A 55,987-nucleotide genomic window follows, 5' to 3' on the forward strand; every position below is an offset into this window, starting at 1 on the left:
GATGGCGCGTTCGGCGTCGGCTTCGGTGCCATGGGCAAGCGTCGCATAGCCGCGCCCGGTGGCAGGGTCGATCAACTCGGCCGCGCCCGCGCCCGGCAAGGGGGCGACCCAGCCGCCGTCGATGTAGAATTCGCCAAGTCTGTCGTGCGCGCTCATGCTTTCACCGCCTGTTCCGAAATCAGCCCATGCTCACAGAACAGCGCCGGGAAGAAAGCCGAGGCGCAGGTATGGACGCTGCGCAGCCCCTCTTCGGCGCTGTAGGGATTCGTCATCGTGATCATGTCAAGCCACACGCCCTCGACCGCGACGCGCAGCATCCGTGCGACGAGAACCGGGTCGAACGGGCTGCCCTGCTCGACGCAGAGGCGCGCGCAGATGCCCTCCATGACCTCGATGTATTCCTGGTCGTTCGAACCGCAGCTTTGTTGGTAGATCGGGCGCGACTGCGCCTCGCCCCAGAAGGTGCACCAGGCGTAAAGCCGCGCCTGCGTGCAGATCTGCGGGTTGAAATCGGCCCGCAGAAGCGCGTCAAGCTGCAGCGCCGCCTCGGGCGGAGCCGCCTCGAGCGCGCCGACCCAGTTCTGGCGGTATTCCTCGGCCAGGAAGGCCAGCGTCGCGGCGAGAAGCTTTTCCTTGGTGGCGAAGTGGAAACTGACCAGACCGTGGGAAAGCCCGGCCTTCTTCGCCACCTCGGTCTGCGTGGTCCGGGCGTATCCGTTCTGCGACAGGACCTCGATCGTCGCCTCGATCAACTGGGTGCGCCGTTCTTCGCGGCTTCCCTTTCGGCGGCGTTTTGATTCGGATCCGTCAGGCATGGTGGCGTCGCTCGTCCTCGCTTCTGACCCTGTAGAGTCGGTAGGTAACGTAGCGGCATCTTTCAAGGCCGCCACGCCGCCAGCGCAGTTTTCCCGCACGCTTCCTTCATAAACTTGCAAGATTTTGATTGACTGTCCAGTCAATATTGGAGCACCCTGACCCCACACCGGCCCTTGCACCTGCCAGGCATGCGCGACGCCAACGTCGCGCGCAGGGACCATCAAACAGACAGGTACTCCGATGAAACCCCGTTCGCTCAAGCGTTCCAACGCCCATTTCAAGAAAGCCCTCAAGCGCCTGCCCCTCGGGGTGGCCTCGTCGTTCCGATACTGGGGCGACGACCGCACGGTCTATGTGGACCACGGCAAGGGCGCGCGCGTCTGGGACATCGACGGCAATGAATACGTGGATTACCGCCTGGGCTATGGCCCGGCGATCCTGGGCTACGCCGACGACCGCGTCGACGCGGCGGCCCGCAAGGGTATGGAGGTCGGCGGCGTCTTCGCGTTGTCGACCGAGAAGGAGCTCGAAGTGGCCGAGCGCATCGCCGGCATGGTGCCCAGCGTGGACCTCGTGCGGTTCTCGAATTCGGGGACCGAGGCGGTGATGGCCGCTCTCCGGCTGGCCCGCGCGCACACCGGGCGCGAATCCTACGTGCTGATCGAAGGCAGCTATCACGGCCTCTTCGACGCCGCGATGTGGATGGTCGACGTCGAGGACTGGGAGCCCGAGCGCGGCCGCGAGCCGCGCAAGGTCAGCTATTCCAAGGGGATCCCGCAGTCGCTGCGCCAGCTGGCCCACCTTGCGCCGATGAACGACCCCGAAATGCTGGAAAGCATCTTCCGCCTGCACGGCAACGAGATCGCCGCCCTTCTCATCGAACCGATCCAGGGCAACTGCTGCGCCATCTCGGCCAACAAGGAATACGTCCAGAAGGCGCGCGAGCTGTGCGACCTGTACGGCGCGCTTCTGATCATCGACGAGGTCAAGACCGGCTTCCGCGTGGCGCGCGGCGGCGTCCAGGAACTGATGGGCGTTCGGGCCGACATCTCGACCTTCGCGAAGGCCATGGCGAACGGCTATCCGATTTCGGCCATCGGCGGACGCGAGGACGTGATGCGCACCTTCCGCTTCGGCGGCGCGGCGCATGGCGGCACCTACACCGCCCACTCCGTGTCGATCGCGGCGGCGGCCGAGACGCTGCGCATCCTCGACGAGACCGACGCGCTGGAAAACATCGCGGCCTATGGCACCGAACTGATGGACGGGATCAGCAAGATCCTGGACGCACGCGGCATCGTGCACAGCTTCACCGGCCATCCGTCGATGTTCGGCCTGTTCTTTGCCGAGACGCCGCCCGACAACTACCGCGACTGGAAGAACTCGGACTACACCTTCTACGACACCATGGCAGAGCACCTGCACGACGCCGGCATCATCGTCGAGCCCGACAGCCGCGAGCCCTGGTTCATGTGCGAAGCCCACGATGCCGCCTGCCTCAAGGATACCCTGCGGGCGGTGGAATGGTCGGTCGAGATGACGATGGAAGAGCTTGCCGTAGCCTGAGGCGCCGCAGATGGCAATCGATGCAATCATCGTCGGCGCGGGCCACAACGGGCTTGTCGCGGCCTGCTATCTGGCCCGCGCCGGCATGAAGGTCGTCGTGGTCGAAAAGAACGACTGGGTCGGCGGCGCGGCGGTCAGCCGCGAGCTTCATCCCGGCTTTCTCTACTCGAACTGCTCCTACGTCTGCTCGCTGTTCCGCCCCGAGATCATGCGCGATCTGGAACTGCCGCGCTTCGGCTTGCAGGTTCTGCCCTACGAGGGCGGCGCGGTCCTGAAGGAGGATGGCGGCTACCTGGGGATGTTCCGCGACCACGACGCCAACCGGCGCGAGTTCGCCCGCCACAGCCTGCATGACGCGGAAGCCTACGATCGCTATTCGCGCGACATCATCCGCCATTGCCGGTTCATCCGGCCGCTGCTGATGCGCACGCCGCCCGACCCGGTTCGGATGCGCCCGCGCGATCTGGGAGAGCTTGCCTTCCTCGCGCGCCGGGTGCTCGAGCTGTCCGAAGCGCAGATCGCCGACATGATCCGCTTCTGGACGATGAGCATCGCGGATTATCTTGACGACTACTTCGAAAGCCCGGTGATAAAGGCCTACCTTGCCGTCTCGGCGATCATCGGCACGGCGCTTGGGCCGATGTCGCCGGGTTCGGCCTACGTGCTGCTTCACCACTACATGGGCGACGTCGACGGCAACGTCGGCGCCTGGGGCTTTGCCCGTGGCGGCATGGGGGCGATCACGAAGGCGCTTCAGGCCTCGCTCGAGGCGTCGGGCGGCACGGTGCGCGCGGGCAAGGGCGTGGCGCGCATCCTGGTCGAGGGCGGGCGCGCCGTCGGGGTCGAACTGGACGACGGCGAAGTCATCCGGGGCAAGCGCGTCGTCTCGGGGATGGACGTCAAGCGCACCTTCCTGCACCACGTCGACGAGGCGAAGCTGCCCGAGGACTTCGTCCGTTCGGTCCGACGGTTCAAGACGCGCGGCTCAAGCGGCAAGCTGAACATCGCGCTTGATTCCGCGCCGGTCTTCCCCGCCCTGCCCGAGGGCGCGCCGATGCTGCGCGGAGACCTGCACTTCACGGATTCGGTCGCCAAGATGGAGCGCGCCTATGACGACTGGAAATCCGGCCACTTCAGCCGCGACCCCTTCCAGGACGTGATGATTCCGACGATGATCGACCCCACGATGGTCCCGCCGGGCAAACACTTCATGTCCTGTTTCGTGCAGTACGCGCCTCCCAGAATCGAAGGACGCGACTGGACCGATGCCGACCGCGACGCCTTCGGGCGGACCTGTGTCGACCAGATCGAGCGCTTTTCGCCCGGCTTCTCGGACCGGATCCTGCACATGGAGGTGCGCACCCCGCGCGAACTCGAGGCCGAGGTGGGCCTGACCGAGGGCAACATCTTCCAGGGCGAACTGACCTTCGACCAGTTGCTCTTCAATCGCCCCGTGCCCGGCTATGCGCAGTACCGCAGTCCGGTGAAGGACCTCTGGATGTGCGGGTCCTCGACTCATCCGGGCGGCGGAGTGATGGGCGCGCCGGGTCGCAACGCTGCCGCCGAGATCCTGCGCGACGCGCGCCTGGGGGCCAAGGACATGAGGAATGCCTATGCCGTCCTCTGAGCGCGATATCGTCGTCATCGGCGGGGGCACCAACGGCCTGGCCTGCGCGGCTCGTCTGGCGAAGTCGGGGCGGCGGGTGACGCTGCTCGAGGCGGCCGAGACCTGCGGAGGCGGCGCGTCGACGGTGGAATTCGCGCCCGGCTACCGGGTCAGCGGGCTGGCGCATGTGCTCAACATGCTCGACCGGCGGGTAGCCGGTGAACTGCAACTGTCGCGGCATGGCCTAACCCTGGCCGAGGCCGACATGGCCACGACCGCGCTTGGCCAGCAGCCGCTCACGATCCGCCGTGGCCGGGCCGAAGGGCTGGACGCGACCGACGCGCTTGCCTGGGACGAGCTTTATCGCAGGCTTGACCGCTTCGCCGGCCTGCTGGCGCCTTTCCGCGAGATGACGCCGCCGCGCCTGTCGCGGAAGGCGGGCAACGATTTCAAGGGCCTGGCGCGCATGGGGCTGGATCTGCGCCGGATGGGCCGGGCCGAGACGCGCGAATTGCTGCGCGTCTTCCTGATCAACGTGGCCGACCTTCTCGAGGACGACCTGTCGGACGACCGGCTCAAGGGACTTGTCGCCTTCGACGCGACACTGGGGTCGTGGCTGGGACCGCGATCGCCCAATTCGCTGCTGCCGCTTCTGAACCGCATGGCGGGCGAGGCCGGCGGTCAGCGCGGGGCGCTGGCGCTGCCGAAGGGCGGCATGGGCGCCCTGGCCGAAGCAATGGTCGCCGCCGCCACCGGGGCCGGGGTCACGATCCGCACCGGCGCGCGCGTCGCCGCGATCCGCGTGGCCGATGACCGGGCGGCGGGCCTGACGCTTGACACGGGGGAAGAGATCGCGGCGGGCCTTGTCGTCTCGGCGATCTCGCCGCAGGCGACGCTGCGCCAGCTTGCCGGACCCGCCCATCTGGACACAGGCACGCTGCGGCAGGTCCGGGGCATCAAGTCGCGCGGCGCGGCGGCCAAGCTTCACCTCGCGCTGGCCGGCGCCCCCGATTTCGGCGGGGCCGACCTGCGCCACCGGCTTGTGATCGCGCCCTCGGTCGACGCGGTGGAACGCGCCTTCAACCCCGTGAAATACGGCGAGGTGCCCGAACGGCCGGTGATGGAAATCGTGATCCCGTCGGCGCATGACGCGGGTTTCGCGCCCGACGGCCACCATGTCCTGTCGGCCATCGTCCAGTACGCCCCGCACGCGCCCGCCGACCGCGAGGCCGCGCGCGCCGCGATGCTCGAGAACACGCTTGCGGTGCTCGAGGATCACGCGCCCGGCCTTCGCGGCCTGATCCGCCACGCCGAGATCCTGATGCCCTGGGACATCGAACAGCGCTACGGCCTGGCCGGCGGCAACTGGCACAGCGCCGAGCTTACCGTCGAACAGATGCTGTTCCTGCGCCCCTTCCACGGGGCGGCGCAGTACGAAAGCCCCCTTCCCGGCCTCTGGCTTGCTGGCGCGGGCAGCCACCCCGGTGGCGGGATTTCCGGGGCATCGGGCTGGAACGCCGCCGGCCGCATCCTGGGGGGCCGCGCATGACCGACCCGCGCCTGCATTACCTCGAACCGCTGCGCCGTTCGCCCTTCCATCCGCGAACCGCCGCCGCCAACCGGCTGTCGGACTGGGGTCCCTGGGCGGGCTATGTCTCGGCGCTGAGCTTTGGCGACACCGAGATGGAATACACCGCCATCCGCAACGCCGCTTCGGTCTATGACCTGTGCCCGATGGTGAAGTACCGCATCACCGGGAAGGACGCCGCCGCCTACCTTGACCGCCTGACGGTGCGCAGCGCCTCGAAGCTGTCGGTCGACGCGGTGCATTACACCGTCTGGTGCGACGACGCGGGCAAGGTGCTGGACGACGGCACGCTGTTCCGTTTCGGCGCCGAGGACTTCCTGCTTTGCTGCCAGGAACGGCACCTGCCCTGGCTGCTCGACGCCACCGACGGCTTCGACGTCACCGTGACCGAGATCACCGACGAGATCGCCGCACTGTCGCTTCAGGGCCCCTGCACGGCCTCGGTGCTTCAGGCGGCAGGCTTCGACGTAAGCGGCCTGAAGCCGTTCCGCATCGCGCGCTTCGACTTCGCTGGGACGGAATTGCGCGTCTCGCGCACGGGCTTCACGGGCGACCTCGGCTATGAACTCTGGATCGACCCCGCGCAGGCGCTGGCACTGTGGGATCACCTGATGTCCGCCGGCGCGCCCTGGGGCATCCGGCCGATCGGCTCGACCGCGCTGAACATGGCCCGGATCGAGGCGGGCTTCATCATCACCAACATGGATTTCGTCCCCGCCGAGCAGGCCCTGCGCGAGGATCGCGTGCGGTCGCCCTTCGAGCTGGGGCTCGACTGGCTGATCGACTGGGACAAGGGCCACTTCAACGGCCGCCGCGCGCTTCTGGCCGAACGCCGGGCGGGGTCGAAATGGGCGCTGGTCGGGCTTGACATCGACGGCAACATCGACGCCGACGGATCGCTCATCTATCACAACAAGACGCGCGAGGTGGGCTACATCAGCGCCGCCGTCTGGTCACCCACGACCAAGCGCAACATCGCACTGGCGCAGGTGCTGCGACCCTACCACGGCCCCAAGCGCGACAACCTCTGGGTCGAGGTCTATGCCCGGCGCGAACTGCAGTATGTGAAGCTCATGCTGAAGGCCGAAGTCGTCGACCGGCCCTTCTTCGCCCCGCCGCGCCGCCGCGCGACCCCACCCGGAGTGTTCTGATGACCGCGATGAACAGCCCCCTTCTCGACCATTGCCCGTCCACACTGCCGGCGCAGGCCTATTTCGACCCCGCCTGGTTCGAGGCCGAGCGCGCGCGGATCTGGGCACGCGAATGGGTGCCGGCGGGCCGCATCGACAGCTTTCCCGACCGCACCATCCGCCGCGTCGAGATCGCGGGCGCAAGCGTCATCGTCCTGCGCGACGGGGCCGAATTGCGCGCCTATCACAACGTCTGCCGCCACCGCGGGGCCGAGCTGTGCGCGGCCGAAACCGAGCCCTTGCGGGGCAAGCTTGTCACCTGCCCCTACCACGCCTGGGCCTATGCCACCGACGGGCGCCTCGTGTCGACCGCGTTCGGCACGCCGACTGCCGATTTCCGCAAGGAAGACAACGGCCTCTTGCCCGTGGCGCTGCGGCTTTGGAATGGCTTCGTCTTCCTTTGCCTGGCAGAAACCCCGCCGGCCTTCGCCCCCGACATCGGCATCGCCGACGCCGCGTTGAGCCTTGCCGCGCTCGACAACTGGCCGATGGACCGGCTTGTCGTCGGGCACCGGCTTGAGACGACGATCGCCTGCAACTGGAAGATCTTCTGGGAAAACTACAACGAGTGCCTGCATTGTCCGGGCATCCATTCCCAACTGTCGGCGCGCGTGCCGGTCTATGCCAAGGGCATCATGTCGCCCGCGGAAAGCGCCGAGACGGCCGCGGCCCCGGGCCCGGTCTATGCCGACGGGGCCGAAACCTGGACCGTGAGCGGCCGCCCCTGCGGCCCGGTGTTCGACGGCCTGACCGCGGCCGAACGCGCCGAGGGGCACCGCTTCGTCACGACCTATCCCGGCAGCTTCGTCGTGGCGCATGTCGACTATGTGCGCGCGATGACCCTGACCCCGATCTCGCCCGAGGAAACGCGGCTCAAGGCCGAATGGCTGTTCCTGCCCGAAACGCTGGCGCGGCCCGATTTCGACCTGTCGGACGTCGTCGACTTCGCCTCGACCGTCATCGCCGAGGATGCCGCCGCCTGCGAGATGAACCAGCGCGGCCTACGGTCGCCGGCCTATGTCTCGGGGCGTCTCATGCCGCAGGAATTCGACATCGCGCGTTTCCATCGCTGGGTGCTTGAACGTGTGGGCAACGACGTTCCGAACCTGAAGGCGGAGAGCTGAGATGAACAAGACAGTCAAGCGCCAGAAACCCGAAACCTGGGACCGCCGCGGCCTGCCGGCCTGGACCTATCATTCGCAGGCGCTGTTCGATCTCGAGCGCACGGACCTGTTTCTGAACCACTGGCAGATCGCGGGGCACGTCAGCGACATCCCCGGACCGGGCGACTGGCTGAGTTTCGACTTCCTGGACGAACGCGCGCTTGTGATCCGCGACCGCGACGGCGTGGTGCGCGCCTTCCACAACCTGTGCCGCCACCGCGGCGCGCGACTTGTCGACGGTCCCGCGGGACGCTGCCGGTCGGCGCTGGTTTGCCCGTTCCATGGCTGGGTCTACAACACCGACGGCACGCTGCGCGGCCCGTCGCGCCCCGAGACCTTCGGCGACCTGGACCGCGCCGACTTCGGGCTGAAGCCGGTCGAGATGGAGATCCTGCACGGCTTCATCTTCGTGCGCTTCAATCCCGGGCCACAGCCGTCGGTCAAGACGCTGCTCGCGCCCTTCGCGGCCGATTTCACGGCCTATGGCGCGGCGGATTTCCTTCCGGCCCGCGACACCGCGTGGACGGCGACGCTGCCGGTGAACTGGAAGTCGGTCCGCGACGTCGACAACGAGGGCTATCACGTCGCCATGGCCCACCCCGCGCTGCAGGACCTTTACGGCCGCACCTATCGTGACCTAGCCTACACGAACGGCATCTCGGCCTCCTACGCCGAATTCGGCGACCATCCCGGGCGGCTCTGGTCGGTGCGCCACTACCTCAAGATCGCGCCTGTGCAGGAGCATCTGCCGCAGCGGCTGCGGCGCAGCTGGACCTACTTCGGCCTTTTCCCGAACGCGGTCATCGCCTTCACCCCGGAAAGCGCCCAATACTACCAGGAGGTGCCGCGCGCCCTGGGCGAGACCGAGCTGCGCGGGCGCATCTACCGACGCCCGAACGAAACGCGCGCGACGCGGCTTGCGCGCTATCTCGCCTACCGGATCGACCGCGAGACCGGGCTCGAGGATCAGCAGCTGTCGATCTGGTCGAACGAATCGATGCGCTCGTCGGCCTTCGACGAGTTCCACCTGTCCGATCTGGAATACGGCGTGCGCAATCACCACGACCAGATCCGCCGGATCCTGCCCGTCACACGACTTCGTGACACCCCCTCCGAAGGGGAAGTCGCGGCAAGGAACAACGATCTGCTTCGCGCCGAAGACATCTCGGTCTAGCATCATCGCGAACAAGACCAGAAAGGGAAGAAAACCCATGACCAGACTTACCCGCCGCTCGTCCATCGCCCTGCTGGGCGGGACGCTCGCCGCCCCTTTCGTGCGCCCGTCCTGGGCGCAGGCCGGACAGGTCAACGTCTACAACTGGTCGGACTACATCGGCGAGACGACGCTTGAGGATTTCGAAGCCGAAACCGGCATCCGCGTCGTCTATGACACCTACGCCTCGTCCGAGGAGATGGAGGCCAAGATGCTGGCCGGGGCCACCGGCTATGACGTGACGCTTGCGGCCGGCGTCTCGATGCCGATGTTCGTGAAGGCGGGCGTTTTCCAGGAACTCGACCACGCGGCCTTGCCGGGGCTCGAGAACATGAACCCCACGCTGATGAAGATTCTCGAAGGCTGGGACCCGGGGCTGAAGCACGTCGTGCCCTACATGTGGGGCTCGGTCGGGTTCACGTTCAACGTCGACATGGTGCGCGAACGCCTGCCCGATGCCGACCTCGAGGACCTTGCGACGATCTTCTCGCCCGAAAACGCGGCCAAGCTGGCCGATTGCGGGATCTCGATCCTCGACAGCCCGACCGACATCATGAAGATGGTGCTGCCCTATCTGGGTCTTGATGGCGACAGCAAGAGCCCCGAGGACTTCGAAAAGGTGGTGGCCGCCTTCGAACCGATCCGGCCCCATATCCGCACCTTCGACAACACGAACTACCTTAATGCGATTCCGAACGGCGAGCTTTGCGTAGCCAACACCTGGTCGGGCGACTACGGGGTCGCGGCGGCGCGCGCAGCCGAGGCCGGGATCGAGCTGAACCTGCAATACGTCGTGCCCAAGACCGGCGCGCCGCTTTGGTTCGACGTCTGGGCAGTTCCCACCGACGCCCCGCACACCGAGGCCGCCTACGAATTCCTGCGTTACATGCTGCGCCCCGAAGTGGTGGCGGCCGCGACGAACTACACGCTTTACGCCAACGCCAACGACGCGGCCCGAGAGTTCGTCGACGACTACATCCTCGAGGATCCGGCGGTCTATCCCGACGACGAGACGATCTCGCGGCTGTTCGTGACGACGCCCGACGACGAGGACATGAACCGCATGGTCACCCGCGCCTGGCAGCGGGTGAAGTCGGGCTGAGACGGGGGACGGCCTGGCAGGTCCCGGCGAAATGGACGCGATGACAAGCACAGCACCCGGGCAGGCGGCCACGGCCGCCCCTGCCCGGACATCTCCACCCTTCGTGACCGTCGAACAGGTGACAAAGCGCTTCGGCGATTTCACCGCCGTGGACGATGTGTCCTTCGAAATCCAGAAGGGCGAGATCTTTTCGCTTCTCGGGGGATCGGGCTGCGGCAAGACCACGCTTCTGCGGGTGCTCGCGGGCTTCGAGGAACCCACGAAGGGCCGCGTGCTGATCGACGGGCAGGACATGGCCGGCGTGCCGGCCTATGACCGTCCGGTGAACATGATGTTCCAGTCCTACGCGCTTTTCCCGCACATGACGGTCGAGAAGAACGTGGGCTACGGGCTCAAGCACGAAAGCATGACCGCCGCCCAGCGCCGCGACCGCGTGCGCGAGATGCTCGACCTCGTGCAGCTGACCGAGTTCGCGCATCGCAAGCCGCACCAGATCTCGGGCGGGCAGCGCCAGCGGGTGGCGCTGGCCCGGGCGCTGGCCCGGGCGCCGAAGCTTCTGCTTCTGGACGAACCGCTGGCCGCGCTGGACAAGAAGCTGCGCGAACACACCCAGTTCGAGCTGATGGCGATTCAGGAACGCACTGGCGTGACCTTCGTCGTCGTCACCCACGACCAGGAAGAGGCGATGACGCTGTCCTCGCGCCTTGCGGTGATGGACAAGGGGCGGATCATGCAGATCGGCAGCTCGACCGATGTCTACGAGTTTCCGAAGAACCGCTTCGTCGCGGGCTTCATCGGCTCGATCAACCAGTTCGACGCCCGCATCGTTTCGATCGGCGGCGACGTCGCGCGGGTGCTGGTGCCCGACCTGGGCGGCGAGGTCGACGCGGCCGCCATCCCCGGCCTTGTGCCCGGCCAGGAGGTCAACTTGGCGGTCCGCCCCGAGAAGATCGCGATCTCGCGCAGGCGGCCCGACACCGACGACTCTGCGCAGGGACGGGTCGAAAGCCTGGCCTATTTCGGCAAGGACTCGCTTTACCGCGTGCGGCTGCACAGCGGTGCGATCGTTCTGGTCAACAGCGTGAACGATCGCCGCGCCGGCGAACACGCCCGCGTGGCCGACTGGGAGGACGAGGTCTGGCTGTCGTTCGAACCCGCCTCGGCCATCCTTCTGACGGAATGACGGGATGGACGAGGCCCGCCGCACCTCTCGCCTGCTGAGCTGGTTCAACCAAAGGGGATGGGCAAAGGTCACGGTGGCCACGCCCTATGTCTGGCTTCTCCTGTTCTTCCTCGTCCCCTTCGTCATCGTCGTGGCGATGAGCGTGGCGACACGCACCCCCACCGCTCCGCCCTTCGGCTATGGTGGCGAGAACCCGGTCATCAACTGGGAAAACTATCAGCGCCTGTTCACCGACACGCTCTATATCCGCGCCTATTTCAGCTCGATCGTGAACGCCGGCATCGCCACGGTCTTCTGCCTGCTGATCGGCTATCCGATGGCGCTGGGCCTCACACGGGTCGGCAAGCGCTGGCGCAACGTGCTTCTGATGCTGGTCATCCTGCCGTTCTGGACGTCGTTCCTGCTGCGCGTCTATGCTTGGATGGGGCTGATGGGCTCCAATTCCTGGTTCAACCGCCTGTTGACCTCGTGGTGGAACGCGCTGGTTCCCGAAAGCATGGAACTGCGCGCGATCCAGATGATGAACACCGACTTCGCGGTCGTGCTGGTGATGGTCTATTCCTACCTGCCGTTCATGATCCTTCCCCTCTTCGCCAACCTCGAAAAGCTCGACCCCGCGCTGGACGAGGCGGCGATGGACCTTGGCTCGCGCCCGTTTCAGGTGTTCTGGGACGTGACGCTGCCGCAAAGCTGGCCGGGGATCGTGGCCGGCGGTCTTCTGGTCTTCATCCCGGCAAGCGGCGAGCTGATCATTCCGACGCTGGTCGGCAATGCCGGCCAGCCGATGATCGGGCGGGTGATCTCGGACGAATTCTCGGCCGCGCGCGACTGGCCGATGGCCTCGGCCGTGGCGGTGGCGCTTCTGATGCTGCTCGTCGTGCCGATCATGGTCTATACCTACCTCGAAGGCCGCGCGAGCCGCGAGGCCGAGGCCCGCGAACGGGGCAGGCCATGAGGCGCCGCCCGCTGTTTCTTTACGCGATGCTCTGCTTCGGCTTCGCCTTCTTCTATGTCCCGATCCTGTCGATGATCGTCTATTCCTTCAACGACTCGCGGCTGGCGACGGTCTGGGGCGGGTTCTCGACCCGGTGGTATTTCGAGCTGTTCAAGAACGACCAAGTGATGCGCGCGGCCCTTCTGTCGCTGAAGATCGCTGTAATCAGCGCGACCTTCGCGACGATCCTGGGCACCATGGCGGGGATCGCGCTTGCGCGGTTCCGCCGCTTCCGCGGGCGCACCATGTTCTCCGGCATGATCACCGCGCCGCTCGTGATGCCCGAGGTGATCACCGGTATCGCCATGTTGATGATGTTCATCCTGATGGCCGATTGGATCGGCTGGCCGGCGCAGCGCGGCTTCACCACGGTGACGCTGGCGCATATCACCTTCTCGCTGGTCTTCGTCGCCACGATCGTTCATTCGCGCCTGCTTCAGGCCGACGTCTCGGTCGAAGAGGCCGCGGTCGACCTGGGATCGCGGCCCTGGCAGGTGATGTGGGACATCACGCTGCCGATCATCTCGCCCGCGATCCTTGCGGGCTGGCTTCTGGCGTTCACCATCTCTCTCGACGACGTGGTGATCACCAGCTTCACCACCGGCCCCGGCAACACCACCCTGCCGATCCTGATCTGGTCGAAGGTCAAGCTTGGCGTGACGCCCGACATCAACGCGCTGGCGACGATCACGGTGACCGTGGTCGGCATCGGCGTGCTGATCGCGGGGATCGTGATGAACCGGGCCGAAGCGCGGCGCGAGCGCGAGGCCCAGCTTGCCTATCAGGACAACAGCTGATGCGTGACTGGAGTGCCGTCGACCTTCGCCAGCTCCGGCTTCTGCGCGCCCCGGTCGGCACGCCCGGCGCGGCGCGCGCGCGCTATGGCGCGGCGATGCATTTCTACCAACGGGGCGCGATGAGCGCGCGTGCGCTTGAGGTCTATCGCATCTGCGCGACGCGCGACCTTGACGATCCGGCCGCGCTGCTCAGGACACGCGGCATCGCGGACCGCCTGCCGCCCGCGCCGAAGTTCCGCCCCGACCTTGCCGTGGAGGACCTGATCGACGAGGCCGATCTTTACCTCTCGGGCCTTGGCGGCCCTGGCATCTCCGAAGCGCGGGCCCTGCTGGCGCGCGGGCGCGGCCTTCCCGTGGCGACCGGACGAAGCCGAAACCGGGTCGTGGCGGCACATCTGCCCGCGGCCCTCGATGCGCTGGCGGCGACGCATCCGACACTGGCGCTGGCGATCCGCCTTGCCGCGCCGCACCTGCCCTGGAACACCTACGACTACGACGACCCCGCGATCGGCCCGCACTTCCCCAAGGCCCACGCCTTCTGCTCGATCCTGGGCGAAGATGGCGCGGCGATCCGGGTCGAGGGGATGGACTTCGGCCTGTTCCTTGTCGCGCCGCATGTGCTTTACCGCGACCACGCCCACGCCGCGCCCGAGCTTTACGCCCCGTTGACCGGCCCGCATGGCTGGCGCTTCGCCCCGGACGCGCCGCTGGTCCTCAGGCCCGCGCACCGCCCGGTCTGGAACGTCCCGCACGCGGCACACCTGATCAAGGTGGGCCCTGTGCCCTTCCTCTGCCTCTTCGCCTGGACCGCCGATATCGCGTCCCCGGCCTATGTCCTGCCCGCATCCGACTGGGACAGGCTGGACACCCTGCGACTGGAGACGCCCGGATGACGGCCGACCTGATCCTTCTCAACGCCGACATCCGCACCATGGACCCCACGCTGCCGGGCGCCACCGCGCTTGCGGTCCGGAACGGGCGTGTTCTTGCGCTGGGGGGCACCGATGCGATCGCCGCCCTCGCCGGTCCGGGCACCCGGACGATCGACGCCGGCGGGCGGCTGGTCCTGCCGGGGTTTCAGGATGCCCATGTCCATCTGCTCGACGGCGGAACCGACATGGTCTCGGGCGCCGCGCTGTGGGAGGTCGAGACGGTCGAGGCGCTGCTCGACGCGATGGCCGCCCACGCCGCGCGCTGGAGCGGACCTCTGGTTCTGGGCAGCGGCTGGCAGGCCGGCATCTTCGGAGAGCACAACCTGACCGCCGCCCTTCTCGACCGCGCGGTGCCCGATCGGCCCTGCCTGATCTACGATTCCTCCTATCACTCGGCCTGCGCCAACAGCGCCGCGCTGCGCATGGCCGGGATCGACGAGGCGACGGCGGACCCCGAGACGGGGCACATCGTCCGGGACCGCGCGGGCCGCGCGACGGGCATGCTTCACGAGGCGGCGACAAGCCTGGTGCGCGACCGCCTGCCCGCAACCGAGGACACGACACGGATCGCCGGGCTGCGGGCCGGACAGGCGCACGCCAACCGCCACGGGATCACCGGCATCGTCGACCCGCTGGTCGACCACCATCACGCCCGGGCCTATGCCGCCCTGGCCGCCGAGGACGCGCTGACGCTGCGTGTTTCGGGCGCCGGGATCGTCCGGCCCGAGGACAGTGTCGAGACGGCACTGGAGCGGCTTCTTGGCTGGCGCGCGGCGCATTCCGGGCCGCTTTTTCACGTGAACGCGGCCAAGTTCTTCCTCGACGGCGTGCTCGAGAACCGGACCGCCGCGCTGATCGCCCCCTACGCCGACGCGGCGGGCGGCAACGCGCCCTTGATGTTCGCCCCCGATCAGATCGCGGCGCTGTTCACCGCGATCGACGCAGCGCGGTTCCAGATCCATGTCCATGTGATCGGCGACCTTGCGGCGCGGGCGGCCCTCGACGGGCTCGAGGCAGCGCGGGCGGCAAACACGCCCTGGCCCGCGCTCGCCCAGCTTGCCCATCTTCAGCTGGTGGATCCGGCCGATTTCGTCCGCATCGCGCGGCTTGGCGCGATGGCGAACATCCAGCCGCTCTGGGCGCGCCACGACACGGTCGTTCCCGACGAGTGGATCGACATGATCGGCCCCGACCGCCTGCCCTTCGCCTATGCCTTCCGCCGGATGATCGACGCGGGCGCGCCCTTCTGCCTGTCGTCGGACTTCCCGGTGTCCACGCTCAACCCGTTCGAGATCATCGAGACCGCCGTCACCCGCCAGCCGCGCCGGCGCGACGGCAACCGCCCGCCCTTCCTTCCGGCCGAACGCCTGAGCGTGGCCGAGGCGGTGGCGGGCTACACCTGCCACGCGGCCCGGGCCTGCTGGCGCGGCGATACCACCGGCCGGCTTCTGCCCGGGCTTTCGGCCGACCTTGTGCTGCTGGACCGCGACATCTTCCGCTGTCCCGCGCACGAGATCGGCGATACCGAGGTGTTGCTGACGCTTTTCCGGGGACGGGCGGTCTGGCGACACGACAGCTTCGACGGAGGGGACACCGAATGACCGATGCGGAACTTTATTCAGGATCGCTGATCCACCTGCTGGAGAAGATCTGGGGCGAAGGTTTCCTGTCGCCCGGCGGGCCCGACGAGGTCGCACGGCTGGTGGGCCAGCACGACTTTACCGGTCGCACCGTGCTTGACATCGGCTGCGGTGCGGGCGGGATCGACATCGCCCTGGCGCGCGCCCATGGCGCGGGCTACGTCACCGGGATCGACGTCGAGGACGGCGTGATCGCGCGGGCGCGCGAACTTGTTCGGGCCGCCGGGCTTGACGACCGGATCGGCCTTGTGAAGGTCGCCCCCGGCCCCCTGCCCTTCCCGCCCGGCACCTTCGAGATCGTCTTCTCGAAGGACTCGATCGTCCATATCCCCGACAAGCATGCCATGGCGGCCGAGGTCTTTCGCGTGCTGAAACCCGGCGGCTGGTTCGTGGCCTCGGACTGGCTGATCGGACATGATGGCGCGCCGTCGCCGCAGATGGCCGACTACATCACGTCCGAGGGCCTCGACTTCGGCATGGCAAGCCCGGCGCGGTATCGCGGCGCGCTCGAGGCCGCGGGCTTCACCGACATCCGCATCGAAAGCCGCAACGCCTGGTACCGCGAAGAGGCAAGGCGCGAGCTCGAGCGCATGAGGGGCCCCTGGCGCAAGGGCGCCGAGGCCGAGCTTGGCGCCGACTTCGTCGCCCACAACATCGAGATCTGGGAACGGATGGTGCCCGTCCTTGAAAGCGGCGAGCACTGCCCGACGCATCTGCACGCCCGCAAGCCCGCCTGACGTCATCGCGGCGTCACGGCATGGCGGCAGGATCGCGCGGGGAACACGGCGAACACGGGGAACGACACGATGAGCACCGCCTTCTTCACCACGCCGGGACGGTTCTTCCGGGGCAACCTGCACACGCATTCGACGCGCTCGGACGGCGTGCTGCCGCCGGACGAAGTCTGCCGCCGCTATCGCGCGGAAGGCTATGACTTCCTTGCACTCACCGACCATTTCGTGGGCCTCTACGGCTTCCCGATCACTGACACGACCGGCCTCCGCGACACGGGCTTCACCACGATCCTGGGCGCCGAAGTGCATTCGGGCGCGATGGCGAACGGCGAGATCTGGCATCTGGTGGCCGTGGGCCTGCCGCCCGACTTCACGCCCGGCGACGTGCCGCATTTCGGGCCTGTCGAAGGGCAGGAAAGCGCGGCCGACCTGGCCCGGCGCTGCGTCGAGGCCGGGGCCTATGTCGCCATCGCGCATCCGCAGTGGTCGGGCCTGACGATGGAGGACGCGCGCCTGATCGAGGCCGCCCACGCAGTCGAGGTCTACAACCACGGTTGCGCGATCGGCTGCGACCGGCCGGACGGCTTCCACACGCTGGACCTTCTCTTGACCGAGGGGCGGCGGCTGAACCTGATCGCCACCGACGACGCGCATTTCTCGGAGCCCGATCACTTCGGCGGCTGGGTCATGGTGAAGTCCAGCGCGAACGAACCTCAGGCGCTTCTCGACGCGCTGAAGGCCGGTCACTTCTATTCAAGCCAGGGCCCCGAGATCCGCGACATCCGCGTGCACGCGACCCACATCGAGGTCGACTGCTCGCCCGCCGCGGCGATCATCGTGCAGGGCCAGGGCTCGGCCGCGCGCGCGCTGCACGGGGCGTCGATGACCACGGGGCGGATGGAGCTTTCGCGCTTCGCCGCCTCGCCCTGGCTGAGGGTGACGGTGGTGGACCGGGCGGGTCGGCGGGCGTGGTCGAACCCTGTGTGGGTCAACTAGCCGGGCGACGGCGCCCACACCGGGGAAGCCCGCCCCACCCGAGGCGGCGAACCTTCAATTCCCCAGTAGCGCGGCGCCGTCCGGGCCGTCGATCACGTGTTTCCACCGGCCGTCCCGTTGATTGCGGGCCAACTCGACAGTCATGCCGCGGGCCGTGTGCCTGCTTGCCGTCGTCGGCATCCACGCGTTCTGCACAAGCGCCGGATCCGCCGTTTCGAACACGACCCGGCCCTTGAACCCAATCGCGGCCCCGGAAGCGACGGACCCCTCCTGCAAGACCAAGCGGATCCGGTCGGTGCCTCTTGCCGTGCCCTTGTGGGTCGGGAAGAGGGCATCGTCTTCGTCAAGTTCCAGCAACCCGTCGATGCCTCCCCCCGAAAGCCTTTCCGAAACGAGTCCGGTCAGGTTCTTCGCGCTGTCGGCCGCCGCATCCTTTCCCCCTGTTGGTTCCGAAACGCCATAATGGAAGCGCCCGGCGGCCCAGACTTCAGGCGGCTCCCCCTTAAGGCCGGCGGCGCGGAAAGACCCGTTTGGTCCGCCTTGCGACCCACCCCCTACGCCGTCTCGGACGACTGCGCCCAAAGGTCGATATTGCCGGCCTCGGAATGGGCGTCGATCTCGGCCAGTTCCTCGGCCGTGAAGTCGAGGTTCCCGATCGCCCCGACGCAGTCGGTGATCTGCGACGGCTTCGAGGCGCCGATGAGCGCGGTGGTGATGCCACCGTCGCGCAGGACCCAGGCGATCGCCATTTGCGCAAGCGTCTGGCCGCGCCGTTCGGCCACCGCGTTCAGCGCGCGCAGGTTGGCAAGCGCCCGGTCCGACAGCATCCCAGGGTCAAGCGACTTGCCCTGCGTGGCCCGGCTGCCTTCGGGGATGCCGCCCAGGTACTTTCCCGTCAGCATCCCCTGGGCAAGCGGCGTGAAGGCGATCGAGCCCACGCCAAGCTCGGCCAGCGTTTCCTTCAGCCCGTCGCGTTCGACCCAACGGTTGAGCATGTTGTAGGCCGGCTGATGGATCAGGCAGGGCGTGCCGAGATCCTTCAGGATCGCCACCGCCTCGCGCGTGCGGGCCGAGTTGTAGGACGAGATGCCCGCGTAAAGCGCACGCCCCGACCGCACGATGTGGTCAAGCGCGCCCATCGTCTCTTCCAGCGGGGTGTCGGGGTCGAAGCGGTGCGAATAGAAGATGTCGACGTAGTCGAGGCCCATACGCTTCAGCGACTGGTCGCAGGAGGCGATCAGGTACTTCCGGCTGCCCCATTCGCCATAGGGGCCGTCCCACATCAGGTATCCCGCCTTCGACGAAATGATCAGCTCGTCGCGATAGCCCCGGAAATCGGTGCGCAGGATCTCGCCGAAGGCCTCTTCGGCGCTGCCCGGGGGCGGGCCATAGTTGTTGGCCAGATCGAAATGCGTGATCCCGGCATCGAAGGCCGTGCGGCACAGCGCGCGCTTGGTGTCATGCGGCGTGTCGCCCCCGAAGTTGTGCCAAAGCCCAAGCGAGATCGCCGGCAGTTGAACCCCGGACCGCCCGCAACGGCGATAGATCATGCGGGAATAGCGGTCCTCGGCGGGAATGTAGGTCATGACGCACTCCTTCTGGCGGATCGGCAGAACATCATGACCGCTGGCGATCCGCAATGCCCCGCGGGCATACCCCACCGGGACTGCCAACCGCGGGCGGCCGTCAGTTCGCCGAGACGGGCTTCGAGCGCATCCGGGCCACGGTTTCGCGCTCGGCGCGCTTGCAGCGCTGGGGCGGCAGGCCCCGGTCGAGAAGCTCCATGTCCTCGAGCACCATGTCGCCCATGCGCCTGAACGCAAGGTCGAGCGCACCCGCCCGATGGGCCGACCGCAGGAACCCCCGCAGCCCGCGCACCCGGTGATCCCGCGGCATGGGCTCCTCGGGGAAGACATCGCTGGCCGCGCGAAGGTGGCCTGCCGCGACGGCGTCGATCAACGCGTCGAAATCGACCACATCGGCGCGGCTCAGAAGGATGAAGGCCGCGCCCGGCCGCATCGACGCGAACGCCGGCGCGCCCAGGAAGCGCTGGTTCTCGCTTGTCACGGCCGCCACGACGAAGACCACGTCGCTCTGGCGCAGCACCGTGTCGAGGTCCGCCGGTTCGGCCCCGGCCTCGGCGATGACCGAAGCGGGAAGCCAAGGGTCGAAGACCCGCAGCCGCGGCCGGAACCCCTGCAAGAGCCGATGCAGCGCGCGGCCAAGTTCGCCATAGCCGATCATGCCGACCTCGGCCCCGCTCAGAAGCCGTGCCGCGCGGTTGCCCTCAAGTCCCCAGACCTCGCGCCCCTCGCGGAAGGCAAGGTCGGCTTCGGTGACCTCGCGCAGGAGGTCCAGCGCAAGGGCCAGCCCGATCTCGGCCACCGGCAGGGCAAAGACCTGCGCGGTGGTGACGACATGGATGCCGCGTTCGAACAGCCGGGGATAGGGCATGTTGTCGAGAAGGTTCCCCTCGACGTTGAAGACGCAGCGCAGCGCCGTCATCCGCGCCAGCGCGTCCTCGGTGACCGGCGGCTGGCCCAGAAGATAGCGCGCCCGCGCCAATGCCGCGTCGGGCACGTCGGCAAGGGTCGCCGCCTCGTGCACCTCGTAGCGGCGGTGAAGCTTGGCCAGCGCCTCGGGCGAGAAGATCAGCTCGAGCGTCCGCGGCGCGGGCAGGCTGAGGACAAGGGGGCGGTCATCCGTCATCAATCAAGGAAGCCGGCGCGGAACGGCGCGTGCCGGACCGTGCCGCCTTCGCCAGTGATCTCGACTGTGCCGCCCATCAGCGCCACGTCGGCCACCGGCTCTTCCGAGGGCCAGGCGACGGCGCCGATCACATGGCGCACCTCGACCACGGCGTCGCGGTCAAGCTCGACCGCGGCCGGTCCGGTCAGGTCGCGCTCGGGAACAAGGCCCAGCATGTTGAAGGCGCCGCCTTCCTCGACACCGAGGCAGCCCAAGTGCCGCCCCGACCAGGGCGCATAGTCGCGCCCGCCGTTCGAATGCCACAGCATCGTCATCGGCACCCGGTCGGGATGGCGCAGCGAAAGGTAGAGGTCCCCCTTGCCCAGCCGCGTGACGGCGGTCCAGCCCAGAGGATTGCCCCGCGCCTCGATGCCGACGACGAAATCCTCGTGCCGCGGGTTCCAGGGATAGCGCGTCAGGTCCGTGGTGCCCGTGAGGCTGGGAAAGCGTGCGGGGTCCGCGCTTGTCGCGGGATAGACCAGCGCGGACCGGCCCATGGCCGGATCGCTTTCCTGCGGGTTGGGCGGGGTCTGCCAGATCGCCTTCCGCGAGGTGCGGATCAGCGCCCCGTCGGGGACCGAGACGTTCGCGTGATTGGCAAACGGCACCCGCCCTTCGCCGCCGATGAAGACATGGCGCTGGTAGACGAAGGGGTGGCCGGGCTCGACCGACAGTTCCTTGACCAGCGTCGCGCCGTGCACGGTGCGCGCAAGCACCGCCTGAAGCCGCCCGTCGCCTTCGCCGATGACGTGCCAGGGCGTGTTCGCGGGCCAGCCGTGCAGGGGTGATCCCGCTTCGCTTCCGCCGAAGGGCGCGCAGAAGAAGTCGCCGCCCAGCGTGGCCATCAAGGGTGCCGCGTCGGGCGGCATCACCTCGTCTGTGCCGACCCAGGGCGCGCGGTGAAGGGGCGCCACCGCGCGCCCGTGATCTTCGACCGTGAAGCCGTCAAGCAGACCCGTCCGGGCATCGAAACCGACTGCAATTCCCTGCGCCGCGATCCCCGTCATGGCCGGACGCGCCCGCGAAGGGTTGCGGTTGCGCGCCGATCGACCAAGGCCCTGCCGCCTGTTCCAGCCATGTCACCCCCCTGTTCAAGGCGCGTCTGTGGCGCCGGATTGCGCGCCATCATGCCAAGGAAGTTGGCGCCGATGAAGATGCCTTCGGCAGGCCCGGGAACACGATTGCGCGCCAGCGCGCTTCGGCGCAGCGCCTGGTGGCGGATCGCGGCCGCGGTCGGGTCAACTCGAGGCCGGCGCAAGCGCTGTGGCCAGCACCTCGGCCAGGACCGACACGGCGAGCGTGCCCGCGTCGCGGGCCGAAGGGATCAGACCCACGGGGCCCCGAAGCCGTGCCCGCGCGGTGGCGGGAACCCCCATCGCCTCGAGGCTCAGAAGCCGTGCCTCGGCCGCGCGGCGGCTGCCCTGTGCGCCGACGTAGAAGGCGGGCGTGTCGAGCGCGCCCTGAAGGATCGGCGGCTCCCAGTCGTGGTCGTGGAAGAACAGGACGATGGCCGTACGGTCGTCGACGGCAAGGTCCCCCGGGAAGGCCTGCGTCACAAGATGGCGTGTCGCGCCGCCCGCTGCGGCGGCCTCGGCCAGCGTCTCGGCGTCGGGCGACAGCAGCAGGTTGGGATAGCCCGCCGACTGGACCAGCGCGGCGAAGGTCGCGGCCTCGGGGCCCTTGCCGAACACGAGGAAGCGGATGTCGGGCAGGAAGCCGATGCGCAGGGTCCGGCCATCCTGCCCGGTCCAGGGGGCGTCGCCGGAAAGGCGCATCGCGCCTGTCGCCACGTCGATCTCGAGCATGCGGGGCCGGCGCGCTGCAAGGTCGTCGGCAAGCCCCTGCAGGACCTCGCGGTCGGGTGCGGGCAGCAGAAGGATGTCAAGCCCGCCGCCGCAGGGCAGCTCGATATCGGCGAAGGGCGAGCCCCGGCCATAGCGCAGGCTCACCGGCCGGCCGCCGTCCCGCGCGCGCATGGCGTGAAGGGCGATGTCGGCCTCGACGCAGCCCGACGACAGCGTACCCGCACGCTCGGTTTCGCTGAAGATCGTCATCATCGCCCCGACCGGGCGGTAGGACGGGCCGTCGACCCCCGCGATCACCGCAAGGACGGCATCGCGCCCGGACGACAGAAGGGCGTCAATCGGATCGCGGGCGGGATTGCCAGTGGGGTTGATCAGGGTCATGGGCGCGCTCTGCATTCAAGCATGGGCGCGGACGGGACGTCCGGCAAGGGGCTTGCAGGAAACCTGTGCCCGGCGCCTTCAGATCCCCGCGTCCTGCCCGTGCACATGATAGCCGATTTCGCGCACCGGCGCCGCGCCGCGGCTGTCCTTGCCGGTGGGCAGCCAGGCGCAGACGTTGGCATCCTTCGCCCAGACCGTGCGGCACTGCCCGGGGATGAAGAATTCGACGAAGACGAAATCCTCGGTCGCGTCGGGGTTGGTGAAGAACCAGTGAAGCTCGTTTTCATAGTTGTACAGCAGGTCGCCCGCCGCCAGGGGGGCCTCGACCCCGTTCAGGACAGCCGTCCCCCGCCCCGAGATCACGAACTGGAAGTGTTCAGCCCCTTCGTGGTGATGCTCGGGCGCGGCGGCGCCGGGGGGATAGGTGATGATCTCGGCCTTGATCGCCCCGGTGCCGATCAGCCCTTCGGTCGCCACGTAGATGCGCTGTCGGCTGTCATGTTCGGATTGCAGGACCGGTTCGCGCGTCCAGTCGATCACCAAGACGCCTGGCTCGGCCGCGCCAAGCCCGGGGTCGAAGCGGTCGGCACGAGGCACGATGGTCCAGAGCAGGTCAAGCGCATGGTCGGCCGCGATCGTCACCTCGGTGCCCGGGCGTGCGAAGACCACCGAGGCGCGGTCGATCGCCTGTCCGTTCACGCGTCCCGACCCGCCAAGTACCTGGAACCACACAACCGCGTCGCGCGCGACGGGTTCCATGACCGCCTCGCCCGCCGGAAGGGTCACGCGCCGGACCTCGCAATGATCGCTTCGGGTCAGCGCCCGGTCGGCCAGCGTGATCATCGAGGGGCCTGTGTCGGCGGGTCGTGGAAGATCGGTCGATCTGACAAGAACGGGCATTGCTCGGGTCTCCTTCTGTCCCCTGGCGGCCTTACGCGAACTGGGCCGTCGCGGCGCGGGCCTTGAACTCGTCGAAGATGCGCGTGCCGGACTGCGCCAGGGCCGCCTGAAGCGCCGGGATATCGGCGCGCAGCATCCGGCCGCCCTGCTTGTGGACGACGCCGCCCACCATCACCGTGTCGATGTTGCCGGGATGGGCATATCCCACCACGGCATGGACCGGATCGAAGGCGCCCGACAGGTTCAGATCCCCCCCGCGGACAAGGATGAGGTCCGCCGCCTTCCTGGGTTCGAGCGTGCCAATCCGGTTCTCGAGCCGCGCCAGCCGTGCGCCCTCGGCCGTCGCCCAGCCCAGCGCGTCGCGCACGGTGATCGGAATCGGGTGCGGGCGCTCGCCCGTCCGGGCCTTCACCGCCATCGAGGTGAAGTGGCGTTCGGTCTGAAGCGTGAAGCGCGTGCAGGCCAGCATGTCGGGGGCGAAGGCGCTTTCGATGTCGGTCCCGATCGAGAAGGCCACGCCCCGCTCCAGAAGCCGGCGGCTGAGCGGATCGCCATAGCAGATCTGAAGTTCGATCTCGGCCGTCACGGTGAAGCTAGCGCCCGCGTCGACGAGGACGCCAAGATCGCGGTCGGTCAGTTCGTTGCCGTGGACGATGTTCACCCGGCGGTCGATCAGCCCTGCGGCCGCGGCCTTCGCATACCCCTCGGGCGCGGGCATCGACGCGCCCGAATGATGGATCGACACGACAAGGTCGTGGTCCTTCGCCAGCCGGAAATCCTGCAACACCACATCCTCGACCGACATCTGCGGGCCAAGGATCGCCATGCCCATGGTCACCAGCGCGTCGTCCGACGAAAGCCGGCCGGTGCGCAGGCGCGCGACTTCCGCGGCCGACATCGGGATCTCGGAGAAGTGCTTCTGGCCGGGCTTCGGATCGGGCTTGGCCGAGCCGTGAAGGAACACCGCGCGGATGCCGGCGTCCTGAAGGCCGTCGATGGCGGCGTCGGAATGGTCGGGGGTGGGGTTGTTGTGGTGCCAGTCGACCATCGTCGTGACACCGTTGTTGAGCTGATTCAGCGCCCCAACAAGGTTCGCGATGCGGATGTCCTCGGGCGTGAAGAAATTGGCCAGCCCCGCATGCATCGCGCGAAAGTAGTTGGTACCGGTCCAGTCGGTCGCAAGCCCGCGCAGACCGGTCTGCCAAGTATGGATATGGGCGTTCACAAGGCCCGGCATCACGATCATGCCGGATGCGTCGATGACCCTGTCCTCGTCGCGGGCCGGCAGGTCGGGCCCGATCGCGGCGATGCGGCCATCCTCGATCAGGATGTCCTGATCCCTTTCGGGCGCCGCCCCGGGAACAAGCGTCAGGACCAGACCCTTCCTGACCAGCGTCCTTGGCATCGTCTCCTCCCCTGATCACGTGCGAAACGCGCCGAGCAATCGATTGCACGCCCACGGCCACTTGTCGAGAGCATTGGCGGAACGCGCGGTCCGGCCCGACGCGCCCGTTGACCGCCGTCAATTCGCTTCGCACCGCATCGTGGCCGGATCGACGCGACGGCGTTCCTGGGTCGGCGCGTCGGGAACCACGGGGACGAGGGACCAGGATGAAAATCTCCTTTCACGGTGCGGCGGGGGGCGTGACCGGATCCTGCCACCTGATCTCGGTCGCGGGGCGCAACATCCTTGTCGACTGCGGCATGTTCCAGGGCGGGCACGAGCTGCATCAGGACAACCGGGCCCCCTTCGGCTTCGATCCGGACTCGGTCGACGTGCTTCTGCTGACCCACGCCCATCTCGATCACTGCGGGCGCATCCCGCTGCTTCTCAAGCGCGGCTTCTCGGGCGAGATCATCTGTACGCCGGCCACGCGGGATCTTGCGCGGCTCATCCTCCTCGATTCGGCGCATCTGCACGAGGAAGAGGCCCGCCGCCGCCGCCATCATGGGGCGACCGGACAGGAAAGCGAGCCGCTTTACGACACCGTCGATGTCCTGGACAGCCTCGACCGCTTCGGCCGGCTGGCCGAGTACGGCGTGCCGATCGACCTGGGACGAGGCGCGGTCGCCACCTTCTTCGAGGCCGGGCACATCCTTGGCTCGGCCAGCGTCCTGCTTGATCTGACCGAACGAGGCAGGCGCCGGCGCGTTCTGCTTTCCGGCGACATCGGCCCGCGCGAACGGCCGCTTCTGAACCCGGCCATGCCGCCGTCGGACGTGGACGTCGTGGTGATGGAAAGCACCTATGGCGACCGCGACCACCGGCCGCTTGACGCGACGATCGCGGAATTCGAAGCCGCGATCCGCCAGGCCGACGATCGCGGCGGCAACGTGATAATCCCGACCTTCGCGCTGGAACGTGCGCAGGAGCTGCTTTTCTGCCTGCGCGAGGGGATGCTGGGCGGGCGGATCCGCGCACTGATGTCGGTCTATCTCGATTCGCCCATGGCGATCTCGGCGACGCAGCTGTTCCGGCGGCACCCCGACGCGATGAAGCCCGCCATCGCGGCCATGATCCGCCGGGGCGACGACCCGTTCCGCCTGCCCGAATTGCACTTTACCCGCGACGCGTCCGAGTCGATGGCGTTGAACCGCGTCCGTTCAGGCGCGATCATCATGGCGGGGTCGGGCATGTGCACCGGAGGGCGCGTTCGTCACCACCTGCGCCACAACCTTGCCCATGCCGACTGCAGCGTGATCTTCGTGGGTTTCGCCGCCAAGGGCACGCTGGCGCGGATCATCATCGACGGCGCCAGGACCGTCCGGCTGTTCGGCGACGGGATTCCGGTCCGGGCGGGCATCCACACGATCAACGGGTTTTCGGCCCACGCCGGGCGAACGGACCTGCTGGACTGGCATGCGCGCACCGGCGCCCCGGAACGCACGTTCCTCGTGCATGGCGAAGACGCAGCGCGGGCCTCGCTTGCCGGCGCACTGGGAAAGGACAGGGTCACCCTGCCCGCGCTGCACGCCAGCTTCGACCTTTAGCGCCCCGCCCTAGCGCAGCCAGAGGCGCGCGTAGGGCGGCAGCGGGATAGCCCCCGTGCCGTCGCCCACGGGGGCGTCCGACAGAAGGTCGTGCAGGCCGGTCGCGCCGTTCTGCACCGCCCAGCTTGCCGGCACCGCGTGCCAGAAGTCGGTGAAGTTGAACAGACAGACAACGCTGCCGGTCGGCGCCCGGCGCGCGACGGCGAAGAGCGCCGTGTTCCCGGTCTGCAGGATCTCGGTCGGGTGGCGGGCGTGGAAGGCGGGCGTCGCGGCGCGTCGGGCGAAGATGCGGCGCAACCCGGCAAGCACCCGCCCTTCAATGCTGCCGGGCGCCGCCGCGGCCGCCTGCGCGCGGTCCCAGTCCATGACCGGGCGGTGCAGCCATCGGCTGTCGTGGGCGTGGCGCGGCTCGTCGTGGTAGCCATAGTCGTTCAGCAGCCCGACCTCGTCGCCCATGTAGATCAGCGGGATGCCGCAGTAGCTGGCGATCAGGGCATGGCCCATCAGGATGCGATCGATGGCGCGGTCGACGGCCGTCGCATCGCCCGCGGCCACCGCCTTTTCGAGACCGGCAAGCGAAGCGCAGGTGCCGCTGATCCGCTTGTCGCCGGTCTCGGGGTTGAACTGGAAGGGTTCGCCCGCCGCGAAGGACCCCGGAAAGGCGCCTTCGTAGAACTCGGACAGGAAGGCCCGGTGCATCCGCCCGTCAAGGCCCACGGCGGCGGCGTCCTCGTCCGTCACGGCCCAGCCGATGTCGTCGTGGCAACGAAGGTAGGTGGCGTAGGTCGCGTTGGTGAGCGTGGGCGGGAAATGCGTGGCCATGACATGAGTCATGAGCTGCGTGTCGCGCGCCGCCAGCGCCGACCAGAACTGCACCATGAGCGAGTTGTGATAGGCCAGGTTGCCTTCCTTCCCGTCATGCTCGCCCCGGCCCAGATAGGGCAGCATCTCTTCGGGGCTGACGATCGCCTCTTCGAGGTGGATGACCGCGGGCGCCACGATCCGGCAGGCCGCACGCAGCGCCTGCAGCAGCATGTGGCATTCAGGTTCGGACTGGCAGCGCGTGCCCATCCGCTTCCAGATGAAGGCCACGGCATCCAGCCGCAGGATCTCGACCCCGCGATTGGCCAGGAACAGCATCACTTCGACCATCTCGAGAAAGATCTGCGGATTGGCCCAGTTCAGGTCCCACTGGTGTTCGTTGAAGGTCGTCCAGACCCAGCGGCCGATGTCGGGATACCAGGTGAAGTTGCCCGGCGCGTTGTCGGGAAAGACCTCGACCAGGGTCTTCTCGTAGGCCTTGGGCAGGCGGTCGTCCTCGAACATCAGGTAGTAGTCCCGATATCTCGGATCCCCCGCGCGGGCCTTCTTCGCCCAGGCGTGTTCCTTGGCGGTGTGGTTGATGACGAGGTCGACGCAGACGCTGATGCCGCGCGCCCGGCAAGCGGCGGTTGCGGCCTCGAAATCGGCCATGTCGCCGTAGGCCGGGTTGATGCGGCGATAGTCCATCACCGAATAGCCACCATCGCTGTCGCCCGGGCGCGGCTTCAGGCAGGGCATGAAGTGGACGTAGGTGATACCGAGATCGGCCAGATAGTCGAGCTTGCCGGGCACCCCCTTCAGGTCGCCGGCGAAGCGATCGATGTAGAAGGCATAGCCCGTCATGTCGGGGCGCTGAAACCAGTCGGGCTCGAGGTCGCGCCGCAGATCGAGGCGCTTGAGGTCCGCCGGCCGTTCGGCCCAGGCCTTGCGCAGGCTGCGCTCAAGCGCCTTGCGGAACCGCGCATAATCGGGATGGGTGCCGTAGATCCGCGAGAGCATGTCCCACAGATCGTCGCGGCTGCGGGCATAGCGCAGCGCGAAGATGTCGTCGTCCGAGATCGAGAATGCCGCCATGTCCCTGCGCCGCCCGAAACCGCCTTCGCCACCGATAACGGCGAATCCCGGCCTTGACGATACGGTTTGGCGGCGCTCGCGGACCTAGCGCTGAAAGACGTAGGTGCCCGGCGCCTCGCGCAGGGGGGGATAGCGATCATCGGCCGTCCCCATCCCCGGGGGCGGGCCCTCGCCGGTCGATCGATCCGCCAGCCAGTCGGCGAAGGCCGGCCACCACGACCCTTCCCGCCGCTCGGCCGCCGCCGCCCAGGCCTCGGGGGCGCGGTAGGACTCGCCGTCACGGGTCGTGTGCAGGCGGAATTCCCACCCCTTGCGCCCGGGGTCGCTGACGATGCCCGCGTTATGCCCGCCGGTGGTCAGGACGAAGGTGATCGGGGTGTCGGCAAACAGGTGCAGCTTGTAGACCGACCGCCAGGGCGCGACGTGATCGCCGGTGGTCGAGACGCAGAAGATCGGCACGTCGATGTCGCTCAGCGCCACCGGCGCGACGCCCACGCAGTACAGCCCCTGCGCCAGTTCGTTGCGCAGGAAGATATGGCGCAGGTAGTCGCTGTGCATCCGATAGGGCATGCGCGTGGCATCGGCGTTCCAGGCCATGAGGTCGAACATCGCCGGTCGTTCGCCCATCAGGTAGTCGTGCACGTAGCGTGACCAGATCAGGTCGGCCGAGCGCAGAAGCTGGAACGCGCCGGCCATCTGCTTGGTGTCGAGATAGCCCTGGTCCCACATCATGTCCTCGAGAAAGGCGACCTGGCTTTCGCTGATGAAAAGCTGAAGCTCGCCCGGTTCCTCGAAATCGGTCTGGGTCGCCAGAAGGGTCAGCGTCGCCAGCCGGCGGTCGCCGTCGCGCGCCTGCTGCGCGGCCTTCGCCGCCATCAGCGTTCCGCCCAGGCAATAGCCCACGCCATGCACCTTCGCGTCCGGCATGATGGCCGCGACCGCGTCGAAAGCGGCGTCGACGGCGGCGAAGTAGTCCTCCATCCCGAGGTCGCGATCGTCGGCCGTGGGATTGCGCCACGAGACCATAAAGACGGTGAACCCCTGCCCCACCAGATAGCGCACCAGCGAATTCTGGGGGCTGAGGTCGAGGATGTAGTACTTCATGATCCAGGCCGGCACGATCAGCACCGGTTCGGTCTTCACCGCGTCGGTCTGCGGGGCGTACTGGATCAGTTCAAGAAGGTGGTTGCGGAAGACGACCTTGCCGGGCGTAAGGGCCACGTCGCGTCCGGGCAGGTAATCCTCGCTTCCCACCGGCACCTTGCCAGAGACCGCCCTTTCCCAGTCCTCGAACAGATTGTGCATCCCGCGCACAAGGTTCGCACCGCCCTCGCGCAGGGTCGTGGCCGCGACCTCGGGGTTGGTCGCCACGAAGTTCGAGGGCGAAACGAGGTCAAGCATCTGGCGGTTGAGAAACGACACGACCTTCGCCGCGTGATCGTCAAGACCGTCGATGTCGTGGGCGGCGTTGAACCACCATTGCTGGGTCAGAAGGAAGTTCTGATAGATCAGGTTGTAGGGCCAGCGCTGCCAGGCCGGGTGATCGAAGCGGTGATCGTGCGGAAGGGGCGCGATGCAGGGCGGGGTGTCGGGATCGCGGGCGGCCTGTCCGGCGTAGATCGCCAGCCGCATCGACTTGCGCAGGGCCTTTTCGGCCAGTTGCAACTGCTTGCCCGGCGACCCCACAAGGTGCGCGCCCCAGGCAAAGACGGTCGATGCCAGCCCATAGGGCGACACGCCCAGCGTGAAGCGCGCCAGGTGCGCGTTCATCGCCCGGTCAAGGCTTCTGGTGCTGTAGCGATCGACCATGTCGGGAACGATCGCCCCGTTGTCGGGTCTCGCGTCCGGTGTGGCGGCAACCGCGCGCTCCGGCTGCGCCTCGGTCCTGACCTTCGCGGCCGCTTTCCGGCCTGTCGTGCGGGGCATCCTGCGGCGTCCTTCCTGCGGCACCTGCGCCGCGTCGTGCAGCAGACTAAGACAGCAGGTCGAAGTCGCCATTGACCCTGGTCAAGGCGACATCTCGGCACTTGACGACAGGCCGCCGTCCGGCGCTACTGATCGGGCGCGACGGATCACTTACATGGCACCAATGCACCACAAGGCCCTCTCACTGGCGGCGCTTGCGCTTCTGATGGCGGTTCCCGCCTTGGCCGACGGCCTGCCCCGGCCGCTGACCGACTCCGATTTCATGGCCACCGACCCCGCCGAGGTCGAGCTTGGCCAGCTTCTGTTCTATGACGCGATCCTGTCGGGCAACCGCAACATCGCCTGCGCGACCTGCCACCATCCCCGCTTCGCCACCGGCGATGGCCTGTCGCTGGGCCTGGGCGAAGGCGGTGTCGGGTTGGGGCCCGCGCGCAAGGCCGACCCGGCGAACCTTCCCGAACAGCGCATCCCCCGCAACTCGCCCGCCCTGTTCAACCTCGGGGCGCACGAGGTCACGGTGATGTTCCACGACGGCCGGATCGAGACCGATCCCGCGCGCCCCTCGGGTCTGCGCACCCCGCTCGAGGACGAGATGGTGGCGGGCTTCGCCAACCTGCTGTCGGCCCAGACCATGTTCCCGGTGCTGTCGCCCGACGAGATGGCCGGCCACTACCAGGAGAACGACGTCTCCAAGGCCGTCCGCCAGGGCCGGATCACCGGCGACGGCGGCGCCTGGGACATCATCTCGGACCGGGTGGCGGCCATTCCTGAATACCGGCAGCGCTTCGAAGCCGTCTATCCCGAGATCGCGGCAGGCCGCGACATCGGCTTCACCGACATCTCGAACGCGATCGCCGCCTTCATCGCCTTCGAGTGGCGTTCGGACCAAAGCCCCTTCGACGCCTACCTGCGGGGGGAAGCCGATCTTGCGCCGGACGCGGCCCTGGGTCTCGAGCTGTTTTACGGCGAGGCGGGCTGCGCGTCCTGCCATTCCGGGCCGCTGCTGACCGACCACGGCTTTCACGCCATGGGCACGCCGCAGCTTGGCCCAGGCAAGGCCGAACGCTTTGAAAAGCATCAAAAGGACATCGGGCGGATGCGCGTCACCGGCCGGACCGAGGACGCCTATGCCTTCCGCACGCCGTCGCTGCGCAACGTCGCACGGACCGGGCCCTGGGGGCACGCGGGCGCGCATTCGGACCTTGCAGCCTTCCTGCGCCACCACGCCGATCCGGTGACGGGTCTTGCCGCCTATGCGCCGCAGGCGACGCTGCCGGACCTGCCGGGCACCAAGCCCGACTGGACGATCCGCGACGCCGCCGCGACATGGGACGAGATCGCCGCGGCGGTCGAGACGCAGCCCCTTGCCCTTGGCGAGGGTGACGTCGAGGCGCTGATCGCCTTCCTCGGCAGCCTGACCGACCAGGCCGCGATCGACGGGCGGCTTGGCGTGCCCGAGACGGTGCCAAGCGGACTGCCGGTCGAGCGATAGCGCGGGGGGTCTAGCCGGGGATCAGCCCCTCGGGCGTCAGCGTGAGATGACTGTTCACCGGCACGGAGGTCCATTCCGACCACTCGCCACCGGGCCACAGGATGCGCGCTTCGGCCGCGGTGGCGGCGCCAAGCCCGAAGTGCACCGGCCCGGCCTGTCCGCCCGCGTGGCCGCCGCCCACCGTCACCTCGCGGGTCTGCACGCCTTGCGCGGTCCGCACCTCGATCCAGGCGCCGACAGCGCGGCTGTTGGGCCCGCTCATCCGCGGCTCGACCGCCAGCCAGGTGCCCGTGCCTTCGGTCACGTTCTGCCACAGCTCCATCGGGGCGCGCCGGTTCAGCACCACAAGGTCAAGCCGCCCGTCGCCGTCGAAATCGGCAAGCGCCGCCCCGCGCGACCGTTCGCCGGTGGCGATGCCGGCTTCGGCGGCGGCTTCCTTGAATGTCCCGTCCGCCTGCCCCATCAGCAGATTGTTCGGGTCGTGGATCGCGTTCGACGGCATCTGGTCGACGTTGCCCTTGGCGATGAAAAGATCGAGCCGCCCGTCGTTGTCGACATCGGCGAATTCCGCGTGCCAGCCGGTCGACGGGCGCCCGTCGTCGCCCACGAAGGGCCTGTGCGCGGTCGCGCCCACCTCGAACGGCGCGTTGCGCATGGTCCCGCCGTCGTTGAATTGCAGCAGCTGGTCGCCCATCGACGTGAGCATCACCTCGGGCAGGCCGTCCCCGTTCAGGTCGCCGCTGGCGATGCCCATCCCCCACAGCGATACCTTCTGCCAGCCGTCGGACTCGGTCCGCGGGCCAAGGGGATCAAGCCGCCACATCTCTTCGAAGCCGCCACGCACGTAGTAGTGGCGGTCGTTCGAAATGCGCAGTTCCGGCGCGCCCGCCCGCGTCCAGTCGGAAATCAGCATCGATAGCGCGCAGAAGCCGGGGGACAGTTCCACGGGAGCGCCGAAGCGGCGGCCTTCGGGGCGGTGCAGTTCGTTGACGTCGCAGGCCTCGAACGGGCCGTCGGGATCCTTCAGATCGACGTAATTGCCGATGGCAAGCGTCGGCCAGTCGTTCGCGCCTTCCCAGGTCGCGGTGAAGGCGGTCGACCAGCGGTCGCCCGCGTCGAAGCCCCAGTCGGCGGTCACGTCGGCAAAGCCGCAGGCGCCGTCGCCCTTCAGGATCAGGTTGGGTCCGACGCGCAGCACGACAAGGTCGATCGGCCCGTCGCCGTCGATGTCGATCGGATAGGCGCCCGTCACGCCGGTCAACGGTTCGATCGCCCCTTCGCGGAAGCTCAGGGGCGCGCCAGGTCCAGCGGTGTCGTTCACGAAAAGCCGCGCCGGGTTCTCGCCGCCGGCGGCGAAGATGTCGGGGCGCGCGTCGCCGTCGCAGTCGAAGACCGCGACCCCGCCGCCCACGAAATGCAGCCAGCCGCCGCCATAGACATGGCCGCCCGGCAAGCCCTCCGAGCGGTCGACGAAGGCGGGCCCGGCGACCGCCGGAGACGCGGCGAGCAGGACAAGAGGAAAAAGCTTCATTGCGCTGCGACCTCGCGTTGCTGCGACAGGCTGGCTTCCGTCACCGACGACAACGCAAGCGCCGCCGCGCCATGCGCCCAGAGAAGGTCGCCCCAGGCATGCACTTCGATCGGCGGTACGGCGCGCCCGGCCTGAAGCACAAGGCTTTCCATCTCGGCCAGGGTATCGGCGGCATAAAGGTAATCGAAGCGCATCCGTTCCCCCGAAAGGATGATCAGCGCAGGGTCGAACAGGTTGACCACGTTCGCAAGCCCCACCGCCAGGTAGCGCCCCGCGCGCCGGAAGATCGACCGCGCCGCGCCATTGCCGGCCTTGGCGTGGTCGTAAAGGCTTTCAAGCAGGACGTGGTTCGGCCTGACGTCCTTGTGCATCCAGTTCAGAGCCACCGCCGCCTCGCGCACCAGCGCGTAGTCGGCGACATAGGCCTCGAGGCAGCCGCGCTGGCCGCAGCGGCACAGCGCCCCGTCAAGCTGGACCTTGATGTGACCCAGCTCCAGCCCCAAACCGTGCGAGCCGCGAAAAAGCCGGTGGTTCAGCACAAGGCCCATGCCCAGGCCATGTTCGATGGTGACGACGGCGAAATCCGCCATGTCCCGGCCCGCTCCGAACCACAGTTCGGCCAGCGCGACGAGGTTGGCGTCGTTGTCGATCGTCACCTCGAGGCCAAGCCGGTCTTGGGCGGCGGCGGCCAGCTTGACGCCCCGCTCCTCGAGGATGGGCGACCAGTGCACGAGGCCGTGGAAATTGTCGACGAAGCCGGGCACGCCGATGCCGAGGGCTGAAAGATCGCTGCGCGCCATTCCGGCGCGGTGACACACGCGCGTGAGAAGCCCGTCGGCGGCATCGAGCAGCGTTTCGGCATCGCCCGGCCCCGGCACGTTCGGAATGGTTTCCGAGGCCACGAGGTTGCCGGCGAAATCGACGATGACGGCCGTGTGTTCGCGATCCGACAGCTTCATGCCGGCGACATGATGGGCGCCCGGGCAGACGCCCAGTGCCACGGGCGGGCGCCCGCGCGTGGCGTCGGCGGCCTCGACCGGCACCGAGATCTCTTCCAGATAGCCGGCCCGGATCAGTTCGGACGTCACCGCGGTGACGGTGGCGGGACTGACCCCCAATTCCTTCGCCACCTGCACCCGCGGCATGAATCCGGCCGCGCGGACCCGTTCGAAGACCTGCTGGCGCAGGGGGCGCATCGCCTCGGACAAGGGCGCGATTCGGGGGCCGCAGCCGCGCGGAACGGCAGCCGAATCGCCCGGGCCCTCCCGCCGACGCATATAATTCACCTCCCAAACAAAAGACGCCGAATGTTATTCTTCTGACGCCGCCATCCACGCAGACCATGGCCAATGACCGATGGCAAAGGATGCAGTTCGAGTATTGCGGCGCATTATTATTTTGACAACCGAATTTATTGAGGCATGCTGCGCTCACTCCGGCGATTCCGCCGGGAGGCCCCGTCGAGGGCCGGTTTCAGGGAGGAACTACCAATGAAGAGGAGAACGCTTCTCGCTACGGCGATGGCGGCAACCTGCCTCACCGCCCCTGCCTTCGCGCAGGACATCAACGTGTGCGTGAGCTGGTCGAATTTCCAGGAAGAGCGCTGGCGGACGGACGAAGCGGCGATCAAGGGCGCACTCGATGCGGCCGGGGCGAGCTACAGCTCGGCCGACGCGCAGGGCTCGGCTGCCAAGCAGTTGACCGACATCGAATCGCTTATCGGCCAGGGCTGCAGCGCGATCATCATCCTTGCGATGGACAAGGACGCGATCGGCCCCGCCGTTGACGCCGCCGCCGCCGAAGGCATTCCGGTCATCGGCTACGACCGACTGATCGAGGATCCGCGCGCCTTCTACCTGACGTTCGACAACAAGGGCGTGGGCCGGATCATCGCGCAGACGATCTTCGACATCGTCCCCGAGGGCAACTACGCCATCATCAAGGGCGACCCGGGTGACCCGAACGCGGGCTTCCTGCGCGAAGGGATGGAAGAAGTCATCGGCCAGGCCGTTGCCGACGGCAAGATCACCATCGTCGGCGAAGCCTTCACCAACGGCTGGGTGCCTGACAACGCGCAGGCAAACATGGAGCAGATCCTGACCGCCGCCAACAACGACGTCGATGCCGTGCTTGCCCAGAACGACGGCATGGCGGGCGGCGCGATCGCGGCGCTTGCGGCCCAGGGCCTGAACATCCCGATCGGCGGCCAGGACGGCGACCTCGCCGCGCTGAACCGTGTCGCGCGCGGCTCTCAGACCGTTTCGGTCTGGAAGAACTCGCGCGAGCTTGGCAAGGCCGCAGGCGAGATCGCGGTTGCCCTCGCGGGCGGCACGGCGATGGATGCCATCCCCGGCGCGATCAAGTTCTCGGGCGGCGAAAAGGGCGTGGAGATGAATGCCATCCTCCTGTCCCCCACGCCGATCACGAAGGACAACCTGAACGTCGCGATCGAGGCGGGCCACATCTCGAAAGAGCAGGCCTGTGAAGGTGCCATGCCCGGCGTCGCCGGCTGCGAATGATCGCCTGACCGGATCGGCCGGGCTCCGCAGCGCGGGGCCCGGCGTCCTTCCCGTGCGCGGGCCGTGATGGCCTGCGCACTCTCCTCTGCATTCCGGACGGAGAGGCTTCGATGGCCCAGCAGACTACCAACGTCGACCCCTCGGTGGGTTCGCTCACGCGCTTTTTGCGCGCCACGGAAATCGACACGCGCCTGCTTGGCATGGTCGCGGCGCTTCTTCTCATCTGGGTGGGCTTTCACCTCTACGGGGTGATCGTGAATGGCAACGGCGCCTTCCTGACCCCCCGGAACCTCTGGAACATCTCGGTCCAGACCGCGTCGGTCGGCATCATGGCCTGCGGCATGGTCCTTGTGATCATCACCCGGCACATCGACCTTTCGGTCGGCTCGATGCTGGGCTTCTGCGCGATGATGATGGGGATGTTCCAGGTCGAGTGGTATCCCCAGCTCGTTGGCCTCGGGCACCCGTCCATCGTGGTGCTGACCATCCTTCTGGGGCTCACGGTCGGCACGCTGATCGGGGCCTTTCACGGCTGGCTCATCGCCTATCGCGGCATTCCCGCGTTCATCGTCACGCTGGGTGGCCTGCTTGTCTGGCGCGGCGCGGCGTTCCTTCTGGCGTCGGGGCGCACGATCTCTCCGGTCGACCGCACCTTTTCGCTGCTCGGCGGCGGGCCCTACGGGTCGATCGGGGCCGTGGGGTCGTGGATCGTCGGCCTTGTCGGCTGTGTGGCGGTCCTGTGGATGCTGGCGTCGGGGCGTCGCAACCGCCATCGGCATGACTTCCCGCAACGGCCCATGTGGGCCGAGTATGTCCTTGCCGCCCTGGGCTGCGGGATCTGCATCGGGGTCACGCTTCTGGTGAATGCCTATCCTTGGCCCAAGGGCATCATCCAGCAATACGCCGCGGCTAACGACATCACCGTGCCGCCCGAGGGGCTGTTCATCAGCCACGGCTTCGCGATCCCGGTGCTGATCCTTCTCGGCGTCGCGGTGGTGATGAGCCTGGTGATGGCGCGCACCCGCTTCGGCCGGTACATCTACGCCATCGGCGGCAACCCGGACGCAGCCCTTCTTGCCGGTATCAACGTCAAGTGGATGACGGTCAAGGTCTTCGCGCTGATGGGCTTCCTGACGGGCCTTTCAGCCGTCGTCGCCTCGGCGCGCCTGAACTCGGCCACCAACGCCCTTGGCACGCTGGACGAGCTTTACGTCATCGCCGCCGCGGTGATCGGGGGAACGTCGCTGGCCGGAGGCGTGGGCACGATCTATGGCGCGGTGCTTGGCGCGCTCGTCATGCAGTCGCTGCAGTCGGGGATGGTGCTGATCGGCTTCGACGCGGCGATGCAGAACATCGTGGTCGGCGTGGTGCTCGTGCTCGCCGTCTACATCGACCAGATCTACCGCAAGCGCGCGAAGTGAAGGAGGCCACGATGCGGACCACAGCAAAATCGGAAACGCCCCTGGTCGAGTTGCGCGACATCTCGATCGCCTTCGGCGGCATCAAGGCGGTCGACCACGTCACCGTCGACCTTTACCCCGGCGAGGTCGTCGGCCTTCTGGGCCACAACGGCGCGGGCAAGTCGACGCTGATCAAGTGCCTGTCGGGCGCCTACAGGATGGATTCGGGCCAGATCCTCATCAACGGCAAGCCCGTCACCATCAACACCCCGCGCGACGCGCGAAAATACAACATCGAGACGATCTACCAGACGCTCGCGCTGGCCGACAATCTCGATGCGGCCTCGAACCTGTTTCTGGGGCGCGAGATCGTGACGCCCCTTGGCATGGTCGACGACGCCGCGATGGAGGCGGAGACGCGCAAGATCATGGGGCGTCTCAACCCCAACTTCCGCAAGTTCTCGGCCCCTGTCTCGGCCCTGTCGGGCGGTCAGCGCCAGTCGGTCGCGATCGCGCGGGCGGTCTACTTCAACGCCAAGATCCTGATCATGGACGAGCCCACCGCGGCGCTTGGCCCGCAGGAAACGCAGATGGTTGCCGAACTGATCGACGAGCTGAAGCGGCAGGGCCTTGGCATCTTCCTCATCGACCACGACGTGCACCAGGTGAAGAACCTGTGCGACCGTGCGGCGGTGATGAAGAACGGCCAGCTGATCGGCGTCGTCAAGGTCGACGAGGTGACCGAGGATGACATCCTCGCCATGATCATCGCGGGAAAGAAACCCGAACACCTGGCGGCGTGATGTACCTTGGACTGGACCTCGGGACCTCGGGACTGAAGGGCCTTCTGATCGACGACCGGCAAGCCGTCATCGCCGAGGCGACGGCGCCGCTGTCGGTCAGCCGCCCCCACGACGGGTGGTCCGAACAGACCCCGGCAGACTGGATCGCCGCGGCCGAGGCGGTGCTTGACGCGCTTGCCGCCGAGACCGCGCTTGGGGCGGTGCGCGGCATCGGCCTGTCGGGCCAGATGCACGGGGCGACACTTCTTGACGCCTCCGACGAGGTGCTGCGGCCCTGCATCCTGTGGAACGACACCCGCAGCCACGTCGAGGCCGCGGCGATGGATGCCGACCCGGCCTGGCGGCGGATCAGCGGCAATGTCGTCTTTCCCGGGTTCACCGCACCGAAGCTTGCCTGGGTGAAGGCGCACGAGCCCGCGGTGTTCGCGCGCGTGGCGCGGGTGCTTCTGCCCAAGGACTACCTCAGGCTCTGGCTGACCGGCAGTCACGTGGCCGAGATGTCGGATGCCGCCGGGACCGGCTGGCTCGACACCGGGGCGCGGGACTGGTCGGACGACCTTTTGGCGCGCTCGGGGCTGTCGCGCGACGCCATGCCCCGTCTCGTCGAAGGCTCGGACGTCTCGGGCACCATCCGGCCCGAACTTGCGCGGCGCTGGGGCCTGCCGGTGACGGCCGTGGTCGCGGGAGGCGGCGGGGACAACGCCGCCTCGGCCATCGGCATGGGCGTCGTCAAGGCGGGACAGGCCTTCGTGTCGCTGGGCACCTCGGGCGTGCTTTTCGCCGCCAACGACGGCTATCGCCCCGCCCCCGAGACGGCGGTGCACACCTTCTGCCACGCCCTGCCCGGCACCTGGCACCAGATGGGCGTGATCCTGGCCGCGACCGATGCCTTGAACTGGTTCGCCGGCATCGCCGGTCAGGATGCCGCGCATCTGACCGCCGACCTCGGGGTGTTGCGGGGCCCGGGGCGGACGCTGTTCCTGCCCTACCTCGGGGGCGAGCGCACGCCGCTCAACAGCGCCGCGATCCGCGGCGCCTTCCTGGGCCTCGAACACGCGACCGACCGCGCGGCGGCGACCCGCGCGGTGCTGGAAGGCGTGGCCTTCGCGCTGGCCGACTGCCGCGACGCGCTGGCCGCCACCGGCACACGGATCGACAGCCTTGTCGCGGTGGGCGGCGGGTCACGGTCGGACTACTGGCTGTCGGTCATCGCGACCGTGCTTGGCACGCCCCTGTCGATCCCCGAGGCAGGCGATTTCGGCGCGGCCTTCGGCGCGGCGCGACTGGGAATGATGGCCGCGACCGGCGACACCGCGCTGGCCACGCCGCCACGCATCACCCGCACGGTCGATCCCGACCCAACCCTTTCTGCCGCCTTCGAGGCCGGACACGCGCGCTACCGCGCGGCCGCCAAAGCGATCCTGGAGCTCTCATGACCGATTTCTTCCGCGACATTCCCCATATCCGCTATGAGGGCCCCGAGACCGACAACGAGTTCGCCTTCCGCCACTACAACCCCGACGAGGTGGTGATGGGCAAGCGGATGGAGGATCACCTGCGCTTCGCGGTGGCCTACTGGCACAGCTTCGCCTGGCCGGGCGGCGACCCCTTCGGCGGGCAGACCTTCGACCGGCCGTGGTTCGGCGACACGATGGACCTGGCGAAGCTGAAGGCCGACGTGGCCTTCGAGATGTTCGCGATCCTCGGCCAGCCCTTCTTCTGCTTTCACGACGCCGACGTGCGGCCCGAAGGCGCGTCCTTCGCGGACTCGACCGCGCGGCTTGACGAGATCGTCGATTACTTCGCGGCGAAGATGGAGACGTCGAAGACACGCCTTCTGTGGGGCACGGCGAACCTTTTCACGCATCGCCGCTTCATGTCCGGGGCCGCGACCAACCCCGACCCCGAGGTCTTCGCCTATGCCGGCGCGACCGTGAAATCCTGCATCGACGCGACGCACCGGCTGGGCGGGCGGAACTATGTGCTGTGGGGCGGGCGCGAAGGCTACGAGACGCTGCTGAACACCGACCTCGGGCGCGAGCGCGAGCAGGCCGGGCGGTTCCTGTCGATGGTCGTCGACTACAAGCACCGCATCGGCTTCAAGGGCGCGATCCTGATCGAGCCGAAGCCGCAGGAACCCTCGAAGCACCAGTACGACTATGACGTCGCCACGGTCTATGGCTTCCTCAAGGACTTCGGCCTTGAAAAGGAAGTGAAGGTCAACATCGAACAGGGCCACGCCATCCTTGCGGGCCACAGCTTCGAGCACGAGATCGCGCTGGCCGCGTCGCTTGGCATCTTCGGGTCGATCGACATGAACCGGAACGATTATCAGTCGGGCTGGGACACCGACCAGTTCCCGAACAACCACGCCGAAAAGGCGCTGGCCTTCTACGAGATCCTGCGCGCGGGCGGCTACACCACCGGCGGCACCAACTTCGACGCCAAGATCCGCCGCCAGTCGCTTGATCCCGCCGACCTGATCCTGGCCCATGTGGGCGGCATGGACACCTGCGCGCGCGCCTTCAAGGCGGCGGCGGCGATGCTTCAGGATGGCACGCTGGAACGGCTGCGCACCGAACGCTATGCGGGCTGGGATACGGCCGAAGGCAAGGCCGCGCTGACCGGCACGCTCGAGGATCTCGAGGCGCGCGTGATCAAGGGCGCCCTGAACCCGCAGCCCCGTTCGGGCCGGCAGGAGCGGCTTGAGAACCTCGTCAACCGCTTCGTCTGAGGGCGGTGTCGCCCGGATTGGCCGCGCCGCACGGACGGTGCAAACCTGCCTTTGGGTAGGGGACCGGGGACGGGATTGACTACCGCCCCCGCCGGCGCACGTTCCCGCCGCGCTGCCCGGCCCGTCCTGCCGTGCTGCGGCCGCTGGTTTTGGCGCCTTCCTCGACCGCCTTCTCGACGGCGTATTGCCGCGCAAGGGGGTCGTCGCTGATCACCAGGTCCACCGTTTCCAGGCGCTTGATCTCGTCGCGCAGCCGCGCGGCTTCCTCGAACTCGAGGTTCTCGGCGGCCTTGCGCATGTCGGCGCGCAGTCCGTCCAGCACCGCCTCCAGGTTGGCGCCGTGCAGCGGCTTGTCGATCTTCGCCGTCACGCGGCTCATGTCGGTGTCGCCCTTGTAGAGGCCGGACAACACGTCCTCGACGTTCTTCTTCACGGTCTCGGGCGTGATCCCGTGTTCGATGTTGTAGGCCATTTGCTTGGTGCGGCGGCGTTCGGTTTCCTTCAGCGCGCGCTCCATGCTGCCGGTGATGCGGTCGGCGTACATGATGACGCGGCCTTCGGCATTGCGCGCGGCCCGCCCGATCGTCTGGATCAGCGAGGTTTCCGAACGCAGGAAGCCTTCCTTGTCGGCGTCCAGAATGGCCACCAGCCCGCATTCGGGAATGTCGAGGCCTTCGCGCAGAAGGTTGATGCCCACAAGCACGTCGAAGGCGCCCAGACGCAGGTCGCGCAGGATCTCGATCCGTTCGATCGTGTCGATGTCCGAATGCATGTAGCGCACGCGAATGCCCTGTTCGTGCAGGTATTCGGTCAGGTCCTCGGCCATGCGCTTGGTCAGCGTCGTGACCAGCGTGCGCATCCCGCGCTGGGCGACCTTGCGCACCTCGTCGAGAAGGTCGTCGACCTGCATCGACACGGGGCGGATCTCGACCTCGGGGTCCAGAAGGCCGGTGGGGCGGATGACCTGTTCGGTGAAGACGCCGCCGGCCTGCTCGAGCTCCCACGCGGCGGGCGTGGCGCTGACGAAGACCGACTGCGGGCGCATGGCGTCCCATTCCTCGAATTTCAGGGGGCGGTTGTCCATACAAGACGGCAGGCGGAAGCCGTGTTCGGCCAGCGTGAACTTGCGCCGGTAGTCGCCCCGGTACATGCCGCCGATCTGCGGGACGCTGACGTGGCATTCGTCGGCGAAGACGATCGCATGGTCGGGGATGAACTCGAACAGCGTGGGCGGCGGCTCTCCCGGGGCGCGGCCGGTCAGATAGCGGCTGTAGTTCTCGATCCCGTTGCACACGCCCGTCGCCTCGAGCATCTCGAGGTCGAAGTTGGTGCGCTGCTCGAGCCGCTGCGCCTCGAGCAGCTTGCCCTCGTTGACCAGTTGATCAAGGCGCTGGCGCAGTTCCTTCCGGATGCCCACGATCGCCTGCTGAAGCGTTGGCTTCGGCGTCACGTAGTGGCTGTTGGCATAGATGCGGATGCGTTCGAAGCTGTCGGTCTTCGCACCCGTCAGCGGATCGAATTCGGTGATCGATTCCAGCTCTTCGCCGAAGAAAGACAGCTTCCACGCCCGGTCTTCGAGGTGGGCCGGCCAGACCTCGAGGCTGTCGCCGCGCACGCGGAAGGACCCGCGCTGGAAGGCCTGGTCGTTGCGGCGGTACTGCTGGGCCACGAGGTCGGCCATGACCCGGCGCTGGTCATAGCTTTTCCCGATCTCGAGGTCCTGGGTCATGGCGCCATAGGTTTCGACCGACCCGATGCCGTAGATGCACGACACCGAGGCGACGATGATGACGTCGTCGCGTTCCAGAAGCGCCCGCGTGGCCGAGTGGCGCATGCGGTCGATCTGTTCGTTGATCTGGGATTCCTTCTCGATATAGGTGTCCGAGCGCGGCACATAGGCTTCGGGCTGGTAGTAGTCGTAGTAGCTGACGAAATACTCGACCGCATTCTCGGGGAAGAAGCCCTTGAACTCGCCGTAAAGCTGGGCGGCAAGTGTCTTGTTGGGGGCCAGGATGATCGCGGGGCGCTGGGTCTCTTCGATCACCTTGGCCATGGTGAAGGTCTTGCCGGTGCCGGTCGCGCCGAGAAGGACCTGGTTGCGTTCGCCCGACAGCACGCCCGCCGAAAGTTCGGCAATGGCCGTGGGCTGGTCGCCGGCGGCCCGGAAATCGGTGTGCATCACGAAGCGCCGCCCCCCTTCGAGCTTGTCGCGGGCGCGGACGTCTCCGGCAGGGGCAGACACGGGGGCAGAGGCAGGGGCGGTCAGGCTGGACTCGGGCATGGGCGATTCCCTTCGCGGCCCCTCAGATTTGATCACTTTTTGTTCCGGTTCAACCAGCGGCACACACCGCGCAGGGCCCGATCTTCGTGCGTTTGGGCAGAATGCGGCCCAAGATCACGCCGACGCGACCAGATTTTCCTTGCGCGTGAACATATGTATCGCATAGGTTGTAAAGGCAAGCAGCAGTACTACCGGCTGCCGGCCAGACCCAGAACCACCCCACCCCTCACTCCTGTGTCCGGCCGGCAGCCACTTTCCGGCGTGCCGGCAAGCCGGATCGTCGTTCCGCGACGAAGACGCGTCTTGCCCTGATGACGGAATTTTTCCATAGAGACAGGCGCAACGGTCCGACGGAGTCCTTTCATGCGCGCACGCATCTTCCAGCCCGCCCGCACGGCGATGTCGTCGGGCACGGCGAAGACCCGGCACTGGGTTCTTGAATTCGCGCCGGAAAGCGCGCGGGACATCGACCCGCTGATGGGCTGGACCAGTTCGTCCGACACCCAAAGCCAGGTGCGGCTGCGCTTCGAAACGAAGGACGAGGCGATCGACTACGCCAAGGAGCACGGGATCGACGCACTGGTGTCCGAGCCCAAGGCCCGCAAGCCCAACCTGCGCCAGCGCGGCTATGGCGAAAACTTCGCCACCGACCGCCGGGGCGCCTGGACGCACTGAGCGACAGGGCTCTGCGCGCGGTCTCAGCTTTCGCTTGAACCGGCGCCGGGCTTCGCCCAGAAAGGCGCCGGTGCGGTCCCGTAGCTCAACTGGATAGAGCAGCCGACTTCTAATCGGCAGGTTGAGGGTTCGATTCCTTCCGGGATCGCCACCTTGCGTTGCTGCCGTCATGACACCAATGGTGTGCGACAACCGCTTTTGTGCGCGCCCCCGTCACGGACAAACTGCGGCCCGACCTCCTTTGGAGCACCCATCTGAGTTGGTCCACCGTTAAGTTTGGGAAACGGAGGACAGAGAATTGCGACCAGGCGACACAAGCCAAAGGAAATAGCTCAGAATCCACGGCAGGTTGGCGTGCTCGTGGGCCACGGGAAGCCGGGGAAGGCGAAGGACGTTCGCGGTCGGACTGCGTGACCGCGCGTCTATTCCGGCTTATCAACGCCCACCTCCGGCAGGCCTTTTCCCTTGCCGCTCTGCTCTGCGCTGGGCGCGCTTGTTGTCCGGAGGAGCAAGATCGCGACCCGCCCCGTCATGGGCCACATGTATCGTTTCGTATTCTCGATCACTTGAGCGGCCACCACAGGAAACTGGCCGACCCGGCCGGGCACTCTTTCCCCCCTTTGGCAACTTGGACGCCCTACCGCGTGCCCGACACCTGTCGCGCCAGCCACTGCCGCCAGCCGCGCGGCTCTGGCACCCCGAAGGTGACTTCGCGCGGGCGTGCCCCCGGGCCGGGCGGGAGCGGGTCGTCAAGGACGGCGCGCATGAGCTCGGGCAGGCGTCCGATGGCCGACACATGGTGGACCACCCCGTGATCGGACAGGTCCGGAACCTTCAGGCGGGTTCCGCCGTAAAGCGCCGTCAGCATCGCGGCATGGGCGGCGTCGGGGGCGTTGCCTTCGGCGAAAACGGCGCACAGCGGCGCGGCGAGATGGGACAGGCACTCGCACAGTGGATCGAAGGCGGGCGGCATCGGCTGCCCGGCGAGAAGGCGCAGAGGATCGCTGCGCGGCAGCGCGCCGAAGGCGATGGCGCGTTCGCACCCCGCCAGCCGGCCGAAGCCCAGCGCCGCCCCACCCCCCCGCGAGACGCCCATCGCGACATGGCGCGCGTAGCCGCCCGCGCGGACACGTGCGCCGACCGCCGCGACCAGTTCGGGCAGGCCGTCGGCAAGACCCGGGCAGCCGGCGCGAAAATGGCGGCCCGTGCGGTCGCGCAGGATCAGCACTTCTACGCGGCGCGCATCGAGCGCCTGCAGGAAGACCGGCGTCCAGGTCCCCGGCCGGCTTGCGGCGCCGGCAAAGACCGTCAGGTGCGTCCGGCCGCGTGACGGGCCGGGGGCGGCGTAGTGGCTGTGATCCGCGGCGTCCTCGGTCAGCCGAAAGGGCTGCAGCGCCATGCCGGCCAGCCGCTCGGCCGCGCGCCGGCCTTCAAGTGCCGCGCGCGCCTCGGGCCGGGCATCGGCCAGGCAGGCGAGGGCCGTGAGATAGTCTGCCGGCGGCAGGCGCGACTCCATCTCCAGCAGTGCCGCCTCGGCGGCGCGGTCCCGGGCCGCGAGGTAGCGGTCGCACAGGGCCGCCGCGGTCGGAGACAGCGCGGCCGGCGCGTCATTCATCCCGGCGGCCCTTCGCCTCCACGACCTGCGCCAGATGCCCAACAAGCGTGTCGAGCGTGCCCGCGCCGGCGACCTCGTCGTCGTCCAGCTCGATCCCAAGCGCCTCTTCAAGCTGCATCATCACCTCGAAGCGCGTCAGGCTGTCGAGTTCGAGCACGTCGAAAGGCACGTCCTCGCCGCGGGCGATCGCGCCGGCGAAAAGGGGATTGCCGCGCACCCCGGCCGAGGCGTCAAGCGCGTCGATCACCAGCGCGCGGATCTGATGTCCGGTCTCGGTCACGGATCAGGCCACCTTCAGGCGGAAGGGTTCGGGGAAGGCGAAGACGTCGTCCTTTCGCAGCGCGAAGGCCGTGACCTCGGGCCGGCCCGGAAGCGTGGCGACGTGGCGTCCGATCTCGCGCCAGAGGTCGAGCGCGGGCGTGCGCCCCAGGCACAGATGCGCCCCCGCGCCGAAGAAGCCCAGCATCTCGCCCACGCCGGTCTCGTGCAGCTGGAGCGCCGCGCGCAGGGTATCGCCGGGGCGCAGGTCGTGGTTGCCAAGTCTGCCCTCGGCCACGGCGACCCGGTCGACGAAGGGCACGCCGGTCGCCGGCGGCGCCTCGGGCCAGTCGAGGTCCGCGAAGGGCCGCCCCTCGCGGAACAGCGCGTGAAGGCTGCGCGCAAGCGTGCCGATCAGCGCGTCGCGCCCCAGGATGACAAGGGCCATGCGCTGCCCGATGTCGTCTTCGGCGGCGTCCGGGAATGCCGCCACGACCCGCGCGCGCAATGCGCGCAACTCGCCCTCGAGCCGCACCCGGCGCGCGGGTCCAAGGATCTCGCTGAACAGGCGCGAGACAAGCTCGCCCTCGCCGGGGCCAAGCCCGACGCCCGACAGCTCCTCCAGCACGTCGCCCACCAGCGGGACGACGACCTCGGCCATCATGTCCACGTCGCCGGGGGCGGCCAGCGCCTCGAGGCGCGCCGCGACAAGCGTGGGCATTCGGGCGCGCAGTATCGGCAGGCGCGGCGCCATCATCGCGGCCAGCGCCCGGCGCATCGGCGCATGGCGCGACCGGTCGGCCGCCAGCGGCAGGGCGCGCAACGCGAAGACCGTGGTCGAGAAGTCAAGCCCGGTGCGCGCCGACAGAACCGCGATCCGGTCGGCGAAGGGCACGACGTCGAGAAGCGGCGAGGTCAGGACCGATGCGGGATCGGGCGGGTCTGCGACGACGCCGCCGCCCGCAGGACGATCCCGGTCATCGACACAGCCCATGCGCCACCTGCCCCCAAAAGACGAACATCCCGACGGCAGGCTACACGGTTGCAATCGCTTGGCAAGCGCCGCTCAGGTGTTGAACAGAAAATGCATCACGTCGCCGTCCTGAACGACGTAGGTCTTGCCTTCGGCGCGCATCTTGCCTGCGTCCTTGGCGCCCTGTTCGCCGCCACAGGCGACATAGTCGTCATAGGCGATCGTCTCGGCCCGAATGAAGCCCTTTTCGAAATCGCCGTGGATCACGCCTGCCGCCTGCGGGGCGCGGGTGCCCACGGGAATCGTCCAGGCGCGCGCCTCTTTCGGCCCGGCCGTGAAATAGGTCTGAAGGTGCAAAAGCGCGTAGCCCGCGCGGATCATCCGGTCGAGCCCCGCCTCGTGCAGCCCCAGCTCCTCGAGGAACATTCCGGCTTCCTCGGGGTCAAGCTGGCTGATCTCCTCCTCGATCTGCGCCGAGATCACGACCGAGGCCGCGCCCTGCGCCGCCGCCATCTTGGCCACCGCGTCGGACAGCGCGTTGCCGCTGGCGGCATGGGCCTCGTCGACGTTGCAGACGTAAAGGACGGGCTTCGAGGTCAGAAGCTGAAGTCCGGACCAGGCCTTGGCGTCCTCGTCGGGCACCGCGACGGTCCGCGCCGGGCGACCGGCCTCGAGCGCGGCCTGCGCGGCCTTGAGAAGCCGCTCCTGCTGGATCGCGTCCTTTTCGCCGCCGCGCACCTTGCGGCTCAGGTTCTGCAAGCGCTTCTCGACCGACTCGAGGTCGGCGAGCATCAGTTCGGTCTCGATCGTCTCGGCGTCGGCCACCGGGTCGACGCGCCCCTCGACATGGGTGACGTCCCCATCCTCGAAACAGCGCAGCACATGGGCGATGGCGTCGCATTCGCGGATGTTCGCAAGGAACTGGTTGCCTAGCCCCTCGCCCTTCGAGGCGCCCTTCACGAGGCCCGCGATGTCGACGAAAGTCATTCGCGTCGGGACGATCTGCTTCGAGCCCGCGATTCGGGCCAGCGTGTCAAGGCGGGCGTCCGGCACCGCGACTTCACCCACGTTGGGTTCGATCGTGCAGAAGGGGAAATTGGCAGCCTGCGCCGCCGCCGTCCGCGTCAGCGCGTTGAAAAGCGTCGACTTGCCGACGTTCGGCAGCCCCACGATCCCGGTCTTGAAGCCCATCCGTCCGCTCCCTTTCGCTTGTGCGCGCCTCATACTGACAACGCGCGCGCGCCGCAACGCCGGGCGTGATAGAGTCTCGATGCAGGCTCCCGGCTGCTGCAGCCACACCGGAGGATCGACGATGCAACCAATCCCCTACCTCTTCTTCACCGACCGCTGCGCCGAGGCGATGCGGTTCTATGCCGATGTGTTCGGATCCCCCGAGCCCGAGATCATGCCTTTCTCCGCCATGCCCGAGGATGAGCGGACGAAGATGCCCGGAATGCCCGACGACGCCGTGATGCACGCCTCGGTCCGCGTCGGCGACGGGTGGCTTTTCGCCAGCGACGACCCTTCGGGCAGCACGCCGCCGATGGCGGGGGCCTCGGTGAACGTGTCGCTGCCGAACGCCGACGAGGCGAGGCGCGTCTTTGCCCGTCTGGCGGATGGCGGCGAGGTGCGGATGCCGCTTGAGGCGACCTTCTGGACACCGGCCTTCGGCGCGCTGACCGATCGCTTCGGCACCAGATGGATGATCATGGCCGACAGCCCGCCACCGGCCTGAGGCCCGCGCAGGCCGGCCCTAGCGGTTCTCGCGCCAGGCGCGTTCGCGCCGGTCCTCGCGGGCCTGGAAGATCAGGATCCAGGCCAGGATGACGAACATCGGATGGGTCAGCCCGCCCGAGAAGACCAGCGCCGGAATCCAGATCAGGAAAACGACGAGGGCGATGATCAGTCGACCCGCGATGAGGATCGACAGCGGTGGAAGCAGCAGGGCAAGCACGTAATTCATGCCGCGCAGATAGGCGCGCGCCCGTTCCGCCGCAAGCCCGCCGCGCCGTGGCCGCGGATACCGTGCAATCGCGCCCTTGCATCCGCCCGCGCCTTGGGCGAGAGCAAGGGCGGACGTGAACGGAGGGATGGCCCATGACCCGCATCGACGCCACCTTCACCCGGCTCAACGCCGAGGGGAAGAAGGCCTTCGTGGCCTATCTGATGGCCGGGGACCCGGATTACGACACCTCGCTTGAGATCGTGAAGGGGTTGCCCGCCGCGGGTGTCGACATCATCGAGCTTGGGATGCCCTTCACCGACCCCATGGCGGACGGCCCGACGATCCAGCTTGCCGGCCAGCGCGCGCTGGAATCCGGGCAGACGCTGCAACGGACGCTCGACATGGCGGCCGAGTTCCGCAAGGGCGACGACACGACCCCGATCGTGATGATGGGTTACTACAACCCGATCTATTCGCGCGGCGTCGACCGCTTTCTGGCGGACGCCTGCGCCGCGGGCATCGATGGGCTGATCGTGGTGGACCTGCCCCCCGAGGAGGACGACGAACTCTGCCTCCCGGCCCAGAAGGCGGGGCTGAACTTCATCCGTCTTGCCACGCCCACGACCGACGACAAGCGCCTGCCCAAGGTGCTTCAGAATACAAGCGGGTTCGTCTACTACGTCTCGATCACCGGGATCACCGGGGCGGCCAACGCGGTGGCCGGCGACGTCGGCCCCGAGGTGGCGCGGATCAAGGCGAAAACCGACCTGCCGGTGATCGTGGGCTTCGGCATCAAGACGCCCGAGGCGGCGCAGACCATCGCGGGCATCGCCGACGGTGCGGTGGTGGGTTCGGCCATCGTCGAGCGGATCGCAAAGGGCGACAGCGCCGAGACGGTGCTGGCCTTCGTCAGCTCTCTGGCCGAGGGCGCACACCGGGCGTAGGGCCGCCAGTCTCGTTCCGCTCGCCGTCGAGGTAGGCGCGCAGGTCGCCCAGAAGCGGAAGCACGTCGGCCACCCGACCGGGCGCGATGACCGCGGCGATCCGGGCGATGTCCGGGCCAAGGTCCGTGATCGCCTGATCGCGGAAGGCGCGGCCGGCGTCCGTCAGCATCACGCATTTCGACCGGCCGTCCTTCGGGTTCGGAACCACGGCGACCAGCCCCGCCTTCTCGAGCCCCTGAAGCGTGTGCGTCATCGTGGTCTTGGGCACCTGGAAGGCGCGCGCGATCTGAAGCGGCGTCCGCCCATCGCCCAGGCGCACCAGGTGGTTCAGAACCGCGAAGTGCGACACGAGGAAGCCCTCGGGCAGGCGCCGCTCGAAAAGGCTGCCCGAGAGCTGCGCGATGATCGCGATCTCGTTGAAGAGGGCGAAGTAGATCGCGGTGTTGGGATCAGGTTTCGACAATCTTCGCGTCCAGCGGCCAGCGGGGGCTTGGCGGGACGGTCGGTCCATAACCAAGGCGCGCCCACATTTGCACGGTTCCGCCGCCGGGGGCCAGCATCTCGTGCACCTGGCGGTAAAGGCCAGCCATCTCGGGGAATTCCTGCAAGGCCTGGCTGAGCGGCTGCATCCCGACTCCCAGCGCCGTGGCCGCAAGGTTCATCCGCACCCAGTCCTGGCCGGCGACGATCTGTTCGGCCCGGCTGTTGCCCGGCGTCACCTGCCACAGATGCGCCATGCCGGTCTGCATGTTGCGGGTGACCATGTCGATCGCCGAGCGCGACGGGATGCTGTCGGGGTCGAGCGAGGCCTCGCGCGTGAACAGCCGGGTCAGCCGCAGCGTCTCGAACATCGGGCCCGAGAAATCGATGCCGTCGGGATTTGCGTCGACCTCGCCCGCGCCGATGCGGAACAGATCGACGCTTTCCTTCAGCGTGCGGTGGGTCGCGAACTCGATCTCGAAGGCTTCGGTAGATATGTCGCGCATGACCTGCACCTGCGCCGGGTCGTTCGTCGTGTCGATGCGCGTGATCAGGGCCGCAGACGCGATTTGGGTCAGGATCTCGGCCGGAACGGGCCGCGCGGTGTCATAGGGTTCCTTGAGCGTGCGCCGGTGCGGGATCTGCGCGAACAGCGGATCGCGCGCGATGCCGGCATCGGCGACGAAGACCGCGCGCGCGACCGGCCGGCCGTCAAGGCCCGCCGGATCCTCGCCTTCCGGGAAGAGCGCCAGATCGACGCGGAAGCCGTCTTCGGCCGCCGCCATGCGCATGAGTTCAAGAAAACAGCCCAGGCCGATGGTGATCTGGCGATTGTAGGGGTCGGTCTCGGGCAGAAGGCGGTCGGTGTCGACGTAAAGCGTCACCTCCCCTTCGGTCGACAGATCGGCAAGCCAAGGCTGCCGATTGTGCGGGTTGGGCGCAAGCAGCGCCCAGGACAGGGCGCGGCGGCGCGGCTCGTCATAGGCGCCGGCCGCCTCCCAAGGAGCAAGAGCGGTGCGCGGCGTGCGGGTCACGGCAATGCCCGCACCAGTGGTGGCGGCAAGGATGACGCCGCCACCCAGAAGGGCGAGAGTCTTTCGGCGGGACAGGGACATGGAAACCTCCATTGGTTCGATATCGAACTATATAGTGCGATATCGAACGATATGCAAGCCCCGGCCGCTAACCCAGCGTGACGTCCAGCAGCATCATCGCAATCACGCCGACCATGAGGCCCGTGGTCGCCGCGGCCTGGTGGCCGCGGCGATGGGTTTCGGGGATGATCTCGTGGCTCACGATGAACAGCATCGCGCCGGCGGCGAAGGTGAGACCCCAGGGAAGCACGGCCCCACTTGCGTGCACGGCGATGACGCCGATCAGCCCACCCACGGGTTCGACAAGGCCGGTCGCGGCCGCGATGGCAACCGCGAAAAGGCGCGAATAGCCAAGCCCGACAAGGGCAACGGCGACGGCAAGGCCTTCGGGCGCGTTCTGCAAGCCGATGCCGATGGCAAGCGTCATGCCGTTGGCGACATCGCCGCCGCCGAAGCCCACACCCACGGCAAGACCTTCGGGGAAGTTGTGAATGGTGATCGCCAGAACGAAAAGCCAGATCCGCGCCACCCCCTCGGCCCCGGCGCCTTCGCGGCCCGCCACGAAATGCTCGTGCGGGAGCGCCCGGTTCAGCCCGGCGACGAACAGTGCCCCAAGCGCGATCCCCACCGCGGCCAGCCCCGCGGCGGCGGGCCTGCCCAGGCCCTGCGCCTCGGCCGCGGCAAGGCCCGGCAGGATCAGCGAGAAATACGAGGCCGACAGCATCACGCCCGCGGCGAAGCCCAGCATGGCGTCGCTGCGGCGCGCCGAAGGATGGCGCCCGGCCAGCACCGGCAAGGCGCCGACCCCGGTCATCAGTCCCGCGCCCAGGCTTGCGAGAAGGCCGATCCAGACGATGTCGCTCATGGCAGGCGCGACACTAGACCCGCGTGCCCCCCGATTGCCAGCGTGGCCTGCGCTTGCTAACCCAGCCTGACCCGAGGGAGGCCCGTCACATGCCCGTCATCACCGAAATCGCGGATCTCAAGCGCCTCTACTGGAGGCGCGTGCCGAAGATGTTCTATGACTACGCCGAAACCGGCAGCTGGACGGAACAGACCTTCCGCGACAACACCGCCGACTTCGCGAAGATCCGGCTGCGCCAGCGCATCGCCGTCGACATGGCGGGCCGCACGACGAAGACACAGATGATCGGCCAGGACGTGGCGATGCCGGTGGCGCTGGCCCCCGTCGGCCTGACCGGAATGCAAAGCGCCGACGGCGAGATCAAGGCGGCGCGCGCGGCCGAGAGCTTCGGCGTGCCCTACACGCTGTCAACGATGTCCATCTGCTCGATCGAGGACGTCGCCGCCCACACGACCAAGCCCTTCTGGTTCCAGGTCTACACGCTGAAGGACGACGATTTCATGCGCCGCCTCTTCGAACGCGCCCGCGCCGCAAAATGTTCGGCCATCGTCATCACCGTCGATCTTCAGGTCCTTGGCCAACGGCACAAGGACATCAAGAACGGCATGTCGGCGCCCCCGAAACTGACCGCGAAATCGATCGCCAACATGATGACCAAGGTCCCCTGGGGGCTTGAGATGCTGGGCACGAAGCGGCGCTTCTTCGGCAACATCGTCGGACACGCCAGCGGCGTGAGCGACCCGACCTCGCTGTCGTCCTGGACGGCCGAGGCCTTCGACCCCTCGCTCGACTGGAAACGGATCGGCAAGCTGATGGAGATGTGGGGCGGCAAGGTGATCCTGAAGGGCATCCTTGACGTCGAGGACGCGAAGCAGGCGGCCGCCCTTGGCGCCGACGCCATCGTCGTGTCGAACCACGGCGGCCGGCAGCTTGACGGGGCGCTGTCGTCGATCCGGACGCTGCGGCCCATCGTCGATGCGGTGGGCCACAAGGTCGAGGTGCATTTCGACGGCGGCATCCGGTCGGGACAGGACGTGCTGAAGGCGGTCGCGATGGGGGCGAAGGGCACCTATATCGGCCGCGCCTATGTCTATGGCCTGGGCGCCATGGGTCAGGCCGGGGTGACGAAGGCGCTTGAGGTGATCCACAAGGAACTCGACACCTCGATGGCGCTTTGCGGGCATCGCGACATCACGAAAGTCGGCCGCGACATCCTGCTGGTGCCCGAGGATTTCGAAGGACGGTGGGCCTGATCGGAGCTGCCTGCGATGATCCGCCGTCCGACGATCGTTGCTGCCATGCTGCTTCTTGCCGCCTGCGCGGAGCGGCCGCTGTCGCCCGCCGAACGCGCCTTCACCGACACGGTCCTCGGGCCCGCGATCGACGCCGACGACGTGCGCTTTGTCAGGGGCTCGGCCTCGAGCCTGATCGACACCGTGATCCCGGTGCGCCCGCGCACCACCTGCCGCGAAAAGATCTATCCGCCGCGCAGCGAACCCGCCCCAGGGTCGTTTCCGGCGATGGCGATCGGTCCGCGCGTGTACTTCGCCCGCGACGCCTGGAGCGCAGATTTCCTGGCCGGCTACCCCGAAGCCAAGGACGTGCGCGACGCCATGCGCGTGGCGCATGAACTGACCCATGTCTGGCAGTGGCAGCGCCGCGACATGACCGGCTACCACCCGCTGAAGGCAAGCCTCGAGCATGTCGAAAGCGACGATCCCTACCTGCTCGAGATCGACCCGTCGAAGGGCTTTCTCGACTATGCCTACGAACAACAGGGGGTGATCATCGAGGAATTCGTGTGCTGCCGCACGCTCGACCCCGAGGGGCGGCGCACCGACGAGTTGCACCGTCTGGTCAGCGAGGTCTTTCCCGCCGCCCTGCGCCGCGATCCCGCGGCGGGCGGCGCGGTGCGCCTGCCCTGGGACGGAGCCACGACGGAGGGCATCTGCAGCTGAGGCGCGTGTCGCCGCGCCCTATCTGAGGCGCCGCATCAACAGCGGCACCAGCACCGGCATCGCCCCCATCGCGCACAGCGCCAGCGGCAGCGAAAAGGCCTGCGAGAGGCTGCCCATCACCAGGGGGCTGATGAAGAAGCCCAGAAAGCCGATCACCGCCACCCGCGCGATCACCCGCGTCCGGTCGACGGCGGGCGCGGCGCGGCCCGCAAGACCCAGCGCGATCGGCGCGATCACGGACACGCCAAGCCCCGTCATCCCGAACCCCAGATAGGCCAGCGCCGGCACGGGGGCGAGGCCGGCCACGACCAAACCCGCGCCGGTCAGGATCGCCGCGCCCAGAAGCACGGCGCGATCGGGCAGGCGCTCGGCCACGATCTGCCCGCCGAAGCGGCCGATCGCCATCGTCAGTCCCAGAGTCGCGGCGCCCAGCGCGCCTTCGGCCGCGCGTCCGCCCAGCGTGCGCTCGATATGCAGGGCCGACCAGGCTTCGATCGCGTTCTCGATCATGAAGGCCGTCATGACAATGCCGCCGGCCGCGGCGACGATGCCGATCGGCGTGCGCAGCGGCGCGCCGTCGCCGCCTTCGGGAACCTCGCCGGGGCTTGCGGTGGCAAGCGACATCAGGCCGGTCAGAAGCGCCAGCATCCCGAAGTAGGCTTGCGGCGGAAGCCCCGCCTCGCGCGCGGCGCCCGCCATCAGCGCCGACACCGCGTAGCCCACCGAGAACATGCCGTGGTTGACGTTCATCAGCGACCGGCGGTGCCGCGCCTCGAGATCGGCGACACGAGCGTTCATGATGACGTCGGTCATCCCCGAACAGAACCCCGTCACCACCATCGCCAGCGCGAAGACCAGCGGCGCAGAGGCCGAGCCCGGAAGCACGAAAGCCAGCGCCAGCGCCAGCGAGGCCGCCGGAAGCGCCAGCATTCCCAGCCGCCGGTCGACCCGGGGCGCCCCCCACATCGCCGACACCAGCCCCAGCGCCGACCCAAGAAGCAGGACGCCGAACAGCCCGTCGCTGACGGCCAGTCGCTCACGAAAAACAGGGACATAGACGGCGAATCCCCCCCAGCCCATCCCCATCGCGAAGAAGGCCAGCAAAGGTGCACGCGAGACGACAATCGCAGTGGTGAAGCTCATTTGGCCCGCCTATGCCTGACAATTGCCGTGCGCAAGCCGCAAAAATGCCGTATTTCTTGCTGGCCTTTCGCAACTGTCATAGGGTCCATCATGTGGGGCTCAGTGAACTACAAGTGGTGTTACATGGTTGGTGTGTACCTTGCCCTGCTCCTGTCCGGGGCAGAGATCAGCGCGCAGGCGCTTTCTTCCGAATTTCCGCGCGAAGAGCGTGCCGTTACGGTTGCGACCACCGCCTTCTTCGACGCGGTCGAGAACCCGAACGCTGCGAGCGGCCATGAATTCTTCTCGGAAGCCTTCGCATCGGCGCTGCCGCTTGAGGATTGGCGCGACTGGCGGCTGGCGCAACTGACCGACCACGGTCCGATGACCGGCCTGACCGCCTACCGCATCACCTGGTATCCGGTCGACACGCTTCTTGGCGCGGTCGATTTCGTGGGCCGCGACGAAAGCGGCCGCAACCTTGTCTGCGGCTATGTGCTGTGGGAATTCGTCGAAGCGGCGTCGCCGCAACTTCGCGGGTTCGAGGCGACCTATGTCGACACCTGGGAACTGGCCGCGATGTCGCCCGAGGAGCAGGGCAAACGGCTTCTCGAGGCCAACTGCGCCTTCACCGATGTCGAGGCGAATTTCGCCCTTTCCAATTCGTGACAATGCCGCTATAGCCCCGGCCTCGCGGGCGGACACCCTTGGAGGCCGCCCGGTCACATCATTGGAGTAGACCATGGCTGGTGAGATCCCTGATCTTCACGCCACGGTACGGACGGGGACAGGCAAGGGGGCCGCTCGTCAGGCCCGCCGGTCGGGCGACGTACCTGGCATCATTTACGGTGGCGGCAAGGAGCCCCTGCCGATCAACCTTTCCTTCAACGAGCTCTACAAGCGCCTGAGGCAGGGCCGCTTCCTGTCGACGCTGTTCAACATGAAGGTCGACGGGCACGACGACGTCCGCGTGATCTGCCGCGGCGTTCAGCGCGACGTGGTCAAGGACCTGCCGACGCACGTCGACTTCATGCGGCTCAAGCGCACCTCGCGCATCAGCCTGTTCATCCACGTCGACTTCGTGAACCACGACAAGGCCCCCGGCATCAAGCGCGGCGGCACGCTGGTCGT

Annotated in this window: 51 protein-coding genes and 1 tRNA gene (2 of these 52 running past the window's edge); 29 read left to right on the forward strand and 23 right to left on the reverse strand. The window is 67.9% G+C overall.

Annotated features, from left to right (window positions below; genetic code table 11):
* Positions 1–156 carry the 5' portion of an aldehyde dehydrogenase family protein gene (locus ACRDNQ_RS15955; RefSeq protein ID WP_431829681.1) on the reverse strand. It extends 1,287 nt beyond the left edge of the window, so 156 of the gene's 1,443 nt are visible here — the first part of the coding sequence; it begins with the start codon at positions 154–156; its stop codon lies off the left edge, out of view.
* Entirely contained in the window at positions 153–815 is a 663-nt protein-coding gene (locus ACRDNQ_RS15960; protein ID WP_431829682.1) for a TetR/AcrR family transcriptional regulator, read from the reverse strand. Before ACRDNQ_RS15960 ends, ACRDNQ_RS15955 begins: the two co-directional genes overlap by 4 nt.
* A 241-nt stretch (positions 816–1,056) precedes the next feature.
* On the opposite strand from ACRDNQ_RS15960, the gene ACRDNQ_RS15965 reads away from it, so the two are divergent.
* The 14 genes from ACRDNQ_RS15965 (at position 1,057) to ACRDNQ_RS16030 (ending at position 17,520) form a co-directional block, all read left to right on the forward strand.
* Positions 1,057–2,382 (forward strand): aspartate aminotransferase family protein, encoded by a 1,326-nt coding sequence (locus tag ACRDNQ_RS15965; RefSeq protein WP_431829683.1) that lies wholly within the window; start codon positions 1,057–1,059, stop codon positions 2,380–2,382.
* 10 nt (positions 2,383–2,392) lie between these two features.
* Positions 2,393–4,009, forward strand: coding sequence for a phytoene desaturase family protein (locus tag ACRDNQ_RS15970; protein WP_431829684.1), 1,617 nt, complete (start codon positions 2,393–2,395; stop codon positions 4,007–4,009).
* Positions 3,990–5,537 (forward strand): phytoene desaturase family protein, encoded by a 1,548-nt coding sequence (locus tag ACRDNQ_RS15975; RefSeq protein ID WP_431829685.1) that lies wholly within the window; start codon positions 3,990–3,992, stop codon positions 5,535–5,537. Before ACRDNQ_RS15970 ends, ACRDNQ_RS15975 begins: the two co-directional genes overlap by 20 nt.
* Complete coding sequence (locus ACRDNQ_RS15980; RefSeq protein WP_431829686.1) at positions 5,534–6,727, forward strand: aminomethyltransferase family protein; 1,194 nt, start codon at positions 5,534–5,536, stop codon at positions 6,725–6,727. Before ACRDNQ_RS15975 ends, ACRDNQ_RS15980 begins: the two co-directional genes overlap by 4 nt.
* Positions 6,727–7,890: an aromatic ring-hydroxylating oxygenase subunit alpha gene (locus ACRDNQ_RS15985; RefSeq protein ID WP_431829687.1), complete on the forward strand. Its 1,164-nt coding sequence runs from the start codon at positions 6,727–6,729 to the stop codon at positions 7,888–7,890. The genes ACRDNQ_RS15980 and ACRDNQ_RS15985 overlap by 1 nt, the downstream gene beginning before the upstream one ends.
* A gap of 1 nt (position 7,891) precedes the next feature.
* Positions 7,892–9,103: an aromatic ring-hydroxylating oxygenase subunit alpha gene (locus ACRDNQ_RS15990; RefSeq protein WP_431829688.1), complete on the forward strand. Its 1,212-nt coding sequence runs from the start codon at positions 7,892–7,894 to the stop codon at positions 9,101–9,103.
* A gap of 37 nt (positions 9,104–9,140) precedes the next feature.
* Positions 9,141–10,244, forward strand: a complete 1,104-nt coding sequence (locus ACRDNQ_RS15995) for a polyamine ABC transporter substrate-binding protein (RefSeq protein ID WP_431829689.1) — start codon at positions 9,141–9,143, stop codon at positions 10,242–10,244.
* A gap of 40 nt (positions 10,245–10,284) precedes the next feature.
* The gene (locus ACRDNQ_RS16000) at positions 10,285–11,427 is read left to right on the forward strand and encodes an ABC transporter ATP-binding protein (RefSeq protein WP_431829690.1); all 1,143 of its coding nucleotides are present in this window, start codon (positions 10,285–10,287) and stop codon (positions 11,425–11,427) included.
* A 4-nt stretch (positions 11,428–11,431) separates the two neighbouring features.
* Positions 11,432–12,382, forward strand: coding sequence for an ABC transporter permease (locus ACRDNQ_RS16005; RefSeq protein ID WP_431829691.1), 951 nt, complete (start codon positions 11,432–11,434; stop codon positions 12,380–12,382).
* On the forward strand, positions 12,379–13,218 hold the full coding sequence (locus ACRDNQ_RS16010) for an ABC transporter permease subunit (RefSeq protein ID WP_431829692.1): 840 nt from the start codon (positions 12,379–12,381) through the stop codon (positions 13,216–13,218). The genes ACRDNQ_RS16005 and ACRDNQ_RS16010 overlap by 4 nt, the downstream gene beginning before the upstream one ends.
* Entirely contained in the window at positions 13,218–14,111 is an 894-nt protein-coding gene (locus tag ACRDNQ_RS16015) for a dimethylsulfonioproprionate lyase family protein (RefSeq protein ID WP_431829693.1), read from the forward strand. The genes ACRDNQ_RS16010 and ACRDNQ_RS16015 overlap by 1 nt, the downstream gene beginning before the upstream one ends.
* Entirely contained in the window at positions 14,108–15,751 is a 1,644-nt protein-coding gene (locus ACRDNQ_RS16020; protein WP_431829694.1) for an amidohydrolase, read from the forward strand. Before ACRDNQ_RS16015 ends, ACRDNQ_RS16020 begins: the two co-directional genes overlap by 4 nt.
* The gene (locus ACRDNQ_RS16025) at positions 15,748–16,527 is read left to right on the forward strand and encodes a methyltransferase domain-containing protein (protein ID WP_431829695.1); all 780 of its coding nucleotides are present in this window, start codon (positions 15,748–15,750) and stop codon (positions 16,525–16,527) included. Before ACRDNQ_RS16020 ends, ACRDNQ_RS16025 begins: the two co-directional genes overlap by 4 nt.
* Before the next feature lie 69 nt (positions 16,528–16,596).
* A complete protein-coding gene (locus tag ACRDNQ_RS16030; RefSeq protein WP_431829696.1) occupies positions 16,597–17,520 on the forward strand; it encodes a PHP domain-containing protein in 924 nt (307 codons plus the stop codon).
* A gap of 54 nt (positions 17,521–17,574) precedes the next feature.
* Here ACRDNQ_RS16030 and ACRDNQ_RS16035 read toward each other — a convergent pair whose 3' ends face one another.
* The 7 genes from ACRDNQ_RS16035 to ACRDNQ_RS16065 form a co-directional block, all read right to left on the reverse strand.
* Complete coding sequence (locus ACRDNQ_RS16035) at positions 17,575–17,877, reverse strand: hypothetical protein (protein WP_431829697.1); 303 nt, start codon at positions 17,875–17,877, stop codon at positions 17,575–17,577.
* A 197-nt stretch (positions 17,878–18,074) separates the two neighbouring features.
* Positions 18,075–19,106 (reverse strand): L-glyceraldehyde 3-phosphate reductase, encoded by a 1,032-nt coding sequence (gene mgrA, locus ACRDNQ_RS16040; RefSeq protein ID WP_431829698.1) that lies wholly within the window; start codon positions 19,104–19,106, stop codon positions 18,075–18,077.
* A 100-nt stretch (positions 19,107–19,206) separates the two neighbouring features.
* Positions 19,207–20,229 (reverse strand): hydroxyacid dehydrogenase, encoded by a 1,023-nt coding sequence (locus ACRDNQ_RS16045; RefSeq protein WP_431829699.1) that lies wholly within the window; start codon positions 20,227–20,229, stop codon positions 19,207–19,209.
* Positions 20,229–21,275 (reverse strand): hypothetical protein, encoded by a 1,047-nt coding sequence (locus ACRDNQ_RS16050; protein ID WP_431829700.1) that lies wholly within the window; start codon positions 21,273–21,275, stop codon positions 20,229–20,231. The genes ACRDNQ_RS16045 and ACRDNQ_RS16050 overlap by 1 nt, the downstream gene beginning before the upstream one ends.
* A gap of 231 nt (positions 21,276–21,506) precedes the next feature.
* Positions 21,507–22,454, reverse strand: a complete 948-nt coding sequence (locus ACRDNQ_RS16055) for an XdhC family protein (protein ID WP_431829701.1) — start codon at positions 22,452–22,454, stop codon at positions 21,507–21,509.
* 78 nt (positions 22,455–22,532) lie between these two features.
* The gene (locus ACRDNQ_RS16060; protein ID WP_431829702.1) at positions 22,533–23,354 is read right to left on the reverse strand and encodes a cupin domain-containing protein; all 822 of its coding nucleotides are present in this window, start codon (positions 23,352–23,354) and stop codon (positions 22,533–22,535) included.
* A gap of 31 nt (positions 23,355–23,385) precedes the next feature.
* Positions 23,386–24,759: an amidohydrolase family protein gene (locus tag ACRDNQ_RS16065; RefSeq protein WP_431829703.1), complete on the reverse strand. Its 1,374-nt coding sequence runs from the start codon at positions 24,757–24,759 to the stop codon at positions 23,386–23,388.
* A gap of 206 nt (positions 24,760–24,965) precedes the next feature.
* Between ACRDNQ_RS16065 and ACRDNQ_RS16070 the strand changes: the two genes are divergently transcribed.
* Positions 24,966–26,345 (forward strand): MBL fold metallo-hydrolase, encoded by a 1,380-nt coding sequence (locus tag ACRDNQ_RS16070; protein ID WP_431829704.1) that lies wholly within the window; start codon positions 24,966–24,968, stop codon positions 26,343–26,345.
* A 9-nt stretch (positions 26,346–26,354) separates the two neighbouring features.
* Here ACRDNQ_RS16070 and ACRDNQ_RS16075 read toward each other — a convergent pair whose 3' ends face one another.
* A complete protein-coding gene (locus ACRDNQ_RS16075) occupies positions 26,355–28,241 on the reverse strand; it encodes an alpha-amylase family protein (protein ID WP_431829705.1) in 1,887 nt (628 codons plus the stop codon).
* A gap of 84 nt (positions 28,242–28,325) precedes the next feature.
* A complete protein-coding gene (locus tag ACRDNQ_RS16080) occupies positions 28,326–30,167 on the reverse strand; it encodes a PHA/PHB synthase family protein (RefSeq protein WP_431829706.1) in 1,842 nt (613 codons plus the stop codon).
* A 163-nt stretch (positions 30,168–30,330) separates the two neighbouring features.
* Here ACRDNQ_RS16080 and ACRDNQ_RS16085 point away from each other — a divergent pair, with 163 nt between their 5' ends.
* Complete coding sequence (locus tag ACRDNQ_RS16085) at positions 30,331–31,659, forward strand: cytochrome-c peroxidase (RefSeq protein WP_431829707.1); 1,329 nt, start codon at positions 30,331–30,333, stop codon at positions 31,657–31,659.
* A 10-nt stretch (positions 31,660–31,669) separates the two neighbouring features.
* Here ACRDNQ_RS16085 and ACRDNQ_RS16090 read toward each other — a convergent pair whose 3' ends face one another.
* Both ACRDNQ_RS16090 and ACRDNQ_RS16095 read right to left on the reverse strand, forming a co-directional pair.
* Positions 31,670–33,190 carry a CRTAC1 family protein gene (locus ACRDNQ_RS16090; RefSeq protein WP_431829708.1) on the reverse strand — a complete coding sequence of 507 codons (1,521 nt, stop codon included), beginning with the start codon at positions 33,188–33,190 and terminating at the stop codon, positions 31,670–31,672.
* Complete coding sequence (locus ACRDNQ_RS16095; protein WP_431829709.1) at positions 33,187–34,467, reverse strand: ROK family transcriptional regulator; 1,281 nt, start codon at positions 34,465–34,467, stop codon at positions 33,187–33,189. Before ACRDNQ_RS16095 ends, ACRDNQ_RS16090 begins: the two co-directional genes overlap by 4 nt.
* Positions 34,468–34,680: 213 nt before the next feature.
* On the opposite strand from ACRDNQ_RS16095, the gene ACRDNQ_RS16100 reads away from it, so the two are divergent.
* The 5 genes from ACRDNQ_RS16100 to xylA all read left to right on the forward strand — a co-directional run bounded on the left by ACRDNQ_RS16100 (position 34,681) and on the right by xylA (position 40,646).
* On the forward strand, positions 34,681–35,709 hold the full coding sequence (locus ACRDNQ_RS16100) for a substrate-binding domain-containing protein (protein WP_431829710.1): 1,029 nt from the start codon (positions 34,681–34,683) through the stop codon (positions 35,707–35,709).
* A 110-nt stretch (positions 35,710–35,819) separates the two neighbouring features.
* The gene (locus ACRDNQ_RS16105) at positions 35,820–37,130 is read left to right on the forward strand and encodes a sugar ABC transporter permease (RefSeq protein WP_431829711.1); all 1,311 of its coding nucleotides are present in this window, start codon (positions 35,820–35,822) and stop codon (positions 37,128–37,130) included.
* Positions 37,131–37,141: 11 nt separating this feature from the next.
* A complete protein-coding gene (locus tag ACRDNQ_RS16110) occupies positions 37,142–37,912 on the forward strand; it encodes an ATP-binding cassette domain-containing protein (RefSeq protein WP_431829712.1) in 771 nt (256 codons plus the stop codon).
* A complete protein-coding gene (xylB, locus tag ACRDNQ_RS16115) occupies positions 37,912–39,348 on the forward strand; it encodes a xylulokinase (protein WP_431829713.1) in 1,437 nt (478 codons plus the stop codon). Before ACRDNQ_RS16110 ends, xylB begins: the two co-directional genes overlap by 1 nt.
* Positions 39,345–40,646, forward strand: a complete 1,302-nt coding sequence (gene xylA, locus ACRDNQ_RS16120) for a xylose isomerase (RefSeq protein ID WP_431829714.1) — start codon at positions 39,345–39,347, stop codon at positions 40,644–40,646. Before xylB ends, xylA begins: the two co-directional genes overlap by 4 nt.
* Positions 40,647–40,725: 79 nt before the next feature.
* Here the strand turns inward: xylA and uvrB are convergent, their stop codons facing one another.
* Positions 40,726–42,927: an excinuclease ABC subunit UvrB gene (gene uvrB, locus ACRDNQ_RS16125; protein ID WP_431829715.1), complete on the reverse strand. Its 2,202-nt coding sequence runs from the start codon at positions 42,925–42,927 to the stop codon at positions 40,726–40,728.
* Between the two features lie 363 nt (positions 42,928–43,290).
* Here uvrB and ACRDNQ_RS16130 point away from each other — a divergent pair, with 363 nt between their 5' ends.
* Together ACRDNQ_RS16130 and ACRDNQ_RS16135 are read left to right on the forward strand one after the other, a co-directional pair.
* On the forward strand, positions 43,291–43,602 hold the full coding sequence (locus ACRDNQ_RS16130) for an ETC complex I subunit (RefSeq protein WP_431829716.1): 312 nt from the start codon (positions 43,291–43,293) through the stop codon (positions 43,600–43,602).
* 74 nt (positions 43,603–43,676) lie between these two features.
* A tRNA-Arg gene (locus ACRDNQ_RS16135) sits at positions 43,677–43,753 on the forward strand.
* A 486-nt stretch (positions 43,754–44,239) separates the two neighbouring features.
* Here ACRDNQ_RS16135 and ACRDNQ_RS16140 read toward each other — a convergent pair.
* The 4 genes from ACRDNQ_RS16140 to ychF all read right to left on the reverse strand — a co-directional run bounded on the left by ACRDNQ_RS16140 (position 44,240) and on the right by ychF (position 47,639).
* Complete coding sequence (locus ACRDNQ_RS16140; RefSeq protein WP_431829717.1) at positions 44,240–45,217, reverse strand: hypothetical protein; 978 nt, start codon at positions 45,215–45,217, stop codon at positions 44,240–44,242.
* Complete coding sequence (locus ACRDNQ_RS16145; protein ID WP_431829718.1) at positions 45,210–45,497, reverse strand: acyl carrier protein; 288 nt, start codon at positions 45,495–45,497, stop codon at positions 45,210–45,212. Before ACRDNQ_RS16145 ends, ACRDNQ_RS16140 begins: the two co-directional genes overlap by 8 nt.
* A gap of 3 nt (positions 45,498–45,500) precedes the next feature.
* Entirely contained in the window at positions 45,501–46,469 is a 969-nt protein-coding gene (locus ACRDNQ_RS16150) for a hypothetical protein (RefSeq protein ID WP_431829719.1), read from the reverse strand.
* Positions 46,470–46,541: 72 nt separating this feature from the next.
* Positions 46,542–47,639: a redox-regulated ATPase YchF gene (gene ychF / locus ACRDNQ_RS16155; protein WP_431829720.1), complete on the reverse strand. Its 1,098-nt coding sequence runs from the start codon at positions 47,637–47,639 to the stop codon at positions 46,542–46,544.
* Between the two features lie 121 nt (positions 47,640–47,760).
* Here ychF and ACRDNQ_RS16160 point away from each other — a divergent pair, with 121 nt between their 5' ends.
* Positions 47,761–48,183: a VOC family protein gene (locus ACRDNQ_RS16160; protein ID WP_431829721.1), complete on the forward strand. Its 423-nt coding sequence runs from the start codon at positions 47,761–47,763 to the stop codon at positions 48,181–48,183.
* A gap of 18 nt (positions 48,184–48,201) precedes the next feature.
* Here the strand turns inward: ACRDNQ_RS16160 and ACRDNQ_RS16165 are convergent, their stop codons facing one another.
* Positions 48,202–48,411 carry a hypothetical protein gene (locus ACRDNQ_RS16165; RefSeq protein ID WP_431829722.1) on the reverse strand — a complete coding sequence of 70 codons (210 nt, stop codon included), beginning with the start codon at positions 48,409–48,411 and terminating at the stop codon, positions 48,202–48,204.
* 134 nt (positions 48,412–48,545) lie between these two features.
* Between ACRDNQ_RS16165 and trpA the strand changes: the two genes are divergently transcribed.
* A complete protein-coding gene (trpA, locus tag ACRDNQ_RS16170; RefSeq protein WP_431829723.1) occupies positions 48,546–49,337 on the forward strand; it encodes a tryptophan synthase subunit alpha in 792 nt (263 codons plus the stop codon).
* On the opposite strand, the gene ACRDNQ_RS16175 is transcribed toward trpA, so the two are convergent.
* The 3 genes from ACRDNQ_RS16175 to ACRDNQ_RS16185 all read right to left on the reverse strand — a co-directional run bounded on the left by ACRDNQ_RS16175 (position 49,303) and on the right by ACRDNQ_RS16185 (position 51,776).
* Positions 49,303–49,800 (reverse strand): MarR family winged helix-turn-helix transcriptional regulator, encoded by a 498-nt coding sequence (locus ACRDNQ_RS16175; RefSeq protein WP_431829724.1) that lies wholly within the window; start codon positions 49,798–49,800, stop codon positions 49,303–49,305. The two genes, trpA and ACRDNQ_RS16175, sit on opposite strands and share 35 nt — an antisense overlap.
* A complete protein-coding gene (locus tag ACRDNQ_RS16180) occupies positions 49,787–50,932 on the reverse strand; it encodes an Acg family FMN-binding oxidoreductase (RefSeq protein ID WP_431829725.1) in 1,146 nt (381 codons plus the stop codon). Before ACRDNQ_RS16180 ends, ACRDNQ_RS16175 begins: the two co-directional genes overlap by 14 nt.
* A 67-nt stretch (positions 50,933–50,999) precedes the next feature.
* A complete protein-coding gene (locus ACRDNQ_RS16185; protein ID WP_431829726.1) occupies positions 51,000–51,776 on the reverse strand; it encodes a ZIP family metal transporter in 777 nt (258 codons plus the stop codon).
* A gap of 89 nt (positions 51,777–51,865) precedes the next feature.
* Between ACRDNQ_RS16185 and ACRDNQ_RS16190 the strand changes: the two genes are divergently transcribed.
* Positions 51,866–53,029 carry an alpha-hydroxy acid oxidase gene (locus ACRDNQ_RS16190; RefSeq protein WP_431829727.1) on the forward strand — a complete coding sequence of 388 codons (1,164 nt, stop codon included), beginning with the start codon at positions 51,866–51,868 and terminating at the stop codon, positions 53,027–53,029.
* 15 nt (positions 53,030–53,044) lie between these two features.
* Positions 53,045–53,734, forward strand: a complete 690-nt coding sequence (locus ACRDNQ_RS16195) for a hypothetical protein (protein ID WP_431829728.1) — start codon at positions 53,045–53,047, stop codon at positions 53,732–53,734.
* Positions 53,735–53,752: 18 nt separating this feature from the next.
* On the opposite strand, the gene ACRDNQ_RS16200 is transcribed toward ACRDNQ_RS16195, so the two are convergent.
* Positions 53,753–54,877, reverse strand: a complete 1,125-nt coding sequence (locus tag ACRDNQ_RS16200) for an MFS transporter (RefSeq protein ID WP_431829729.1) — start codon at positions 54,875–54,877, stop codon at positions 53,753–53,755.
* 90 nt (positions 54,878–54,967) lie between these two features.
* Here ACRDNQ_RS16200 and ACRDNQ_RS16205 point away from each other — a divergent pair, with 90 nt between their 5' ends.
* Both ACRDNQ_RS16205 and ACRDNQ_RS16210 read left to right on the forward strand, forming a co-directional pair.
* Positions 54,968–55,525, forward strand: a complete 558-nt coding sequence (locus ACRDNQ_RS16205; protein ID WP_431829730.1) for a hypothetical protein — start codon at positions 54,968–54,970, stop codon at positions 55,523–55,525.
* A 73-nt stretch (positions 55,526–55,598) separates the two neighbouring features.
* Positions 55,599–55,987, forward strand: the 5' portion of a protein-coding gene (locus ACRDNQ_RS16210; RefSeq protein ID WP_431829731.1) for a 50S ribosomal protein L25/general stress protein Ctc. 232 nt of this gene lie beyond the right edge of the window; only the first 389 of its 621 coding nucleotides appear in the window; it begins with the start codon at positions 55,599–55,601; its stop codon lies off the right edge, out of view.

It is taken from the genome of Saliniferula longa (assembly GCF_050789285.1).
GTDB lineage: Bacteria > Pseudomonadota > Alphaproteobacteria > Rhodobacterales > Rhodobacteraceae > CAVPWP01.

Coding starts and splice junctions, on each gene's coding strand:
- ACRDNQ_RS15960 (WP_431829682.1), bottom strand. CDS start 815: ATGCCTGACGGATCCGAATCAAAACGCCGCCGAAAGGGAAGCCGCGAA.
- ACRDNQ_RS15965 (WP_431829683.1), top strand. CDS start 1,057: ATGAAACCCCGTTCGCTCAAGCGTTCCAACGCCCATTTCAAGAAAGCC.
- ACRDNQ_RS15970 (WP_431829684.1), top strand. CDS start 2,393: ATGGCAATCGATGCAATCATCGTCGGCGCGGGCCACAACGGGCTTGTC.
- ACRDNQ_RS15975 (WP_431829685.1), top strand. CDS start 3,990: ATGCCTATGCCGTCCTCTGAGCGCGATATCGTCGTCATCGGCGGGGGC.
- ACRDNQ_RS15980 (WP_431829686.1), top strand. CDS start 5,534: ATGACCGACCCGCGCCTGCATTACCTCGAACCGCTGCGCCGTTCGCCC.
- ACRDNQ_RS15985 (WP_431829687.1), top strand. CDS start 6,727: ATGACCGCGATGAACAGCCCCCTTCTCGACCATTGCCCGTCCACACTG.
- ACRDNQ_RS15990 (WP_431829688.1), top strand. CDS start 7,892: ATGAACAAGACAGTCAAGCGCCAGAAACCCGAAACCTGGGACCGCCGC.
- ACRDNQ_RS15995 (WP_431829689.1), top strand. CDS start 9,141: ATGACCAGACTTACCCGCCGCTCGTCCATCGCCCTGCTGGGCGGGACG.
- ACRDNQ_RS16000 (WP_431829690.1), top strand. CDS start 10,285: ATGACAAGCACAGCACCCGGGCAGGCGGCCACGGCCGCCCCTGCCCGG.
- ACRDNQ_RS16005 (WP_431829691.1), top strand. CDS start 11,432: ATGGACGAGGCCCGCCGCACCTCTCGCCTGCTGAGCTGGTTCAACCAA.
- ACRDNQ_RS16010 (WP_431829692.1), top strand. CDS start 12,379: ATGAGGCGCCGCCCGCTGTTTCTTTACGCGATGCTCTGCTTCGGCTTC.
- ACRDNQ_RS16015 (WP_431829693.1), top strand. CDS start 13,218: ATGCGTGACTGGAGTGCCGTCGACCTTCGCCAGCTCCGGCTTCTGCGC.
- ACRDNQ_RS16020 (WP_431829694.1), top strand. CDS start 14,108: ATGACGGCCGACCTGATCCTTCTCAACGCCGACATCCGCACCATGGAC.
- ACRDNQ_RS16025 (WP_431829695.1), top strand. CDS start 15,748: ATGACCGATGCGGAACTTTATTCAGGATCGCTGATCCACCTGCTGGAG.
- ACRDNQ_RS16030 (WP_431829696.1), top strand. CDS start 16,597: ATGAGCACCGCCTTCTTCACCACGCCGGGACGGTTCTTCCGGGGCAAC.
- mgrA (WP_431829698.1), bottom strand. CDS start 19,106: ATGACCTACATTCCCGCCGAGGACCGCTATTCCCGCATGATCTATCGC.
- ACRDNQ_RS16045 (WP_431829699.1), bottom strand. CDS start 20,229: ATGACGGATGACCGCCCCCTTGTCCTCAGCCTGCCCGCGCCGCGGACG.
- ACRDNQ_RS16050 (WP_431829700.1), bottom strand. CDS start 21,275: ATGACGGGGATCGCGGCGCAGGGAATTGCAGTCGGTTTCGATGCCCGG.
- ACRDNQ_RS16055 (WP_431829701.1), bottom strand. CDS start 22,454: ATGACCCTGATCAACCCCACTGGCAATCCCGCCCGCGATCCGATTGAC.
- ACRDNQ_RS16060 (WP_431829702.1), bottom strand. CDS start 23,354: ATGCCCGTTCTTGTCAGATCGACCGATCTTCCACGACCCGCCGACACA.
- ACRDNQ_RS16065 (WP_431829703.1), bottom strand. CDS start 24,759: ATGCCAAGGACGCTGGTCAGGAAGGGTCTGGTCCTGACGCTTGTTCCC.
- ACRDNQ_RS16070 (WP_431829704.1), top strand. CDS start 24,966: ATGAAAATCTCCTTTCACGGTGCGGCGGGGGGCGTGACCGGATCCTGC.
- ACRDNQ_RS16075 (WP_431829705.1), bottom strand. CDS start 28,241: ATGGCGGCATTCTCGATCTCGGACGACGACATCTTCGCGCTGCGCTAT.
- ACRDNQ_RS16080 (WP_431829706.1), bottom strand. CDS start 30,167: ATGCCCCGCACGACAGGCCGGAAAGCGGCCGCGAAGGTCAGGACCGAG.
- ACRDNQ_RS16085 (WP_431829707.1), top strand. CDS start 30,331: ATGCACCACAAGGCCCTCTCACTGGCGGCGCTTGCGCTTCTGATGGCG.
- ACRDNQ_RS16090 (WP_431829708.1), bottom strand. CDS start 33,190: ATGAAGCTTTTTCCTCTTGTCCTGCTCGCCGCGTCTCCGGCGGTCGCC.
- ACRDNQ_RS16095 (WP_431829709.1), bottom strand. CDS start 34,467: ATGCGTCGGCGGGAGGGCCCGGGCGATTCGGCTGCCGTTCCGCGCGGC.
- ACRDNQ_RS16100 (WP_431829710.1), top strand. CDS start 34,681: ATGAAGAGGAGAACGCTTCTCGCTACGGCGATGGCGGCAACCTGCCTC.
- ACRDNQ_RS16105 (WP_431829711.1), top strand. CDS start 35,820: ATGGCCCAGCAGACTACCAACGTCGACCCCTCGGTGGGTTCGCTCACG.
- ACRDNQ_RS16110 (WP_431829712.1), top strand. CDS start 37,142: ATGCGGACCACAGCAAAATCGGAAACGCCCCTGGTCGAGTTGCGCGAC.
- xylB (WP_431829713.1), top strand. CDS start 37,912: ATGTACCTTGGACTGGACCTCGGGACCTCGGGACTGAAGGGCCTTCTG.
- xylA (WP_431829714.1), top strand. CDS start 39,345: ATGACCGATTTCTTCCGCGACATTCCCCATATCCGCTATGAGGGCCCC.
- uvrB (WP_431829715.1), bottom strand. CDS start 42,927: ATGCCCGAGTCCAGCCTGACCGCCCCTGCCTCTGCCCCCGTGTCTGCC.
- ACRDNQ_RS16130 (WP_431829716.1), top strand. CDS start 43,291: ATGCGCGCACGCATCTTCCAGCCCGCCCGCACGGCGATGTCGTCGGGC.
- ACRDNQ_RS16140 (WP_431829717.1), bottom strand. CDS start 45,217: ATGAATGACGCGCCGGCCGCGCTGTCTCCGACCGCGGCGGCCCTGTGC.
- ACRDNQ_RS16150 (WP_431829719.1), bottom strand. CDS start 46,469: ATGGGCTGTGTCGATGACCGGGATCGTCCTGCGGGCGGCGGCGTCGTC.
- ychF (WP_431829720.1), bottom strand. CDS start 47,639: ATGGGCTTCAAGACCGGGATCGTGGGGCTGCCGAACGTCGGCAAGTCG.
- ACRDNQ_RS16160 (WP_431829721.1), top strand. CDS start 47,761: ATGCAACCAATCCCCTACCTCTTCTTCACCGACCGCTGCGCCGAGGCG.
- ACRDNQ_RS16165 (WP_431829722.1), bottom strand. CDS start 48,411: ATGAATTACGTGCTTGCCCTGCTGCTTCCACCGCTGTCGATCCTCATC.
- trpA (WP_431829723.1), top strand. CDS start 48,546: ATGACCCGCATCGACGCCACCTTCACCCGGCTCAACGCCGAGGGGAAG.
- ACRDNQ_RS16180 (WP_431829725.1), bottom strand. CDS start 50,932: ATGTCCCTGTCCCGCCGAAAGACTCTCGCCCTTCTGGGTGGCGGCGTC.
- ACRDNQ_RS16185 (WP_431829726.1), bottom strand. CDS start 51,776: ATGAGCGACATCGTCTGGATCGGCCTTCTCGCAAGCCTGGGCGCGGGA.
- ACRDNQ_RS16190 (WP_431829727.1), top strand. CDS start 51,866: ATGCCCGTCATCACCGAAATCGCGGATCTCAAGCGCCTCTACTGGAGG.
- ACRDNQ_RS16195 (WP_431829728.1), top strand. CDS start 53,045: ATGATCCGCCGTCCGACGATCGTTGCTGCCATGCTGCTTCTTGCCGCC.
- ACRDNQ_RS16200 (WP_431829729.1), bottom strand. CDS start 54,877: ATGAGCTTCACCACTGCGATTGTCGTCTCGCGTGCACCTTTGCTGGCC.
- ACRDNQ_RS16205 (WP_431829730.1), top strand. CDS start 54,968: ATGTGGGGCTCAGTGAACTACAAGTGGTGTTACATGGTTGGTGTGTAC.